Genomic DNA, 45,836 nt, shown 5'->3' on the forward strand with positions numbered 1-45,836 from the left:
GATGCCTATGCCGATCCGCAGGAGTCGGGCAGTTGGGCGTTGCACGCCTATTTTACCGAAGAACCTCAGGGCGCGTGGATCGAGACCCTGCGCGGCCTCGTCCCCAGCGCGACCAGCGCGGTGCTCAGCGCGGAACTTCTTCCCGACGAGGACTGGGTTACGCTGAGCCAGGCCGGGCTCGAACCGATCCGCGCTGGACGCTTCCATGTCCACACGCCCGAAATGCCCGCTTCTGACGAGCCCGGCGTGCGCAGCTTCGAGATTCCGGCGAGCCTGGCCTTTGGCACCGGGCATCACAACACGACGCGTGGCTGCCTGATGATGCTCGATTCGATGCAGGCCGCCGGTACGCATGTGACAAGCCATATCGATATCGGCACCGGCACCGGACTGCTCGCCTTTGCCGCGATGCACCTGTGGCCCGGGGCGAGCGCGATCGCCAGCGATATCGACCCGGTCTGTGGGCCTGCGGTCGAGCATAATGCGGCGGCCAATGCCGTGCCGATGGGCGATGGTCCGGGCGAACTGGCGATGGTGATCGCCGAGGGGCTGGACGACGCGCAGCTTCAGGCGCGTGCGCCTTATGATCTGGTAATCGCCAATATCCTGGCCGGGCCGCTGATCGATCTGGCGGCCGATGTCGCTTCGGTCACCGGCGCGAACGGCTATGCGGTGCTATCCGGCTTGCTCGGCACCCAGTCCGAGGCGGTGGCAGGGGCATATCGTGCGCAAGGCTTCGCGCTGGAAGATCGGCTGGACCTCGGCGACTGGACAGTATTGCGGCTGTGCAAGACCGGCGCAGCCTGACGTCAAGGCCTTTCAGGCATTGCCAGTTCTCCGGCGAAAGCCGGAGCCCAGCGGCGACATTGTGCCACGCCGCTCTGGATTCCGGCTTTCGTAGGAAAGCGGATCAGGAGGAACGTGCCGCTGCCTGCCCCATTTGGTCACCCCCGCGAAGGCGGGGGTCCCGCTTCCTCTGGAACGTCACGCAAAAGCGGGATTCCCGCGTTCGCAGGAATGACGGGTGATGGCGAAAGCCGCCAGAGCCCTGCTCGCCTGGCTGGCGCTGATCGCGGGCTTGGCCTTTGCTGCGGGCGAGATCGGCGGGCTATGGGGCACCAACACCGACTGGCGCGCGCCCGAGGACGGCGTGACCATCTATGTCGAGACCAACGGCTTTCACACCGGCTTCATCCTGCCCGCACGCGCCGAGGGGATCGACTGGCACGTGCTGTTCCCGCCGACCGATCTCAAGGACATACGCTATCATGCCACCGGTGCGACCGATCATGTCGCGATCGGATGGGGCGAGCGCGATTTCTACCTGAACACCCCGGACTGGCGACAGCTCGACCCTGCGACCATGGCCCGCGCCGCCATCGGCAGCGATGCCACGCTGATCCACATCTATCACATGAACCGCCCGCAGGAGGGCCGCTATGCCCGCAAGCTGATGATCAGCCATGCCGCCTATCGCCGGCTGGCCGACCGGCTGATGCAGGACATCGCCTTTCCGAAACGCGGACCGCTGAACCCCATTCCCGGCTATGGCGGCGATGATGTGTTCTACAAAGCCAATGGGCGGTATTCGCTGGTCCGCAGCTGCAATGTCTGGACCGGCGACCATCTGCGCGCCATCGGCGTGCGGGTCGGCGCCTGGACCCCGGCGGAACACCATGTCATGCGCTGGTTTCCTGAAGTTTCATCTCGAGAAACAGTCGCTCTGCCCGAGCCGGATTGAGCGCCAGCGCCGCGCGGTATGCCTCCGCTGCGCCGACCCGGTCACCGGTTTGCGCGAGCAGATGCGCGCGCGCTGCATGCCAGGGGCGGTATCGTTCCAGCTGCATGCTGCCCAGCGCCTCGATCTCGCCCAGCCCAACCTCAGGCCCCTCGACCCGCGACAGCGCGACGGCGCGGTTGATCGCCACGACCGGGCCGGGGCGCAACACCATCAGCATGTCGTACAGTCTGAGGATGGCAAGCCAGTCGGTATGTCCTTCTCCCTTGCGCCGCGAATGGGTGAGATGGATCGCCGCCATCAGCTGATACGGCCCGCTTTGCCCGATCTGTGCCGCGCGGCGCATCAGACTTGCTGCCGATCCGATGAGCCTGTCGTTCCACAAGGCCGGTTCTTGTTCGCTCAACGGGATCATGCGGCCTTGATCATCGACCCGTGCCGCCCGCCGCGCCTCGGCGAGCTGCACCAAAGCGGCCAGGCCCAGCACCTCGGGGTCATCGGGCAGCAGTTCGGCGAGCATGTCGGTCAGCCGCAATACCTCGGGACCCAGATCGGCGGTCGGCTCGCTGCTAGCCGCGTCCTGAAAGGCCAGCGCATAGCCGATCTCGAGCGTCGCCAGCACCGCTTGCAGCCGCTCGGTCCAGAGATGCGGGGGCGGGGTCTCGAACGGCACGCCCGCCTCGCGGATCTTGGTCTTGGCGCGTGTGAGCCGCTGGAACATCGCCGGGACGGCCATCAGAAAGGCCGCCGCGATCCGCTCGGTAGGCACACCACAGACCACACGCAGGGTCAGCGCGGCACGTGCCTCGGGCGCGATCGCCGGATGGCAGCAGATGAAGATCAGCCGCAGCCGATCGTCGGGAATCTGTTCGTCGAACAGCGAGACGGCATCCATGTCCCCGCCCTCCGGTTCGGGCGGCTGTTCGGCGATCAGCTGGGTCAGCCGCGCCTCGCGCCGCAGCCGGTCGATGATCCGCCTCCGTGCCGTCACGTGCAGCCAGCCGCCGATATTGGCAGGCAAAGGTGCATCGGCGAAATGGCGCATCGCCAGCTCTGCTGCATCGGCAAAACCGTCTTCGGCGAGGTCCAGATCGCGGAACCGCGCCGCAAGCACCGCCACGACGGCGGGCCGGGCCGCGATGATCGACGCGCCCAGCCCGGCCGAGTTCATGCCTCGGGTTCGCTCATCGGCCAGACTGGGCGGATTTCGAGCGCGCCCTTGGGGATCGGGATGCGCCTGGCCCAAGCCAGCGCCTCGTCGAGATTGGCGACATCGATGATGTAGAAGCCGCCCAGTTCCTCATGGCTTTCGGAAAAGGCGCCGTCGTGGATCTGATGCTCGCCCATGTTCCAGCGGATCGTCGTGGCGGTCGATGCGGGCTTCAGCCGCTCGCCCGAAAAGCTGACCCCGGCAGCGACCATCGCCTCGCCCAGCGCCATGTGCGCGGCGAGCGTCTCGGCGAGCAGCTTCTCGCCCTCGGGGCCTGCATAGACGCTCTCGTCCTCGTGGATCATCAGCATGTACTGCATCATCATGTCTCCTCGTCCGAACGGCAAAAGGCGCGTTCTGCCCCATGACGAACGGCAATGGGTGAATTCGACAGCGGCTGAACTTTTTCGGCGCCATGACGCCAGAAGGACCGGAAACTTCAAGCCGATGCCATGATCGCCGCCCATTCGGCCTCGTCGACCACGCGCACGCCGAGCTCCGCCGCCTTTTTCAGCTTCGATCCTGCGCCGGGTCCGGCCACGACCAGATCGGTCTTGGCCGAAACGGACCCCGCGGCCTTGGCCCCCAGTCTTTCGGCCTGCGCCTTGGCCTCGTCGCGGCTCATGGTCTCGAGCTTGCCGGTGAACACGATGGTCTTGCCGCTCCATTCGGTCTCGCGCGCGGTGGAGACAAAGGCGACAGGGCGGACCTCGGCGATCAGATCGTCGAAGACCTGGGCGTTATGCGGCTCGTGGAAGAAATCGCCCAGCGCCTCGGCGACGGCGGGGCCGATGCCGTCGATTGCGGTGACTTCGGCGGTGGCCTCAATGCTGCCTTCAGCGAGCCTCCGCCCGATCTCGCCCACCGCCTCGGCGCTGCCGAAGCATTTGACGAGGTCTTTCGCCGTCACCGCGCCGACATGGCGGATGCCGAGCGCGAACAGGAAGCGCCCAGGGTCCGCCCCGCGCCGCGCCTCGATGCTGGCGAGCAGATTGTCGACCGACTTTTCCTGCCAGCCCTCGCGCGCCAGGATCGCGCTGCGGTGCTGCTTCAGGCGGAAGATATCGCCCGGCAGCCTGATGAAGCCGGCGTCGAGAAACTCGGCGATCGTCTTTTCGCCCAGGCCATCGATGTCGAGCGCGGCGCGGCTGACGAAATGCTTCAATCGCTCGCGCTGCTGCGCCGGGCAGATCAGCCCGCCGGTGCAACGGACATCGACCTCGCCGTCTTCGGCCACCGCCTCGCTGCCGCATTCGGGGCAGTGATCGGGGAAGTTGTAGGGCTCACGCAGTTCGTCGCGGGTCAGGTTCTCGACCACCTGCGGGATGACGTCGCCCGCACGCTGCACCTTCACCCGGTCGCCAGGGCGCACGCCCAGCCGCGCGATCTCGTCGCGATTGTGCAGCGTCACGTTCGACACGACGACACCGCCGACGGTCACGGGCACCAGCCTGCCCACCGGGGTCAGCTTGCCGGTGCGCCCGACCTGGATGTCGATCGCCTGCAGCGTCGTCTCGGCGCGCTCGGCGGGAAACTTGTGCGCCAACGCCCAGCGCGGTGCCTTGGCGACAAAGCCCAGCCGCGCCTGCCAGTCGAGCCGGTCGACCTTGTAGACCACGCCGTCGATATCATAGGGCAGGTCGGCGCGCCGCCGTTCGATCTCGCGATAATGCGCGAGCAGGTCTTCCAATGTTTCGACCCGCACCAGCAACGGCGACACCGGCACACCCATCGCGGCAATCGCCTGCATCACCGCATGCTGCGTGGCGCCAGGCACCGCGCTTGCGACGCCCCAGCCATGCGCAAGAAAGCGCAAGGGCCGCGCGGCGGTGACCTTCGCGTCCTTCTGCCTGAGCGAGCCGGCGGCGGCATTGCGCGGATTGGCGAACAGCTTCTCGCCGCGTGCCTCCTGCGCCGCATTGAGCGCGGCAAAGTCCGCCTTGGACATGTACACCTCGCCGCGAACTTCGAGGATGTCGGGGACACCACCGCCAGCGAGGCGTTCGGGAATATCCGCAATCGTCCGGACATTGGCGGTGACATCTTCGCCCACCTCGCCATCGCCGCGCGTCGCGGCGCGCACGAGCTCGCCATTCTCATAACGCAGCGAGAGCGACAGCCCGTCGATCTTGTCCTCGGCGGTAAAGGCCAGCACCTCGCCCTCCGGCAAGGCGAGATAGCGCCGCACCCGGCCCACGAACTCGGCAATGTCCTCGTCCGAAAAGCCGTTGTCGAGGCTCATCATCCGCTGCTCATGCCGCACCTTCGTCAGCGGCGAGGCCTCGACAGCCGCCCCCACCATCCGGCTGGGGCTGTCGGCGCGGATCAGGTGCGGAAAGGCCGCTTCCAGCTCATTGTTCCGCCGAACGAGCGCGTCATAATCCGCATCGGAAATCTCCGGCGAATCCTCGGCATGATAGAGCCGGTTGTGATGCGCGATTTTTTTGGCGAGCCGCTGGAGCTCGATCGCGACTTCGGCTTCGGACATCTGATGTGAATCGATCATCAAAAGCTCACTGTGCCCGTCGGGGTACGCATTTTTCCTCCGGGACCTTTCGCACCGCCTCCGGTCAACGATCCGTCCGCAATCAGTAGAGCGATCTGATACTGAAAAGTCCTAGCTTCTTTTGCTAACCAGAAACAATCATTGGCTGCCCCCACGACGTCATTTTCATCCCCTAACGTCTTCCGTCGATAGCAGTTGGCAACCGGTTTTCCTCTGGTGTCAGTGCCCCATGAAGCATGAATTGAGAAATTCCGCCTTTCCCTCCAGCGCTCATGATTTTCCTTTATACCCTCGAAATAGGGGCGCAATAACGGAAACCTGACCAGCTCTTGGTCGATAGCCTTCACAATGTCTTTAAAGTGCATACGCTCCAAACGCACCCATTGCTCGTGATTCAACCCTTTTAGCGCCTTCAAGCAAAGAGTGAGGGCAGTTTTTGCAAAACCTTCATAAAGAGCTGCCCGGCCAAGGTGAGCAAGAGATTGATCGTTCAATGCAATCTCAGGGGCTCCTTCGGCAAATTCGCTCATCACACCCCCTCCAGCAACCGGTCCGCCTGCGCTCTTGCTTCGGGCGTGATTTCCGCGCCCGACAGCATCCGAGCGATCTCTTCCTTGCGGCCGGCATCGTCCAATGTGCGCACGCCGGTGCGGGCTACCGTGCCGTCCGAGGTCTTGGCGATCAGCAGATGCTGACTGCCGCGCGCGGCGACCTGGGGCGAGTGGGTGACGACCAGCAGCTGCGTACCGCGCGCCAGCCGCGCGAGCCGCTCGCCGATGGCGGAGGCGACCGCGCCGCCGACGCCGCGGTCGATCTCGTCGAAGATCATCGTTGCAGCCCCGCCCTGTTCGGCCAGCGCGACCTTGAGCGCCAGGATGAAGCGCGAGAGCTCGCCTCCGGACGCGATCTTCATCAGCGGCGCGAAATCGCTGCCCGGATTGGTCGAGATGAGAAATTCGACATGATCCTTGCCGCTCGCGCCCCAGCGCGCCTCGTCGAGCGGCTCGACCAGGGTGCGGAAGCGTGCGGCGTCGAGCTTCAGCGGCTTCAATTCGGCCATCACCGCCGCATCGAGCGCCGCGCCCGCCTTGGTCCGCGCTACGCTCAGCGCCTCGGCGGCCGCCACATAGGCCTCGCGCGCCTTGTGCCGCGCCCTGTCGAGTTCGGCGACATTCGCCCCGCCCGATTCCAGCGCGGCCCAGTCCGCCTGCATCTTCTTCAGCAGATCGGGCAGCAGATCGCCTGCGACATTGTGCTTGCGGGCGAGCGCGCGCAGATCGAACAGCCGCCGCTCCAGCTCGTCGAGCCGCACCGCGTCATAGGTCAAAGCCTCGGAGGCGGCGCGCAGCTTGGCCTCTGTATCGTCAGCCTCGATCATCGCGCGGTCGAGCGCCTCCATCGCCTGGTCGAGCAGCGGATGCTCCTCCGCGATCCGCCCCAGCTTGCGCGCCGCCCCGCGCAGCTGCGCCAGCGCGCCCTTCGATCCCTCGAAGGTCTCGAACAGTTCGGCGAGATCGCCCGACAGCCGCTCGCCCTTCTGCATCGCGGCGCGTTCGCCTGCCAGTTCCTCTTCCTCGCCAGGCTGAGGGCCGAACGCGGCAAGTTCCTCCAGATTATGCTCGAGCAGTTCGCGGTCGCGCATCGCGGTCTCGATCGCCTCGCTCGCCGCAACGAACGCGCGCTCAGCCGCCTGCCATTCGCGCCAGGCCGCCGCGACGCCCGCGACATCGCAGCGCCCGAAACTATCGAGCAGGTCGCGATGGCCCTTGGGGTTGATGAGGCCGCGATCGTCGTGCTGGCCATGAATCTCGACCAGCATCGCGCCCAGGTCGCGAAGCAGCGCGGCGGACACCGGCTGGTCGTTGACGAACGCACGACTGCCGCCATCGGCGCGCACCTGCCGCCGGATCAGCAGCGGCTCGCCCGGCTCCTGCGCGATGTCATTGTCCTGGAGCAGTGCAGCAACACCGGCATGGTCCGCCGTATCGAACCCCGCGATCACCAGTGCCCGCTCGGCCCCCTGGCGCACCAGCCCGCTATCGGCGCGCGCGCCCATGGCGAGGCCCAGCGCATCGAGCAGGATCGACTTGCCCGCCCCGGTCTCCCCGGTCAGCACGCCGAGGCCCGCATGGAAGTCCAGATCGAGCGCCTCGATCAGCACCAGGTCACGAATGGCGAGCGACAGCAGCATCCCCGTGCTTTAGAACAGAGCAGGCACATCTGGAAACAGGCTTTTTGGACGATGGTGGCGCAACCGCACGATCATCTGCGGGTAAAAGCGCGTGCATGGCATTGACTTGTTCCGGCGCTCCCCATAGCTCCGGCCAATGGGGCATGGATGCGCAAGGATGACGACGCGAAAATGACCCTTATACCGCAAATCCTCGACTTCGGGACGGCGCGATGAGCCTCGCTGCCCTGCCGCTTGCGCTGGTGCTCTCGACAATGCAGGCCGGGGCCGAGCCGGTTGTTCCGCCATCGGGCAGCCCCATCCGGACCGAGCAGGCCATGCCCGCGCTGCCACCCTGCCCTGCCAATGCGCCGCTGCCGGGTGCACCTGCCGATGCGCCGGCATCGCTCGACCAGGGCGGTGCCATTGTCGTCACGGCGCGGCCCGATTCCGAGCCTGGCGACCCGATGCTGCAGCTCAATGCACAATCGTTCGAGGTCGTGCAGGATGTCGACGAGGCACTCGTCGGCCCGGTGGCGATGGCGTACAAGGACGCGGTGCCCAAGCCGGTGCGCCACGGCATCCGCAACTTCCTGCGCAACCTGACCGAGCCCATTGTCGCGCTCAACTTCCTGCTGCAGCTGAAGCCGGGCAAGGCGGCGGAGACGGTCGGGCGGTTCGCAATCAACAGCACCATCGGCATCGGCGGGCTGTTCGATGTCGCCAAGCGCGATCCGTTCAAACTGCCCTATCGCCGCAACGGCTTTGCCAACACGCTCGGCTATTATGGCGTCGAGCCGGGCGCGTATCTGTTCCTGCCGCTGATCGGGCCGACCACGGTGCGCGATCTGGTCGGCGGAACGATTGACGGACTGCTGCTGCCGACGGTCGCGGGCGCGCCGTTCAACGACCCCTATTTCACCCTTCCCGCCGCGACGCTGAGCGCGCTGCAGGGCCGCATCCAGATCGACGAACAGCTGAACGCGCTGCGCAACCAGAGCGGCGACCCCTATATGGCCGCGCGCGATTTCTACCTGAAGCGCCGCCAGGCCGAGATCGATGCGCTGAAGGGCCGGGTGCAATATCCCGATGCGGACCTGCCGTTCGTCAATCCGGGCACGGGCCGGACGATGGTGGTGCCGGTTGCGCCGGTGACGCCTTCGGTGAACTGTGTGCCGGTAGGCGGGCTTTGAGCGCTTGACCCACTAACCACCTCCGCTCAGCCTGAGCTTGTCGAAGGCCCCGCACAGACCGTCCGAAAAATCAATTCGTCACCCCCGCGCACGCGAGGGTCCCGCTTTCTTCAATGCTCCGCGCAAAGCGGGATTCCCGCGTTCGCGGGAATGACGAGAGTTAAGACGCAGGCATCGGCGCGGGGCCTTCGACAAGCTCAGGCTGAGCGGACGTTGGGCGGTTCAACGCCTGCACATCCGCTTGGCTCACGCCCCCTGCAACAGCCCCTCTTTCGCGATCTTGTCGCGCCACACGAGCGGGGCGAGCTGGTGGACGTTGTTGCCTTGCGCATCGACCGCGACGGTCACCGGGAAGTCGCTGACCTCGAATTCGTATATCGCCTCCATGCCCAGGTCATGGAAGCCGACGACCGTGCTGCCCTTGATCGCACGCGCGACGAGGTACGCCGCGCCGCCGACCGCCATCAGATACGCGCTCTTGTGGTCGCGGATCGCATCGACCGCTGCCGGGCCGCGCTCGGCCTTGCCGACCATCGCGAGCAGGCCCTGCTCGAGCATCATGCGGGTGAACTTGTCCATGCGCGTCGCGGTGGTGGGGCCGGCGGGGCCGACAATCTCCTCGCCCACCGGATCGACCGGGCCGACATAATAGATCACGCGGCCGCGGAACTCGACCGGCAGAGGCTCGCCACGGCTGAGCATGTCCTGGATGCGCTTGTGCGCGGCGTCGCGCCCGGTGAGCATCTTGCCGTTGAGCAGCAACCGGTCGCCCTGCTTCCAGCTCTGCACAACCTCCGGCGTCAGGTTGTCGAGATCGACACGGATCGCCGCCTTGTCGGGCGTCCAGTTGACATCGGGCCACTCGTCGAGCTTCGGCGCCTCCAGATAGGCCGGGCCCGACCCGTCGAGGCTGAAATGCGCGTGGCGCGTCGCGGCGCAATTGGGGATCATCGCGACCGGCTTGCCCGCTGCATGGCAGGGCGCGTCCATGATCTTGACGTCGAGGATGGTCGACAAGCCGCCGAGACCCTGCGCGCCGATGCCGAGCGCGTTGACCTTGTCGAAAATCTCGATCCGCATCGCTTCCAGATCGCTCTGCGGCCCGCGTGCTTTAAGCGGCCCCATGTCGATCGGCTCCATCAGCGCCTTTTTGGCGAGCAGCACCGCATGTTCCGCGGTGCCGCCAATGCCGATGCCCAGCATGCCCGGCGGGCACCAGCCCGCGCCCATCTGCGGAATCATCTCCAGCACCCAGTCGACGATATTGTCGGAGGGGTTCATCATCTTGAACTTGGACTTGTTCTCGCTGCCACCGCCCTTGGCCGCGACATCGACATGCACGTGATGGCCCGGCACCATCTCCACATGCAGCACACAAGGGGTGTTGTCCTTCGTATTCCGGCGGGTGAAGGCCGGGTCGGCGAGCACCGAAGCGCGCAGCTTGTTGTCCGGGTGCAGATAGGCGCGACGCACGCCCTCATCGACAATCTCCTGCAGCGAGCGCGACGTATCGTCGAGGCGGCAGTCCATGCCCCATTTGACGAAGACGTTGACGATTCCGGTATCCTGACAGATCGGACGATGCCCTTCCGCGCACATGCGGCTGTTGGTGAGGATCTGCGCGATCGCATCCTTGGCCGCAGGCGATTGCTCCGCCTCGTATGCCGCACCCAGCGCACGGATATAGTCCATCGGGTGGTAATAGCTGATGAACTGCAGCGCGTCGGCGACGCTCTCGATCAGGTCGGCGGCTTTGATGGTCACGGTCATGGCATTCCCCCGGGCAACTGGACACGCGCTCAAGGGCGCGGGCGGATGAACTGCGACCGTCTCTATTGTGGCCGCACGGCTATCGCAAGCGGAGGCACAAGGGAATGTGTTTCGAGAGGCACCGCCCCACCCGATTACGGTCATCCACAGCCTGAAATTTGACGTGCACAAGCCTGTGGAGAGGAAATTGTGGGCAAGCCGCATTTGCCCTCTTGCGATTTTTCGGACCGGCTTTTTTCCACGCGTCGCACCGCCTAGCGTCCGCTCGGCCAGCGACGAAGCGAATCCCACGCGCGACGAACGGTTGGCCTAATTAACCATTTACCCTCTTGCGCCGGAATCAGGAAACGGCACTATAGGTAGTGGGGCATGCGGACGGGGCATACCAATAACAGTGGGTAACGTCAGGCGAGGGGGCAGACATGGGCCTTCACGTCAAGGGGCTTTCGCCCCTTTCGGGACCTTCTGTTGGGGATAAGTTTTCCCCCGTCGCGGGCCACAAGATGCTATACGGGACGCTTGCGCCCCGAGTCGAACAATTGCGGAACAAAGTTTCCCATCAAATGTCATTACGGGGGCGTCATGGATTTCAGAGATACGGGCAAGGGTAGCGCAGACGATATGGGTGAAGCAGATGTACTGGACGCAGCCGCCAAGGCAGATTCCGCAGCAGGCGCAGGCGCAAAAGTCGCGTCGGGCGAGGCCAATTCTGCGGAAATGGCGCTGATCGCGATGGCCGCCACCCAAGCCGCCGCCGCCAAGCCCGCCGAGGCTCTGGACAGCAAGACCGTTGCCGCACGCCGCTTCAACGTGGTCACGGACAAGAGCCGCGATGCGCTGCTCACCGATTTCGGCAAGGAAACGCTGGAAGACCGCTATCTGCTGCCCGGCGAATCCTATCAGGACCTGTTCGCGCGCGTGGCCGATGCCTATGCCGACGATCAGGAGCATGCCCAGCGGCTCTATGATTACATCTCGAAGCTGTGGTTCATGCCCGCCACCCCGGTGCTGTCGAACGGCGGCACGGGCCGGGGCCTTCCGATCAGCTGCTATCTCAACAGCGTCGACGACAGCCTGGAAGGCATCGTCAACACCTGGAACGAGAATGTCTGGCTCGCGTCGCGCGGCGGCGGCATCGGCACCTATTGGGGCAATGTGCGCGGCATCGGCGAGCCGGTCGGCCTCAACGGCAAGACCAGCGGCATCATTCCGTTCGTGCGCGTGATGGATTCGCTGACCCTCGCGATCTCGCAGGGTTCGCTGCGGCGTGGGTCTGCGGCCTGCTATCTCGACGTGTCGCATCCGGAGATCGAGGAGTTCCTCGAAATCCGCAAGCCGTCGGGCGATTTCAACCGCAAGGCGCTCAACCTGCACCATGGCGTGCTGCTGACCGACGAGTTCATGGAAGCGGTGCGCGATGGCGCGGAGTTCAACTTGCGCAGCCCCAAGGACGGCAGCGTTCGCGGCACGGTGAATGCGCGCGCGCTGTTCCAGAAGCTCGTCGAGACGCGCCTCGCCACCGGCGAGCCCTATATCGTGTTCAACGATACCGTGAACCGCATGATGCCCGCGCATCACCGCGAGCTCGGCCTCAAGGTCTCGACCTCCAACCTGTGCAGCGAGATCACTTTGCCCACGGGCCGCGATCACCTGGGCAATGACCGCACCGCCGTGTGCTGCCTCTCCTCGCTCAACATCGAAACCTGGGACCAGTGGCACGACGACAAGCGCTTCATCGAGGACGTGATGCGTTTCCTCGACAATGTGCTGCAGGACTATATCGACCGCGCTCCGCCCGAAATGGCGCGTGCCCGCTACAGCGCGATGCGCGAACGCTCGGTCGGCATGGGCGTGATGGGCTTCCACTCGTTCCTCCAGGCACGCGGCCTGGGCTTCGAATCGGCGCTCGCCAAGTCGTGGAACATGAAGATCTTCAAGCATATCGCGGCCAAGGCGTCCGAGGCCTCGATGCTGCTGGCCAAGGAACGCGGCCCCTGCCCCGATGCCGCCGATCAGGGCGTGATGGAGCGTTTCAGCTGCAAGATGGCGATCGCACCGACCGCGTCGATTTCGATCATCTGCGGCGGCACCAGCGCGTGTATCGAGCCGATCCCCGCGAACATCTATACCCACAAGACGCTCTCGGGCAGCTTCGTGGTCAAAAACCCGTATCTGGAAAAGCTGCTGCGCGAAAAGTCGAAGGATTCGACCAATGTGTGGAATTCGATCCTCGAACGCGGCGGCTCGGTCCAGCATCTCGACTTCCTGAGCGCGGAAGAAAAGGATGCGTTCAAGACCAGCTTCGAGATCGACCAGCGCTGGCTGCTCGAACTGGCAGCCGACCGCACGCCGTACATTGACCAGGCGCAGTCGCTGAACCTGTTCATCCCGGCGGACGTCGACAAATGGGACCTGCTGATGCTGCACTTCCGCGCCTGGGAGCTGGGCATCAAGTCACTCTATTACCTGCGCTCCAAGTCGGTCCAGCGCGCAGGCTTTGCCGGCGGCGTCGAGGCGGACAACACCATCGACGCGCCCAAGTTCGAGCTCGGCGAAACGACGGATTACGACGAGTGTTTGGCCTGCCAATAAAGGGTTTCGACCAAAGTGGTACTTTGGTCGAGTTGATGCCGCTGCGCGCAAACCTAGTCCGGTCCCCGGAATTGATCCGGGGTCCAGAGCGGTATGGCACCGCATCAGCCTGATTGGATCTGAGTCAGAATTTTATCTAAACACGGGATGCCGCTGCGCATCCCTCCCTCTCCCTCGGGGAGAGGGGAATTTGGAGCAATAGCATGTCCCTTCTCGAAGCCCGCACGCAGTACAAGCCCTTCGAATACCCCTGGGCCTATGATTTCTGGAAGCGCCAGCAGCAGATCCACTGGATGCCCGAGGAAGTGCCGCTGGGCGAGGATTGCCGCGACTGGGCGCAAAAACTCTCCGATCATGAGCGCAACCTGCTGACGCAGATCTTCCGCTTCTTCACCCAGGCCGATGTCGAGGTGCAGAACTGCTATCACGAAAATTACGGCCGCGTGTTCAAGCCGACCGAGGTCAAGATGATGCTGACCGCGTTCAGCAACATGGAAACCGTGCACATCGCAGCCTACAGCCATCTGCTCGACACCATCGGCATGCCCGAAAGCGAATATGGCATGTTCCTCGAATATGAGGAGATGAAGGCCAAGCACGATTATCTCGCGACCTTCGGCGTCGACAACGATCAGGACATCGCGCGCACGCTTGCGATGTTCGGCGGCTTTACCGAGGGGCTGCAGCTGTTCGCCAGCTTCGCGATGCTGATGAACTTCCCGCGCTTCAACAAGATGAAGGGCATGGGCCAGATCGTCAGCTGGTCGGTGCGCGACGAGAGCCTGCATTGCGAAGGCATCATCCGCCTGTTCCACGCCTTCTGCGCCGAGCGCGGCTGCCTGACCAAGGCGGTGAAAGAGGACATTATCGACTGCTGCCAGAAGACCGTGCGGCTGGAAGATGCGTTCATCGACCTGGCGTTCGAACAGGGCCCGGTCAGCGGCATGACCGCCAAGGAGATCAAGCGCTATATCCGCTATATCGCCGACTGGCGCCTGAGCCAGCTGGGTCTGCCTGCGATCTACATGATCGAGGACCACCCCCTCCCCTGGCTCGCCCCGCTGCTCAACGGCGTTGAGCACGCCAACTTCTTCGAAACCCGCGCAACGGAATATTCGAAGGGCGCAACCCGCGGCAACTGGAACGACGTGTGGAGCGCCTTCGACAAGCGCCAGAAGAAGAGCGCCGCCAACGAGGTCGCGGTGGTCGACGACAGCGAGGACATGTTCAAGCAGGCGGGGATCGCGGCGGAGTAAATGCACCGGTGATCGAGTTCGATCCGGTGAAGAACAATATCAATATCCATGAGCGTGGCTTGCCTTTCCAGCTCGCGGCCCTGCTCTTCGATGGCCCTTTCATCGAGGAGCAGGACAGCCGGCAGGATTATGGCGAGCCACGCTTCATTGCGACGGGCCCCATCGCGGCTTTGGACAACCGCATCTTTGTGGTAGTCTATACTTGGCGCGGCACCAACCGCCGCATCGTGAGTTTCCGGAAAGCCAATGACCGCGAAGTCAGAAGATACCGAGCAAGTCTCCCGCGATGAGGCGCTGGCCTTTGCCAGGAAATGGGCGACGCCAGAAAATCTGGCGCGGCTCGACGCGCTGACCGACGACGATATCGCTCAGCAGATTGCTGCAGATGCTGACACGGCTCCCGAGCTCACCGACGAGTGGTTCGACAATGCACGGCTTGTCATACCGCTCAAGAAGCCGCGCGCGGCTTAGCCCCTACCCCCGCTCCCCCATGGTGATCAGCCTGATCCCCGCGCGTTGCGTCGCATAGCTCCACAGCCAGTTGACGATCACGGCGGCGCGGTTGCGGAAGCCTGCCAGAAAGCCGATATGGACCGCGCCCCAGAGCCACCATGCCGGCGCGCCATGCAGGCGGAGCCAGCCGAAATCGGCGATCGCGCTCTTGCGGCCGATGGTGGCGAGGCTCCCCTGGTGGCGATAGACGAAAGGCGCGTCTGCCGGTTTGCCGCGCAACTCCTGCCCGATCAGCCGGGCGACATGCTGGCCCGCCTGTTTGGCGGCGGGCGCGAGACCGGGCACGGGTTTGCCCGCCCAGCCGAGGCTTGCCGCCGCATCGCCGACCACGAACACATGGGGCTGCCCCGCGACGCGCAGGCACGGATCGACCGTCACCCGGCCCGAGGGATCGGTCGCCGCCCCCAGCCAGCGTCCGGCGGGCGAGGCGGCAACGCCAGCGGCCCAGAGCACCGTCTCGCTCTCGATCGCTTCCTCGCCCATCCACACACGCTCGGCCTCGATGCCGGTCACCCGCGCATCGAGCCGGATCTCGACGCCGAGCCGTTCGAGCGAACGCGCGGCCTCAGCGGATAATTCGGGCGGGAAAGCGGGCAGGATGCGGTTCGCCGCCTGCACCAGGATCACCCGGGCATCCGCCGGATCGATGCTGCGATATTCGTTTTCCAGTCCGTGGCGCGCCAGCTCGGCAATCGCACCGGCGAGCTCGACGCCGGTCGGCCCCGCGCCGATGATGACGAAGGTGAGCAGCCGCCGCGCGCGCGCCGGATCGCCGCAGCTTTCCGCTTTTTCGAACGCGCCGAGCAGCGCCGCGCGCACCGCGATGGCGTCTTCCACGCGCTTGAGGCCGGGGGCGAAGGCCGCCCATTCGTCGCGGCCGAAATAGCTGTGCGTCGCGCCGGTCGCGAGCACGAGATATTCGTAATCCAGCGCATTGCCGCCAAAGCCGATGGTGCGCGCGGACGCATCGACCCGGTCGACCTCGCCCAGCAGCACGCGGACATTGCCATCGGCGCGGAACATCTGGCGGATGGGAATGGCGACATCGGCGGGCGACAGCGCGGCGGTGGCGATCTGGTAGAGCAAAGGCTGGAACAGATGGTAATTCTGCCGGTCGATCAGCGTGATCCGCACCGGCAGACGGCGCAGCGCGAGCGCGCAAGCGAGCCCGCCAAAGCCGCCACCGACGATCACCACATGCGGCCAGTCCTGAGGCACCATGCCGGGCCGCGCATCGCGCAGCACGTTCGCCTGCAGCCAGGCCGCGATCGCCGCATCGATCGAGGCACGTCCGCTGCCATGGGCGATGAACAGCGCCAGCGTCGCCATCGCCAGCAGCGGCAGGCCCGCACCATAGCCCATCAGCATCGCCCCCTGCAGCCCCAGGATCGCGAGCAGTGACACGAGCGGCATGGCGAACCCGGCGAGCATCAGCAGCGCATAAAGCCCGGCGCTGGCAGACGGCAGCGCCGCGAAGCTGTCGAGCGGCAGCAGCACCTGCGGCTCGGGCAGCGCCAGCCATCCCGCCTGCACCGCGAGCGTCAGTGCCAGCCAGAGCCGCAAACCCGCGAGATACCAGGGCGCGGCATGCCGGCCCAGCGCGTCGCCCAGGCCGATCAGCGGCGCAGCCAGCGGTACCGCGCTGCCCTTGAGCCCACGCGCCAGCAACCGGTCAAGCGACAGCGCTCCCGCACCGCGCACGGCATACCAGCCCATCAGCGCGATAACGAACAGCTGCGTGTCGGTCGGCAGATAGCCGAGCTGCGCAACCAGCATCAGCGCCCCCACCGCGATCGCCGCGCCGCGCGTCATCAACCCCAAGGCCAGAAGCACTGCGCCGCCCAGCTCGATCGCCAGGCCGAGGGCAGCGGCAAAAGGGGGCGACATGAAGCTGACCGGATATTCCTGGGTCGCGAGCGTCAGCGCGCGCTCCCAATCCATCAGCTTGACCAGGCCCGAGCCAAGCAGCCCCTGCACGATGATCAGCCGCACGGCCAGATCGAACACCGGCCGCGCCGAGGCGATCAGCGCGGCGTAGAGCTTCAACCAGACGCGTAAAGTTATGCGCAGCGCCAGCGGAAGCGGGCGCGGCTGGCCCCCCGTCACCTTGCCCTGTACTGTGGCAGCGTCCATCCCTGCGAACCCCGATAGCGTGCACCCGCTTCCAGGTTCGCTAGGGCGAGAGGATCGTTACACGGGCGCTGTGTCCGGCTCGGGCACGCGCAGCGTCGCGAGCGCGGCGAGTCCCAGCACGGCGGCGGCGAAGGCCATCGTCCAGACCGGCTCGGTCGGGAACAACGCCTTGAGCAGGCTGCCCATCACCGTCGCCACCAGCAGCTGCGGCAGCACGACAAACACGTTGAACAGCCCCATGAAGATGCCGAGCTTGGCCTGGGGCAGGCTGGAGGCGAGGATCGCATAGGGCATGGCGAGGATCGACGCCCAGGCGATGCCGATGCCGATCTCGCTGACGATCAGAAGCTGCGCATCGCGGATGAACAGGAAGCTCGCGAACCCGGCGGCCCCGCAGAGCAGGCAAAGGGCGTGCGTGCGCACCTTGCCGATTCTTGCGGCGAGCCAGGGCAGCAGCGTCAGCGCCGCGACCGCCGCGATGCCGTTATAGATGGCGAACAGCACGCCGACCCAGTTGCCCGCCGCGTTATAGGCCGGGCTCGACGCATCCATTGCGCCGAACACGGTCTGCGCGACCACGGGCGTGGTGTAGATCCACATGATGAACAGCGCCGACCAGCTGAAAAACTGCACCAGCGACAGCCGCTTCATGATCGGCGGCATGCCCGAGAAATCACCGACAATATGCCCCAACAGGCTGTTGTCGCGCCCTGCGCGCGCCATGCGGATCGCGATCAGGCTGGCGAGACCATAGCCGCCAAGCAGCCCGCCGAGCAGATAGACCTCCTTTTCGAGGTCGAAGCTCCAGACCAGAACGATGACGACCGCCCCGGCGGCGATCCAGGCGATGGCGCTGGTGAGCGTGCGCGTCGCGAGCGCCCGGATCGGCTGGGCGTCAGGTGCATCGGGCGCGGCCTCGGCAAAGGCGCGCATCTCCTCGGGGCTGTATTCGCGCGTCGTCAGGATCGTCCAGAGCACCGCAAGGAACAGTGCGACCGCGCCGAACCAGAAGCTGATCCGCACCGTATCGGGCACCTGGCCCGCCGGCGCGGTATTCGCGACGCCTAGATCGGTCAGCAGATAGGGAAAGAGCGAGCCCGCCACCGCGCCAGCGCCGATGAACGCGGTCTGGATGGCATAGCCCATCGTGTGCTGGTCCTTGCGGAGGTTATCGCCAACAAAGGCACGGAACGGCTCCATCGAGATGTTGAGCGACGCATCGAGAATCCACAGCATCATCGCGGCGAGCAGCAGCGATTGCGCCAGCGGCATGATGACGAGCGACAGCGCTGCGAGCACGGCCCCTGCGAGAAAATAGGGGCGGCGTCGGCCGAGCCGCGTCCAGGTGCGGTCCGAATAATGGCCGACGATCGGCTGGACGAGCAGCCCTGTCAGCGGCGCGGCGATCCACAGCGCAGGCAGGTTGTCGAGGCTTTCGCCCAAGGACTGGAAGATGCGGCTCATGTTCGCGTTCTGCAGCGCGAACCCGATCTGGATGCCGAAGAATCCGAAGCTCAGGTTGAACAGCTGCCAAAAGCTCTTGCGCGGCTTTTCCGCGATCATGCGCCTCTCCCTGTATGTCCCTGAGGCCCGCGCCTTATGCTCTTCGCGGGGTCCTTGGCCCGAACCGTGGCAGACCGCCTGCCCCCGCACAACCTGAGCGCATACGTATACGTGCAGGACGTAGGAGCTCAGCTGCTGGAGCCGCGCACGATGAGCTGAGTGGGCAGCATATAGGGCTCGACCGCCTGGCCGCGAATCTTGCGAAGCAGCGTGTCGACCAAGGCCTCGCCCGCCGCCTTCACATCCTGGCTGACGGTGGTGAGCGGCGGGTTGGTGAAGCTCGCCGCCGGAATGTCGTCGAACCCGACCAGAGCTATATCGGCGGGGACCGACAGGCCGGCTTCGCCCAGCGCACGCATTGCACCGATCGCGATCAGATCGGACGCGGCGAAGATCGCATCAAAAGGCGTGCCTCCTGCCAGCAGCGACAGGACGGCTTCATGCCCCGCCTCCTCGGATGTCACCGCATCGTGCTGAAGCGCCGGATCGGCCTCCAGCCCCGCCTCGGCCAGCGCATCGCGATAGCCGCGCCAGCGGTCCTCGAACTCGGGCGCATGGCTCGACGCGATGCCGATGAACGCGATCCGCTTGCGCCCATTCTCGATCAAATGGCGGGTGGCGGCATAGCCTCCGCTGCGGTTTTCCGATCCCAGGGTGATCCCTGGCTCGTTGGCCATGGGGGAGCCCCAGCGCACGAAATGCGTGCCCTGCTCGACCAGATGTGTCAGCCGCGCGCGATAGTCCTCGTAATCGCCATAGCCCAGCAGGATGATGCCATCGGCCTTGTGGCTGTCCTGATAATCGACATGCCAGTCGCTGGAGAGCTGCTGGAACGAGATCAGCAAATCGAACCCGGCGCGCGAGGCGGTGCGCGTGATCGATCCGAGCATCGCCAGGAAGAACGGGTTGATCATCGAATCGTCGGGCGTCGGATCCTCGAAGAACAGCAGCGCCAGCGTGTTCGCCTGCTGACGGCGCAGCGAGGACGCGTTCTTGTCGACCGAATAATTGAGCTGCGCCGCGATCGCCTGGATGCGCCTGCGCGTCTGTTCGCTCACCGCCGGATTGCCGCTCAGTGCGCGCGAAACCGTGGGCTGCGAGACGCCCGCCAGCTGTGCGATATCGAATGAGGTTGGCCTGCGTCCCATCCTGCCCCTTGAGCTTCCAGTCGCTTGCAAAACCGCGCTTTTCTAAGGCTCTTTGCGACCTTTCAGCCTGAATACGTATGCGTATGCCTTTTGCAATCGTGGTGCAAAGGTTATTCAGACAGCCGACCGGTTCACCTGAAAACCGGCGGCCTACGGACTGCTTCCGGACGCCAGAAATCATCCCCGCCACTGTCGTGCGGGGCCCCTGGGGAGAGTGATCATGAAAGCGATTTTTCGCGCCCGTCGACTGCGCCTTGCGTCCGGCCGCACCAGCCTTGCCGCCCTTTCCACCGCACTGATGATCGGCGCCGCCAGCCCCGCGCTCGCGCAGACCGCAGATGCCGAACAGCCACAGGGCAACGCCGAGATCGACGAGGAAGCGGGCGTCATCGTCGTCACCGGTTTCCGCGCCAGTGTCGAAAACTCGATTGCCGCAAAGCGCGAGAGCAATTTCATCGTCGATATCGTCACCGCCGACGATATTGCCGGTCTTCCCGACGTATCGATCGCGGAATCGCTTGCCCGCCTGCCCGGCGTGACCTCGCAGCGCACCGGCGGTCAGGCGAGCGCGATCAACATTCGCGGCCTGTCGCAGGATCTCGTCTCCCCCACGCTCAACGGCCGCGAACAGGTCGCCACCAGCGGCAACCGCGTGATCGAATTCGACCAGTATCCGTCCGAGCTGATCAACCAGGCCGCCGTCTACAAGACCCCGCTCGCCAGCCATATCGAAGGCGGTATCGCGGGCAAGGTCGAATTGAAGACCGTGCGCCCGCTCGACAATGCGGACGCCTTCAAGGCGACCGTCAACCTGCGCGGCCTGTACAATGACCGCGCCAGCGAAAGCCCCGACGTCTCGTCCTATGGCTATCGCGTCTCGGGCTCGGTCCAGGCCAAGTTGCTCGACGACACGCTCGGCATCGCTCTGGGCTATGCTCGGCTTTATCAGCCGAACGTCGCGACCCGCTTCGTGCAGTTCGACTTTCCGATCCCCGGCACCAATGGCTCCCCCACCCGCGATCTCAATGGCGATGGCGTAGCGGACTCGCTGAACTTCGGCTTCGAAGGCATCCAGTTCGGCGGGCGCGAAACGCGTGACGCAGCAATTGGCGTGATCCAGTGGGAACCGACCAGCAATCTGCGGGTCCTGATCGACGGCTATTATTCGCGCTTCAGGTCTGATGTGGCGCGCCGCGGCCTTCGCGTCGTCTCGCCGCAATCGGGCGACAACCAGTTCATCAACCCGGTCATCGCCAACAACGCGCTGATCGGCGGCCGGATCGTCAACCAGGTGGGCAGCAACGGTTTCGGCTTCGGCCTGGGCACCGAGCTGGTCAACCAGGACGAAAGCCGCCGCGACGAGCTGTACACCATCGGCGGTAATATCGCCTATGACATCAACGAGCGCGTCACCCTGGCGGTTGATGTGGGCTATTCCAAGGGCACCAGCTTCTTCAACAATGCCGGCATCAACCTGCGCCCGTATGTCAGCACACCCACAGGACTCGTGCGCGCAGACTCGGTCCCCGGCCTGATCTCGGTCGATTATCAGCTCAACGGCACCAGACTGCCGACCATCCGTTCGATCGGCTCGAACTTCACCGATCTCGATCCGGCGGGCGGCGGCTTCTTCCTCGACGGCCAGTTCCTCGTGCCGCAGGCAGACAGTGACGAGCTGTTCGCGGCAGCGACCGATCTGGTGGTCGGCTTTGACGAGAGCAATTTCCTCGACAAGCTGCGTTTCGGCTTCCGCTATGCCGACCGGCGTGGCGACCGCCGCGTGACCTCGTTCAACACCTTCGGCATTCCCGGCAGTCCGTTGGCGCTGCCCGGCAACCTGGTGCAGCAGGCCGGCTTTTCGGGCGGCTATGCCAATGCGGGCCTTCCGAACTTTGCCGTCGTCGATATCGATGGCGCGTTCAACCTCGCCTTCGGCAACACTCTGGGCGTGCGCCAGCCCACCGACCAGATCGCGTTCGATTTCACCATCGACCAGAGCTTCCGGATCGATGAGGAGACCTGGGCGGGCTATGCCCAGCTCGATTTCGATACCGAATTGGGCGGCTTGCGCTTCCACGGCAATGTCGGCGCGCGCTATGTCCGCACCGACCAGAGCTCGACCGTCAACTTTGCCGACCCGAACCTGACCGACAATCCCGCAACGCCACCACCGGCGCGCGAGAATCGTCGTCCGGTGACGCGCGGACGGACGTTCAACGACTTCCTGCCGGCAGTGAACCTGATCCTCGACTTGTCGGACCGCGACATCCTGCGCATGAGCTATAGCCGCCAGATTTCGCGCCCGCGCTTCTTCGAGCTGCGCGGATCGATCAGCGTCAATACCGGATCGGACGGCAACACCAGCGGCAGCGGCGGCAATCCCGACCTGTCGCCCTACAGAGCCAATCAGTTCGACCTCGCTTACGAGCATTATTTCGGCAATTCGGGCGTGTTCGCGGTCAGCGCCTATTACAAGGACCTCGAATCGTACATCATCAACGGCACGATTCCGCAGTTCAACTATGTCGATAACGGCATCACTCCGCCGCCGATCCCGGGCACCAACATTCCCGGCAACGCGGTCGGCAGCTTCTCTTCGCCGATCAACGGTGATGGCGGCTATGTCTATGGTATCGAATTCCAGTTCTCCAAGACCTTCGTCGAACTGCCCGCTCCGTTCGATGGTCTTGGGGTTCAGCTCAACTATGCGTACAGCAAGAGCGACCTGGAATTCCCCAGCGCGACCAGCGGCGCCTCGATCAACCTGCCGCTGCCGGGCCTGTCCGAGCATGTGTTCAACCCGACCGTGTTCTATGAAAAGGCAGGCTTCGGCGCACGCCTCAGCACCCGCCACCGGTCGAGCTTCGTCAGCCCGCAGATCGGCATCAGCGAGCTCATTCTGACCAGCGCCAAGGAAACGGTGATGGATGCGCAGCTGTCCTATCAGTTCCAGGAAGGCAGCGTGCTGCGCGGGCTCAAGCTGCTTGCGCAGGTCAACAACCTGACCGATGAACCGACCCGGACCTATTGGGGCAATGTCGCCCAGACGGGCACGATCCAGAATTTCGGCCGCACCTTCTTCCTGGGTGCCACGTACGAGTTCTGAATGGGCGAGTTCTGATCCGGTTACCAGTCGGGGGGCGGGTTTCCCCACCCGCTCCCCGTTATTTTACGAGGTTTGCCGCATGATGCGACACTGGATGACGCTGGCCGGACTGGCCGCCCTGGCCGCATCGGCCCCGGCCACAGCGCAGGCCCCCGATTACAGCGCCGCCACCGTGCGCAGCCGTGCCCCGCAGGACGAGATCATCTATTTCGTGCTGCCCGACCGCTTCGCCAATGGCGATCCTTCGAATGATCGCGGCGGGCTGAAGGGTGACCGGCTGCAGACCGGGTTAGACCCCTCGCACAAGGGCTTTTTTCACGGCGGCGACCTCAAGGGGCTCACGGCAAAGCTCGATTACATCCAGCGCCTCGGCGTCACCGCGATCTGGTTCGCGCCGATCTTCCAGAACAAGGCCGTGCAAGGCGAGCCGGGCCAGGAGAGCGCGGGCTATCACGGCTATTGGGTGACCGATTTCACCAGCGTCGACAGCCATTTCGGCACCAATGACGAGTTCAGGGCCTTTGTCGATGCGGCGCACGCGCGCGGCATCAAAGTCTATATGGACATCATCACCAACCACACCGCCGATGTGATTTACTTCAAGGAATGCGCAGGAAAACCGGTCTGCGCCTATCGTTCGAAGGCGGATTACCCCTATTGGACCAAGGGCGGCCTGAAGGGCGCGCAGATCAACGCCGGGTTCGAGGGCGATCAGGTGCGCACGGCCGAGAATTTCGCGCAGCTGACCGACCCGGCTTACGCCTATACCCCGCAGCTTCCCAAGGGTGAGGAGCAGATCAAGGTCCCGGCCTGGCTGAACGATCCGATCCACTATCACAATCGCGGCAATACGAGCTTTTACGGCGAGGATTCGCGCTATGGCGATTTCGTCGGGCTCGACGATCTGATGACCGAGAGCCCGCGCGTGGTAGACGGGTTCATCGAGATTTATTCCAGCTGGATCGACCGGTTCGGCATCGACGGCTTCCGCATCGATACCGCGCGGCATGTGAACCCCGAATTCTGGGCGCGCTTTGCCCCCGCGATGCTCGAACGGGCGCGGGCGAAGGGCATCCCGAACTTCCACATCTTCGGCGAGGTCGCGAACGACCCGATGGACCCCGGCTTTCTCGCGCAGTTCACGCGGCGCGACAAGTTGCCCGCCGTGCTCGATTTCGCCTTCCAGGCCGCGATGCGCGACATGCTCACCGAAAAGGCGGGGACCGATCTGTTCGCTGGGCTGATCGCGGGCGATGTGCTCTATGAAGGCGGCGAGGCGACCGCGCTCACGCTGCCGACGTTCCTCGGCAATCACGACATGGGGCGGCTCGGCCACATGCTCGACAGGGCCTATCCCGAGGCCAGCGAGGCCGAGCGGCTGGCGCGGATGAAGCTCGCGCATGTGCTGCTGATGACGGCGCGCGGCGTGCCGACCGTCTATTATGGCGACGAGCAGGGATTTACCGGCGACGGCAATGATCAGGACGCGCGCGAGGACATGTTCGCGAGCCGCGTTGCCAGCTATAACGACAACCGGCTGGTCGGCTCTGATGCGAGCACGGCGACCGAGAATTTCGATCCCGCGCACCCGCTCTACACGCTGATCGCCGAGCTGTCGGCGATCCGCAAGGCGCACCCCCGGCTGCGCGACGGGCGTACGGTGCTGCGCCATTATGGCCCCAAGCCCGGCCTGCTCGCCTTCACGCGCGGCGAGGACGATGGCGAGGAAATCCTCGTCGCGGTCAACACCTCGGACCAGCCGGTCAGCATGAACGTCGAGGTCGGCTATCGCTCGCGCGCGTTCATCGGCCTCACAGGCATCTGCCCGACCAGCGCGAGCGCGCCAGGATCGGTCGCCATCCGCCTGGCCCCGTTCGGCTATGCCGTCTGCCGCGCCACCCCGATCGACTGAGAGCCTAGAGATGACCAAGCCGATCTGCGACGCCCGGCCCGCCAGGGACAGTGATACCGGTGCCAGCCGTCCCTGGTGGAAGGGCGCGGTCATCTATCAGATTTATCCGCGCAGCTTTGCCGACGCGAACGGCGACGGCATCGGCGATCTGGCGGGCATTACCGCCAAGCTCGACCATATCGCCGAGCTTGGCGTCGACGCGATCTGGCTCTCGCCCTTCTTCCCGTCGCCGATGAAGGATTTCGGCTATGACGTGGCCGATTATTGCGGGGTCGATCCGATCTTCGGCACGCTGAAGGATTTCGACGCCCTGGTCGCGCGCGCGCATGACCTGGGCCTCAAGGTGCTGATCGATCAGGTCTTCTCGCACAGCTCGGACCAGCATCCCTGGTTCGTCGACAGCCGCTCGAGCGCCAGCGCCGACAAGGCCGACTGGTATGTCTGGGCCGATGCCAAAGCGGACGGCAGCCCGCCGAGCAACTGGCAATCGGTGTTCGGCGGCCCGGCCTGGACCTGGGACGCACGGCGCGGCCAGTATTACATGCACAATTTCCTGAAAGAGCAGCCGCAGCTCAATGTGCACAACCCGGCGGTGCAGGCAGCATTGCTCGACGTATTGCGCTTCTGGCTCGATCGCGGCGTCGACGGCTTCCGCATGGACGCGGTCAATTTCGCGATGCACGATCCGCAATTGCGCGACAATCCGCCCGCGCCCGACACCGGCAAGCCGCGCACCCGGCCGTTCGATTTCCAGCTGAAAGTGTTCAACCAGTCGCATGCCGACATTCCCGGCTTTGTCGAGCGAATGCGCGCGCTGATCGACGGCTATGGCGGCAAGTTCACCGTCGCCGAAGTCGGTGGCGACGATGCCGAACGCGAGATGAAGCTGTTCACAGCCGGCGGCACCCGGTTCGACAGCGCCTATGGCTTCGACTTTCTCTATGCCGAAAAGCTGACGCCCCAGATCGTCGCCGGGGCACTGACCGGCTGGCCCGATACGCCCGGCACCGGCTGGCCGAGCTGGGCGTTCGAGAATCACGACGCGCCGCGTGCGCTCTCGCGCTGGGCCGCTCCCGAGCATCGCGCGGCCTTCGCGCGGCTCAAGATCCTGCTGCTCGTCGCGTTGCGCGGCAATATCTTTCTCTACCAGGGCGAGGAGCTCGGCCTGCCGCAGGTCGACATCCCGTTCGAGCGGCTGCAGGACCCCGAGGCGATCGCCAACTGGCCGCTGACGCTGAGCCGCGACGGCGCGCGCACGCCGATGCCGTGGCGCAAAAGCGCCAACGACATGGGCTTTGGCAGCGGCGATCCGTGGTTGCCCTTCGGCGACGAGCACGGTCTGCTCGCGGTCGACGCGCAGAGTGCCGATCCAGCCTCGCTGCTCAACCTCACCCGCGCGGCGCTGGCGCTACGCAAACTGCATCCGGCGCTGGCAGTGGGCAGCATCACCATCCGGCACTGCGACGACCGGATACTCGCCTTTGAGCGTGAGGCCGAGGGCGAGCGCATCATCGCCGCATTCAACCTCAGCGCCGAGCCTGCGCCCTGGCCCGCCGGCGTGCGCGCAAGGGGCAAGGTGCTGATGGCCGTCAACCATGCCGCGCCCGGCAGCCTGCCCGGCCATGGCGCGCTGCTCTTCACCCCCGACTGACTTTCTTCCCCGGAGAATCCCCATGCGATCGCTGCTGCTCGTCCTGCTCACCTGGCTCGCGGCGGTCGCTGCGCCAGCGCTCGCGCAATCCGGCCCCGTCGCGAGCGTCGCCTCGCCCGATGGCCGGGTGCGGATCGACGTGACGATCGATGGCGAGGGCTGGGCGCAATATGCGGTCAGCCGCGACGGCAAGCCGCTGATCGCGCCCTCGCGGCTGGGCTTCCAGTTCACCGATCAGGACGGCTTCGGCCGCAACAGCCGCTTCGTCGCCGCCGAAACAGCCAGCGTGGATACAAGCTGGGACCAACCCTGGGGCGAACGCAAGACGGTGACCGACCGGCATAACGAGCTGCTGGTGCGCCTGATCTCGCCCGGTGCCAGCGATGCGCTCAACGACGCGCCCGCCGACCGCCCGATCGCCATCCGCTTCCGCGCCTTCGACAACGGCATCGGCTTTCGCTACGAATTCGCCGCGCGCGCCGATGGCCAGCCCTGGCGCATCGCCGACGAGCTGACCGAATTCGTCATCGCCGCGCCCGGCCAGGCCTGGTGGATTCCGGCGGGCGACTGGAACCGCTACGAATATCTCTATCACGATGGCCCGATCGATCAGGTCTCCGCCGCGCACACGCCGATGACGGTGAAGCTGGCGGATGGCACGCATCTGGCGTTCCACGAGGCCGCTCTGGTCGATTATGCCGGAATGTGGCTCAAGCGCATGGACGGGCAGCGCTTCCGCGCCACGCTCTCGCCCTCGAGCCGCGGCGCGAAGGTCGAGCGCACCGGCGCCTTCACCACCCCCTGGCGCAGCATCCGCATCGCCGACAGCGCAGCCGGGCTCTACGACAATGATCTCGAGCTCAACCTCAACGAACCCAACCGGCTCGGCGATGTCAGCTGGTTCACCCCGCACAAATATGTCGGCGTGTGGTGGGAAATGCATCTGGAGACCAAGAGCTGGGCGAGCGGCCCGAAGCACGGCGCGACCAACGACAATGTCCGCCGCCATATCGATTTCGCCGCCAACCACGGTTTTCGCGGCGTGCTGGTCGAAGGCTGGAACAAGGGCTGGGACGGCAACTGGTTCGGCAATGGCCGCGACTTCGATTTCGTCCAGAGCACCCCCGATTTCGACCTGCCCGACCTTGCCGCCTATGCGCGCCAGCATGGCGTGCGCCTGATCGGTCATCACGAGACCGGCGGCAATATCGCGAAATACGAAAGCCAGCTCGGCGCGGCGCTCGACCTCTATGCCCGGCACGGCGTCGATGCGGTCAAGACCGGCTATGTCGCCGATGCAGGCGGCATCATCGCGCCGGGCGACGCTCCGGGCGAACAGCGGATGGAATGGCATGACGGCCAGCGCATGGCTCAGCATCATCTGCGCGTGGTGCAGGAGGCCGCCGCGCGCCGCATCGCGGTCAACCCGCACGAGCCGATCAAGGACACAGGCCTCAGGCGCACCTATCCCAACTGGGTGAGCCGCGAAGGAGCGCGCGGGGGCGAATATCAGGCCTGGGGCACGCCCGGCAACGGACCCAGCCACGCGCCGACCCTGGTGTTCACGCGGATGCTCGCCGGGCCGATGGACTATACGCCGGGCATCCTCTCGCTAAAGGGCCGCGGCGGGCGCGATCTTGAATCGACGCTGGCGCGCGAGCTTGCGCTCTATGTCGTGCTTTACTCGCCGATCCAGATGGTCGCCGACCTGATCGAGAATCTGGAAGCGCATCCGCGCGAACTCGCCTTCATCGAGAAGGTGCCGACCGACTGGGAGGAAAGCCGCACATTGCTCGGCGAGGTCGGCCAACTCGCGGTGATCGCGCGCAAGGACCGCAACGGGCCCGACTGGTATATCGGCGGCGTCACCGACGAGACCGCGCACGAGGCGGCGATCGACCTGTCCTTCCTGCCCAGGGGCTCGCGCTGGCGCGCTCATGTCTGGCGCGACGGCGACAGCGCCGATTACCGCACCGAGGCGCGGCATCAGATCGTGATCGAGCAGAAGGCCGTCACCGCCGGAGACACGATGAATATCCGCATGGCACCGGGCGGCGGCTTCGCCATCCGGCTCGAGCGGCTGGACCGGTGAGCCTGATCCGGCTTGCGCTGGCGCTGCTGGCGCTCGCGCTCGCCCCCGCGCTGCGGGCCGAGGATGCGGGGCGGCTGCTACAGTACGAGCGGATCGCCGCCGCCGGCCTGCCCGACCAGCGCCTCACCATCTGGCTGCCGCCGGGCTATGACGCCGGGGCGCGGCGCTACCCGGTGCTGTACATGCACGACGGGCACAATCTGTTCGACCGGCGCTGGTCCAATTTCGACAAGATCTGGGCGGCAGACAAGGCGATGCTGCAGGCAGTGGCCAGCGGCGCGGTCGAGCCGCATATCATCATCGGCATCTGGGCCCCCGGCGCGGACCGTTTCCGCCAGTATCTCCCGCGCGATATTCACGACGCCGCCTCGCCGGGCTTGCGCGCAAAGATGGACGCGGCCGCCGGTGGCCCGATCCTCTCGCATGCCTATCTCACCTGGATCGCAGGGCCGCTCAAGACCTGGGTCGATACGCGCTTCCGCACCCGCCCCGGGCGCGACGATACCGCGATCATGGGATCGAGCATGGGCGGGCTGATGAGCTGCTACGCCTTCCTCCACCGCCCCGACATTTTCGGCCGCGCCGCGTGCATCAGCTCGCACTGGCCCGCGATCGATCCGCGCGCGGTGGAGGGCGGCGACCCCGAGCTGATCCGCCTCTGGGACCGCTGGTTCGCCGAAAAGCTGGGCGCGCCCGACGGCCGCCGCCTCTGGCTCGACCACGGCACCGCCACGCTCGACGCCTTTTACGCGCCCTATCAGCAGGCCGTGGACGCCCGCATCGCCGCCTCGGGCTGGCAGAAGGGCAAGGACTGGGAAAGCCGGGTGTACGAAGGCGCCGAACACGAGGAAAACGCCTGGGCCGCGCGGCTGCCGGAGATCATGGGGTGGGTGTTAAGGCGGGATTGATGCGCTTAGGGTAGCTTAACGTATAGTTGCGGTGCTTCTGCGGTTTGTCGAATGCGTAGATTAACCCTACAGAAAATCAATTGAAAGAAACAAAAACTGAAAATCAGGCTGTTAAGCTCCGCCAATATGCTTGGAATAATTCTGAGCAAGTTCCGTCTTTCATGAATATGCGTGGCTCTGCTTCTCTGTATCCACCTGTATGATTGAGCATCAATGTTATCTGATCACGCGCGAACTGCGCATCACTTTCTGACAATCCATATGTTGTTGCAAAAACTCGATACTGCTTACCGCCTTGTATGCCAAGCCGATTATCTGGGCTCAGCAGTTCCATATTTTGGTTATGAAAGCCAAAACCCAGAAATACGAGTGTGTCCGCCTTTTCAACCAACTGCTTAATCGTTTCCCCCGTTTCAGAATCGACGCTCTCGGAAAACGTCTTGATACGATGCGAAGCGGAAATCAAATCAACGGATTCATCTCCGAATTTAACATATCCTTGCTCACCGGAGAACGGAGAGCCAATAGTTCCATAGGCATGTACTATAGGAACTTTTCTAATTATTGATTGAGCGTCTTGATTTGAAATCCTAAAATAAACCTCCAAAGCTCTGACAAGAAACGTTTGAAGGCATCGATCGTAATTAAAAACAACAAAACTAACTCCGTCAAAGGCATCTTGAGGACGTTCGACAGGAACCGTAGTAAAAAGCTGCTGAACAAGACTCGTATACCATGTCCCCGCCAGGTCCCGAATCCTAAATGGCTGCGCACCCTCTCTCGACTGAGCCATTTTGCTTGCTCGCTCTGCCATTGCGATCGCCCTAACAATGCCGAGCTTTCCTATCAAAACATATTCCGGGTTTGATGCATGAGATTCGAGAAACGTATCGATCGAGACTGCCATATCCATCGCCTCAGCGATTGATCTCCCCGAACCGAGGAACTGATTTTTTTCCCATTGGGGGTCAGATTGAGTCAAAGTACGCATCGCCTCAAAAATATAGGGATCACCTCGACTCAGCCTCCAGTAGTCGGCATGGATGTTCACCAAGTCCGCAATCTTCAGAGTCAGCTCGCTTCCGACTGGAAATCCAGCCTCTTTACTCGCACCAGCACCTACAACAAATACTGTGTTCGAACTGAACATTATCAAATTCCATCAGAATAACAGTGAATGTTAGTGTAACATTTTAGTTTTGACATTTCAATGCAGCTATTCCGATTTTGCAAATCTGACAACGCAACAAGCCCGCCATTCTCATAAGTTAAAGCCCCTCGCCCCATCCCGGCGCATCCTCGCTCGTCCAACGAGGAGCAACGAACCATGCCTGCAAAATCCAAGGCGCAGCAGAAGGCGGCGGGGGCGGCGCTTGCGGCCAAGCGCGGGGATGCGCCCAAGAAGAGCCTCAAGGGCGCGTCGAAGCAGATGACGGAGTCCATGTCCGAAAAGGAGCTGGAGGACTTGGCCTCGACGAAGCGCAAGACACTGCCCGAGCGCAAGGACTGAGCGGCGCGGGGCTAAACTATGTAGTTTCGCGAGGTGCGGCCAACCGCAGAAATGCGCGCACCGCCTCGCCGCCCCCGGCAGAGGCGCATTTCCCCCAATGGAGGCTCATCATGGCCAGCTATGACAATGACATCTCGCTCCTCAACTCGCTGATCGCGACGACGCTCGACAGTGTCGAGGGCTATCGCGAATCGGCCAAGGATGCCGAGGACCCGCAGCTCAAGTCGAATTTCGGCGAACGCGCCACCGAACGCACGCAGGTCGTCGCGATGCTGCGCGACCAGGTGCGCACGCTGGGCGGCACGCCCGAGGATGACGGCACCGTGCTGGGCAGCGCGCACCGCATGTTCGTGAACTTGAAATCGATGATCGTTTCGCGCGACGACAAGGCGGTGCTGGAGGAAGTCCAGCGCGGCGAGACATACCTCAAGGAAAAGTTCGAGACCGCGCTCAACGATCGCAACGCCTCGCCCGAGACGCTCCGCGTGATCGAGCAGGCACATCGCCAGATCGCCTCGGGCAGCAGCGCGATGCAGGGCCTGGGATAGATCACCGGCAGCTACTGACGCTGCCGCGCACCGCGAGAGATGGGAAAGAGGGGCCGCAGCGCCCCTCTTTTCTTGTGCGCGCACACGACCGCGATCAGGCCGAAGCCTGATGCGATGTCGCGACGAAATATCGGAAAACTGGAGCGGGCGAAGGGATTCGAACCCTCGACCCCAACCTTGGCAAGAAGACTGACTGACTTTCCCTAAGAGCGCCTGACTTGGATATTCTACTATAAAGCAACGTTATATGGAACGATAAACTTCCCTCAGTGCGATCAAGATGCCTGAAATAGACTTGCACCTGCTGACAATTTGGTGACAAAAGGTCCGACAGAGAGTTTTGTCACCAAACGAGGAGGGGCGATGACTCCGGTTAAGCTAAACAAGCGCAGCGTGGACGGCCTGCTTCCGCCCTCCAAGGGCCAAGCGGTTCTCTGGGATACGGAGGTGCGCGGCTATGGCGTACGAGTCCTTCCTTCGGGCACGAAGACCTTCATCCTCCAGTATCGCAACCCAGAGGGAATTCAGCGCCGGATCAACATTGGCCGATACGGGATACTTACCGTGGATCAGGCGCGCGATCAGGCCAGGCTGTTCCTGGCCTCGGTGATCAAAGGCGAAGATCCGGCCGATGAAACGCGTCGTGCACGAAAGGGCATGACGGTCGCTGAGATGTGCGAATGGTATCTGGCCGAAGCACGGGCCGGCAACATCTTGGGACGACTGAACCGACCAATAAAGGCGTCTTCCCTCGATATGGACGAGAGCCGTATCAAGACGCACATAATCCCACTCCTCGGAAAGCGCGTGGTGGCCCAGCTGAGCGTGGCCGATGTCGAGCAAATGCAGTCAGATGTGAAGAACGGGAAAACCGCCAAGGCACGCAGCGGCGGGCGAGGCGGAAGGGCTACCGGTGGGGCCGGTGTCGCCTCCAGATGCGTTGGCACGATTCAGGCGATCATAGGTCACGCCAAGCATAAGGGGTTGCTAGCCACTCATCCGACCCAAGGTGCAAAGAAACTTGCCAGCAAAAAACGGACCCGGCGGTTGAGCGTCACCGAGATTGAAATGCTCGGCAAAGCCATTGCCTATGCCGAGCAAAATCGCGAAAATCCTGTCGCGCTAGGGGTATTAAAGACGCTGCTGTTGACGGGTTATCGCCGTGAAGAAGCGCAGGCTATGCAGAGGGCTTGGGTCAACGTTACGGGCGGTTTCGTCAGCTTCCCGGACACCAAGGGCGGTGCACAAGTGCGTGCCATTGGCTCCGCCGCACTAAAGGTGATCCAAGGTCAGTCGGAAATTTTGGGCAGTCCCTATGTTTTCCCATCTGATGTGGGGGCTGGGCCATACACCGCGGTGAGTTCCTGCCTGGACCGCGTATGTAAGCTTGCGGGGATTTCAGGCGTCACGCCCCATACCCTGCGGCATACGTTCGGAAGCATTGCCGGCGAACTTGGTTTTTCGGAACTGACGATCCGCGCCATGCTCGGTCATGCGTCACAGAACGTGACCCAAGACTACATTCACATCGACGAGGCGTTGAAACTTGCGGTAGAGCGCACCTCCGATGAAATTGCTCGATTGCTTGCCAAGGGAGCTGCAGCACTAGTTCGGCTCAGCGAGGCAGCGTAAAATGGTCCAGTTCCTCAATGCGGACTTCAGTGGCTGCGAGCTCGAGCGGTCAATTCCGTTCGACGGCCTTCGCATGATGTCCGGAGAACGAGGAGAACACATCGTTTCGGACATCGGACAACGTCTCCTAGCCCTTGAAGGGAGACGTCGCGACCGCCGGAAAGCAGATCATGAGCGGTGGTTGCATTCGCTCAGCGCTCTTCTAGCAAATGTTGCACTCGGGATCTTTAACAGGGTGGACTCAGGCCGTTTTGTTGCGATCTCACTCAACAGAAATGATTATTCTGGCCACTGGATCAGTGTAACCGCCCTGCGAAGCCAGCTCGAGCAGCTCGTCGAACTGGGCCTCATCGAAGGCCAGCGAGGATATCGCGATATCAAGAATGGCGAGGTTCGCCACTCGAGGCGAACGCGCATTCGGGCGACAAAATTGCTTCGCAGCCTTCTAGTGGAGGCCGGCGTCTCCAGAAAAGAAGTTGGCTGGAGCGAGCGGCGAGACATTATCATTCTGCGTGAGCCAGATGTTGCCGATCTGACTGAACCTGATGATGTCAAAGCGAGCAGGTCTGTCCTCACAAAAGTGAGTTCCGAGCTATCACGTGCGGAAATCCTATTGCCTGACGATGCTTGGGAGCGGGTAAACGAGCGTTACAGGTCGGCAGGTGACCCAGAGGCAGATCGCTTGGTTTCTGGCGAAGAGAGCACGACTTTGTACCGGATATTCAAGGGCGGTTGGGACAGGGGTGGACGGCTATACGGGGGATGGTGGATCAACCTGCCGAAAGCGGAACGGTTGTTGCTCACGCTGCACGGCTCTCCCATTGTTGAGCGAGATTTTGCGCGTTTGCACCCGACGCTACTCTACGCTCGCGTCGGAATTGAGCTGAACTTCGATATCTACTCTGTTCCCGGCATTGAAGGGCCATTCGTCCGAGAACTGGGTAAGCGCACATTCAACAGACTGATAAATAGGTCGAACGCTCGACGACCGAATCTCACCCCCACTCCAACGGACCGCGCACAATTGCCACCAGGAGTGAGCTTCCGGGCTTATGTTTCCGCTCTGGTTGAGCGCCTTGCACCGATCGCGCAGTGGTTTGGAACTGGAGAGGGCCTGCGCTTGCAGCGCGAAGACAGTGATCTTGCTCTGGGGATTGTCGACCGCCTTTTGGCCAAGGGCATCGTCGCTCTACCGATCCATGACAGCTTCATTGTGGCCCAGCAAAATGAAGCGAGCCTCATCGAGGCCATGCAATCCGAATTTCGGGCTAGGTATGGCTTCACTCCGGCCATTCGGTAGCGGCGAAGACGTCCCATAACTAAGAGCCGTAATTTATTCCGGCAATGCGGAGGTCTCAACAAATAGGAAGAGCCGAGGCCTTTCTTCCGTCCCGTTGAGGCGATCAACCACGGCGGAAACGCGCTGCTGTTTTGCCCATGTCCCGTAGGCGGCAGCCTGCAAACGGTTGATATTACCGATTTTTGCTCCCTCAAATTGGCATGCGACGGCATTAGGGTCGAACGCATTGTCGGGTTCGGGGCAGATGTCGATCCTAGCCCCTATCGGCGGGGCAATAAAACCGGGCTTGCGTGCATAGTATCGGTAGCCAGCGACCTCACAGATGAGCTCTCTCGCTTCAATGCCCACTGACAATGGGTCAACCAGCGAGAAGCCATCACTTGGTAACTGCGCTTCAGAAAGCCCGAGCAGTGCAAAATCCGTCACGCTAGCGTCGGGCGCAATTCTGAGGTGTGCGATATAGCTTGCAAAATCAGAGCGAGATCTAGGCGGAAGTCGCCGCATAAACGCTTCGATTACGCCCGCATCATGCTCAGCCTTCTCTGTCGAAAAGCCAGGATAGCCAGCATAACCATAGCTCTTCAACTGATCGTAGGTTTTGCCCGGGTTCAATTCAGCAAACTGTTCGCTATCACCAAAATATCTCAGGCACGCCGTTTGGTCTCCGCGCGGGTTCAACTCGCCCACGGCGAAGCGCGTCCGATCATTGAATTCATCAGGGGCCTGCCACGCAAGGATCAGCCGCGGTGGTTCAACGATGTGACGGATAAGTGCGCGGCTCATTGCTCCAAAACCTCTCGGAGCAAACGTTGGCGCGTCGTGATCTGATCGACAACAAATCGAGCGCGGGCAGCTGAGAATCGCAATGGCGTATCAAAGCCTTGCGCCCACTCCACAATTTCTTCGATTGCAGCTCGTCCAACTCCCAACATGGCCATCCCCATAGGGACGTACTGTGGAAAAGTCGTGAAGAATCGCCGACAGAGCTCAATGTTGAGCATCGGGCCGTCCTCCTTGTGGGACCATCCGCAGTCATGCTTTCCCTTCCGGACAAATTGCTCGATCTGCTCAAGGGTCCATGCAGGGTCGAGCCGTTCCTCCAGAATGTTGTATCCAAGGCTCGTGCCGTTGTCGTAGAGCGGCGCCAACGTCACCGACTGAGCGTCGCCCTTACGTTCAAAGATAAACCCCCAGTTTTCCGAGTGCCGATCGACGTTACCGAGCAAACTGTCGAACAGCACCGCTTTGGCCCACCATTCATAATATTCAGGGGCTTTGAGAGCCCGGCACAACGCGAGATTTTCACGAACGGCGTGAGGCCGTCCCTTTCTGCCTTCGATGAAATGATCTTGCATGTAGTCGGCGGCGTGTACCAACCGGGCGGTGGGCCTTGGATAACGATAAAAAAGTTCGATCAAGACCCCTGCCTCGCCCGTATTTGAGTCGATTGCAGCAAAAGCTGGTGGAACCGGGACCCCAAAGTGGAATGACAACTCGTAGGCCAGGATTTCTGACCACATCTGTTGAGCTTGCCAATCATGCGCGGCCTTAAATAGATATCCCTGCCCAGACCTCAGGAACAGACTGGTTTCATCTGGTTTGCTTATCAGCAGTCGCTTTGGCTTGGAGCCCGTTGGATAGATCGGGAAGTCTTCATCCAACGCCCAGTCGGCAACATCAATAACCATGCTACATGGTTGCCGAGGATAAGGGCGCGGTGTTGTCATGATGGCTGCAATACGGCCTAAAGGTCGCCGATACCAGCGGTGGCGACCGGCATCGACTATCCAAGGCCGGAGTCAAGTTGGTAGCGCCCGTTTCGGCGTGCACCAGTGAAGCGGATCAGGCCCAGCGCGCAAAGCCCTGCGACATCCCTCCGAGCGGTTTTCGGACTTACTTTCCAGTAGGCCGAGATATCCGCTGCACGGCATTGATGACCAGTCCCGACTCGGCTGAGAAACCAGCGCTGCCGCTCGTTCAGCGCATCGGTTATTGGGTCATTTATAGGGTCAGTTTTAGGGTCATTTATACGGTCACTCTGGCGACGATCCTGCCGTGGCGGCTGCGTATCGGACGTTTTTGATGATAGGCGAGCGGCTTGTTGGCCTGCTCCATGTCGATCTTGAACTGCCCCTTGCGAGCTTTCGATGAGCCCGATCACAAATGCCCTGATGACGGGGGAGCTGGTCACAAGGCGTAGAAAGAAGACAGTATCGGGCCCGTGTTGAGCGGCCAGCCAATGCTTAACGGTCCTCTCACTCGCGTCAGTCAGCCTCATCACTTGTTTGACTGCGCGATGCGTTCCGCCGTGTTCACGCTTCAACAGCTCGGCGATGGTTTCGGCATAGGCCTCCCTTCCCGCCATTGCTCCTTTCCACTTCGGCAACTTCCTGCCCTTTTTCGGCAACATCTCCCGCTCCTTTCCCACATATACTGGTGAAAATGCGGGGATGCCGGAGAAGTCCGTGGTTCGCGCTGCAGCGGTTGGTCGCCCTGGCCACGGCAGCATGGTCATCGAAAGGGCGGAAGTTGCAGGACTGGGACTACGAAGACAGCGATGGCAGGGAACAGGCGCCGCGGCTCGTGCGCGCGGCCGAATATGTTCGCATGTCGACTGACCATCAGAAATACTCGACCGAGAACCAGGCCGATGCGATCCGGCACTACGCCGCCGCACGCGGGATCGAGATCGTGCGGACCTATGCCGATGCAGGCAAAAGCGGGCTGAAGATCGAAGGCCGCGACGCTCTCAAGCAGTTGATCGACGACGTCCAAAACGGTGCCGCCGATTACACCACGGTTCTGGTCTATGACATCAGCCGCTGGGGCCGGTTCCAGGACGCCGACGAAAGCGCCTACTACGAGTACATCTGCAAGCGCGCCGGGATCGCGGTTCAGTATTGCGCGGAGCAATTTGAGAATGACGGAAGCCCGGTCTCGACCATTGTGAAGGGCGTCAAGCGTGCGATGGCCGGGGAGTACAGCCGGGAGTTGTCGACCAAAGTCTTCGCTGGCCAAGGGCGCCTGATCGAGAAGGGCTACCGCCAAGGCGGACCTGCCGGGTTCGGGCTTCGCCGGACCCTGATCGACGAAACCGGTACGACCAAGGGTGTGCTGACGCGGGGCGAGCACAAGAGTATCCAAACCGACCGCGTGATTTTGACGCCAGGCCCGGTTGAGGAAATCGCCATCGTCCGTAACGTCTATGCAGCCTTCGTCCACGACGGGCTGAGCGAGCGCGAAATCGCCGATGACCTCAACAGCCGGGGTATTGTCACCGATCTGGGGCGGCCGTGGACGCGCGGCACGGTTCATCAGCTCCTCATCAACGGCAAGTATGTCGGCGACAATGTGTGGAACCGGCAGTCGTTCAAGCTGAAGAAGAAGCGGGTCCGCAACGACCCTGAGATGTGGATCCGCAGCCCCGGTGCGTTCGAAGCCATCGTCGAGCGGGACCTGTTCGATGCGGCGCAGGCGCTCATCGGCGCACGGTCCTTCAGGCTGTCCGATGCCGAAATGATCGACGCACTGCGCACGGTCTACGAAAGCAAGGGCCTGCTCTCGGGGATCATCATCGACGAATGTGAGGGCCTGCCCTCCAGCAGCGCCTATTCGTCGCGGTTTGGCAGTTTGCTGCGGGCCTACAGCCTCGTCGGCTATTCGCCGGATCGCGACTACCGTTACCTCGCGGTCAATCGTGCGCTGCGCCGACTGCACCCAGATATTCTTCGCGAGGTCCTCGAAGGCCTGAAAGCGCAGGGCAGTGAAGCATGGCAGGATCTGGAGACTGACCGGGTCATCGTGAACTATGAGTTCAGCCTGTCCGTCGTCATCGTTCGTTGCACGCCCACGCCGACGGGCCTGCTGCGCTGGAAGATCCGCTTCGACACCTCCAAGATGCCCGACATCACCCTGGTGGTACGCATGGACGCCAGCAACCGGCAGCCCTTCGACTACTATCTCTTCCCGAGGCTCGATGTTGCGGCCGAACGTGTTCGGCTAGCCGAGGACAACGACCTGCTGCTCGATGCATACCGCTTCGACGATCTCAGATTCTTCTATGAAATCGTTGCGCCGATCAAGATTGCGGAGGCCGCCTAATGACTGTCACCCATCCTTCGACAATCGAAATGATCCCGATTTCCCGGATTACAGTTCTCAATCCTCGGACCAGAAACAAGCGTCAGCACCGGGAGATTGTGAACAACATTGAGGCGATTGGGCTCAAGCGGCCCATCACGGTTAGCCGAAGAGAAGGGCCTGGCGGGCCGCGCTATGATCTGGTTTGCGGCGAAGGGCGGCTTGAGGCCTTCCAGATGCTGGGCCAGACCGAGATACCGGCGGTTGTGATCGAAGCCAGCGAGAGCGAATGCCTCGTCATGAGCCTGGTGGAGAACATAGCCCGCCGGGTCCAGCGGCCAATTGACGTCATGAGCGAGATCGGTGCGCTGCGGAAGCGGGGATACAGTGAAGCTGAAATTTCACGCAAAATTGGGGTCGCAAGTTCTTGGGTCAGTATGATTGTCTCCTTGCTGGAGCGCGGCGAAGAAAGGCTGCTTTCGGCGGTCGAGACGGGGCTAATTCCGATCAGCCTTGCGATGGAGATTTCGCGCGCCGAAAGCGAAGAAGCGCAGGACTTGCTGCTCGATGCCTACGAAACTGGCAAGCTGCGAGGGAAGAAGCTGGCCTCCGTTCGCCGACTGCTTGATCTTCGCATGCGCAGCCGCAGCAAATCCATGACATCGGGAAAGCTTGGACGGAAAGGTAGCAACCGCAAACTAACAGCCAGCGACCTGATGCAGGTCTATCAGCGCGAGGCGGAAAAGCAGCGTCTGCTCGTGAAGAAATCTGATTTCACGCAGACTCGTCTGCTCTTCATTGTCGAGGCGATCAAGGATTTGCTCGCCGACGATGGTTTTCTGACCCTGCTCAGGGCGGAGGGGCTCGAAACGATGCCCCGGGCGCTCGCCATGCGGATCGCGGGAGAAGTCGATGACTGATTGGCCACCATCAGACCGGCCGCCGTCGGATCCGGACTCCGACAACCGTGTACGACTGGGCTTCGAGCGGCAGTCTGTGACACTGCGCATCGATCAGATCGTGCCCTTGAAGACATTGCGGGAGGGCGTGCGGGAGAGCCGCAAATACGCCCAGATCGTGAGCTCGGTAAAAGCTATCGGGTTGGTGGAAGCGCCTGCCGTCGCCCCAAACCCAAAGAATGCCGAGCAGTACTTTCTGCTTGATGGTCATCTGCGCATCGAGGTGCTGAAGCAGCTCGGCGTAGATACGGTAGAGTGCCTCGTCGCCAATGATGACGAGACCTACACCTACAACAAGCGCGTCAATCGCCTACCCCCGGTGCAGGAGCACCGCATGATCGTCAGAGCTGTCGAGCGCGGCGTCACTGAGGCTGTGATCGCCGACGCGCTCGGCCTGGAGGTGGGATCGATCCGCGCGCGTTTCCGCCTGCTCGACGGTATCTGCGACGAGACGGCGGATATGCTCAAGGACACCAATTGTTCGATGAGGGTGTTCGACATGCTGCGCCGCATGTCGCCGATGCGCCAGATCGAGGCTGCGGACCTGATGATTGGGCAGAACAATTATTCGCTGATCTTCGCGCGTGCGCTCCTCGCGGCCACGCCTGAGGATCAGCTCGCAGCGCCAGCGAAGAAGGCGAGGAAGAACGATCTCGCAGGTCCGACGAGCCAGCAGATCTCCCGGATGGAACGGGAGCTTGCCACTCTCCAGACGCAGGTGAAGTCGGTAGAAGACAGCTACGGCATCGACAATCTCCACCTCACCTTCGCGCGCGGCTACGTCGCGAAGCTGCTTGGCAACGCGCGGATCGTTCGCTGGCTGTCGAACCATAGGCAGGAATATCTGTCTGAGTTTCAGCGGATCGCGGAGATCGAAACGATAGGAACGGTCGCGGCACCCGCGCCAGAGTAATGATGACGGGGACCCGGACCCATTAAGCGCGGGGACCATGGGAGACGCCGCACGTTGGGGCGGATCGAGCATGGTGGTGGGAATGGCGGCGAACCCGCAAGGAGCCCACCAGGTCGGCCGCCATATGGACCGACCGCATGCGTGCTTTTCGCGCATGGTGGATACGGGCGTGTGCTGAAATGCCGGATTTGGCGCACGCCCGTCACATTATTCGGCCTGGCACTCAATAAATGTCGGCTGCAGAAATGGCCCCGCCCAGAGGCGGGGCCAATACGAGGGCCTTAGCTCGGCGGGTTCCAGATGATGACCTTCTTCGAAGGATCATCGCCTGGCGCGTTGGCGATGTTGCCATAGATCGTGCCGAATTCGGGAGCCGAGAGCGAGACCGAGACATATTCAGCGCCGGTGTTCTGCGAGAAGCGCTTCCAGCCAGCGCCGAGTTCGAAGCCGTTCTTGCGGCTGACGATGCGATAGTCGGGTTCGCTGTCCTTGGCCTTGCGATTGTTGGGAATGATCGCGATCGGCGCGGACACAGTCAGGGTAGCCAAGGTGCCTTCGAAGCTGTCGTCGGACTTCACGGTGAGGTTTGCGATGGTAGCCATGTCGGTTCTCCTTAAAGGTCGGGGACCATCCCCGATGGCGCCAAAAGGAGGGGCCGGGAGCCGCCGTCACCGCAGCGCCAGCGGAGGGCGAACCCCGCACGGGGTTGACGGCAAAAGGCGATCCGAGGCCCGCAAACAGGCGGCAACGAGGGGTGGTTCTCGAGCGGCAGGATGCGACAGAATTCAGATCATCCGCAGGGAATGGACCGTTCTAATCTTCACGGCATCTCTGCCCAGCCAATTCGAGCAACGCGAGATCTGAAATGGCTTGGAAGGACAGTCGCTCCGAACCATTAAAAGCATATTCCGAAAGCTGGCCAGCAGTCAGCTTTATCCCTCACATTGGTCAATGCAGTTGGCCTGCTGTGCTCAGAATGCCAACAAGTTCTCTGATCGGCTTGAAAGAGCCGGTGTGGAACAAAGCTGCTGTGCACCGGCCTGCGGGCAGATTGCAGACTCAGCCGAAAGCGGGCCTCAGTCGATGGAACTTAGTATGTAGAGGATGCTCGAAACCCCCGGGAGCAAGTCCGGTGCGAGAGGTTTCTGGAGCAGCCTTTCGTTCAAGCTGGGTAGCAAAGGCCCGCGTTGAGCCCTCGAAAAGGATTCATTACGAGAAGCAATGTCGGCTCGCCTGCCATGCGCGATCTTCACAGCATGACGCACGATTGATGATAACGGATATTGCATAACGCGAAAATTTGTATATCATTTCCTTCATAACGAAGGATTCACGACAATGACCAATGTCCGCCATACGCTCCTTGATGCTTTGCCGAAGAATCTCCTCCTCGATTTAGAAGATAGATTGCGCGCGGCTGCACTGCGCGCTTTCGATGTCGTTCAAAAGGAATTGCCACTCAATTCAAAGCGCAGTCGTGAAGCCGAAGGGCAAATTCGCTTCCGCCTTCAGGAGCAGGCCTTTGAAGAGGTTGTGCGCGAGCATGGCGGAGATTTGCTTGTCGACGGCGTGATGGTAGGAACCGAGCTGAAGGTGTTCCAGCCTTTCGCGCGTTTTGCGGGTTCGGACGTTGGCGTTGTTCTGGGCTTCGCTGCCATGCCGGAGCCTCGCAAAATCCCTGTGAAGAACCAGTCCCGTGCAGCCGGTGTAACATTGAACGTCAGTCTGCAACCTAGCCTGCTGGACGATGGCAAAAGCCCCCGGCCAACTGACATTTTCGCGCTGTTCCTGACAGCGCGCGATCGTGAGCGCGCTGGAAGGATCGAAGAAATCGCCATTGGTGTGATCGGGTCCGATTATAAAGAATTCATCTTCTATGAATCGCTCGAGGCTTTGCTCGGTGGCTATGCCGAGACGCCTGCCGCGCCGGACGATGGCAGCAAGGGCGGCGCCGCCGTGAAACTGCGTGCGACCCGCAAACCGTTCGTGCCTCCCGAAACGCGTCCCGACACCGAGGTTGGCAACGGCACTGCGGATTAAAACCGCGTAGAAAGTTCATTACACTGTGTGTGCTCCGCGCCTACCTGGCGCGGAGCTGAAGGGACTCGTACATATGCGCATTGGCACTCCAGGATTCGTCCCTGCGCGACTTACCGAAGCGCGTGAGGCGCGGCGGATCGCGACCAAATCGGCGCTGGCTCGGCGGATCGGCGTCAGCCCTACATCTGTGTCGCGATGGGAAGATGAATCGTCGGATCAGACGCCCGACTATCCCACGCTAGTTCGTCTTGCGGGCGAGCTGCAGGTTCGCCCCGAATTCTTCCTCCGCCCAACTTTCCACAGTGATCGCCCGACTTTCTTGCGCTCACTTGCGAGCACGCTGCAGCGTGATCTGAATTTCCAAAAGGCACAGATGCATTGGCTTCAGGAGGCGAGCTATGTGGTGGGCCATTATGTTGATTTGCCTGATGTAGATATTCCCGATGTTCTGGAAGGGGCGAGCTACACTCAACTTCGCGATGACGACATCGAGGCGATCGCTTTGCGCTTACGCAATCATTGGAACATGGGCGAAGGGCCATGTGGCGACGTCGTTTCACTAATGGAGCGTATTGGCATCGTGGTAGCCGCGATCCCCATGAATACAACAAAACTGGACGGTCTTTGCAGCTGGTCGCCGGTTGATGGGCGTCCGCATGTGCTGCTCGCGACAGACAAAATGTCGTTTCCCCGCCGCCAGATGGATGCTGCTCATGAGTTGGCTCATGCAGTTCTGCATCAGGCGGTCCCAGAAGAAGAGTTCCAAGACAATCTTCGCATGATTGAGCAGCAGGCTTTTCGCCTTGCCAGCGCATTTCTCATGCCCTCGTCTACCTACCCCCATGAAGTTCGGCATGCGTCGCTCGCCATGCTGACGAGCCTGAAGGAACGGTGGCGGGTTTCAATCAAGGCGCAGATCAAGCGGCTTGCCGATTTGGATGTGATCCCGGAGGACCATGCACGCCAACTCTATAAGCTGTGCTCGGCGAAAGGTTGGTCGACAGGCGAGCCGCTTGATCAGCATTGGCCGGTACCGGCACCAAAGGCTCTGCACGATAGTCTCAATCTAATCGTCGATAATGCTGTACGTGGTAAGGCGGATCTGATGTCGACCGAGTTCATTATTTCGGAATCTGACGTTGAGCTGCTTTGCGGCTTACCTCGTGGCTGGTTCGAACGCGATGGTGCCGAAGTGGTCTCACTGAAGGTGCGAGAAGACATGATACCATCCAGGATGGACGGGGCGGCTGAGATCATTCCCTTTCCAGATCGACGTCCGCCTCGCTGAGAGGAATAGAGGTGAGCTAGACGAAGTCGGCATTGGGGGTGATCGTGGAAGTCTATTGTTCAGGCGTGGCTCGCATCCGGCACAATGTGACTGGACAGCTTTACGAAATCGAGAGCGACGAACTCGACTGGCATGCCGTTGGTGGCGACGAACGCCAGATGGGGCCGGAAATGCATTATGAAGCCGTACTGGAGCATCCCGAACTCGGGGAACTGACGTGGGGCCTTTGGGAATATCCGATCGGCATCGAAAATTACAGCAGCACCGACGTTGGAGGCCATGAGATCGTCAAGGATCTAGATTACGGCCTCAAGCACGAGCGGCCGGATCCGGAGGAGTGGCTGGACTATGATGTCCCGGCGAACCCGTTCACGATCTTCATGGAATCCTATCATCACACCGGCGACCTACTGGCTGAAATTGGCAAGGACGACGGACGCGATCTAGTCAACCGCCTAATTTTTTCGCATCAGGTGACGGCGCTAGAAGCTTATTTGGGTGACACCCTGCTGAACGTCGTGGCATCAGATGAGAACGCTATGCAGCGCCTTATTGTCGGCGACGATGAACTATCCAAGCAGAAATTCACGCTTGCGGTAATTCGCGAAGAGCCCGAATTGGTCGAGCGCAAGGTCCGCGAGCATCTTCGAACGGTCCTTTATCACAACCTGGCAAAGGTTGACGCCCTTTACAGCATCGCCTTGGGCATTCGAATATTGAGCCTGACTGACAAGAAGGACGAGCTTTTCCGTTCAGTCATGCTGAGACACGACTGCGTCCATCGCAATGGCTTCGGCAAGGACGGGCTTGAGCTTTCGACCTTCACGCGGGAGTTTGTGCGCGAGACTGCCGAGATGATCAAGAGTCTGGTCGAAAACATTGACCGTGCCATCCGCGAGAGGCCGAAAGGGTGATTCACTGTCTAGCTGTGGCCGAGCTGGAAGCCAATCTGGCACCATATCAGCGCAAGATTTTACACCCGGCTAACAATTTGCGGGAGCACAGGTGAACGATACGCCTTCGCCATCAGCGATCGTGAGCCCGTTCGATAACGGGCCGATGGACCCTGATCAATTGGCCAGGATAGAAGGCGTCCATCGTGGCTTTCTGTATCAGCACGTCTACGCGGTTGCGTTGCTTCTTGAGCTCGGACGCGAACCCGGCGCCGTTCTCGCAGTTGAATTGGACGAAGATATCGAGCTCGCCGTTGGTGAAGCGCATTGGTATATCCAAGTGAAAACCCGTATGGCCGCCGTCGTGCCGAGCGACTTGGAAAGCGCGCTGGGTCGCTTCGAGAGAATCCGGGGAGAGCATGCTTCCGGCGCGCGCGCGCGGCAGCCGAAGTTTGCGATCGTTGCCAACAGCGAGCCGGGCCCCAAGCTACAGAAGCAGCTTGAAAGCGTCGACTGGCCAAGCGACGTGCATCTCGTCACGCCGCTGCGTGGCGCCTGCGACGAGCTGCCGGCTGCCGGAACAGATGTCGATGCGATGATGAATATCGCAACGGCCATAGCTGACACCATCCCGTTCGGGGGACTCGCGCCACGCACGCTCGTGTTCAAGCTTGCGACCCTAGTCCAGCAGGCTTCAGCTGGTGGGCGCGATCATCAGTTCGCAGCTGCTGATCTACCGGAATTGCTTGAGCAGCTCGTGATCCAGCTCCAGGATTTCCCCGAACCGCCCGTTCCCTACCGCCCACAACGCGGAGAGCCTGCAATCAGTTCGGATAGGCGCGTTCGTCTGGTCGTGGGTTTTTCCGGCGCGGGCAAGACGGCGTGGGCGGCCGAGGCGGCGCGACATGCTACCGAAGCCCTGATCTATTTCGATGTGAGCGATCTGCCGTCTCGATCTGTACCGACCAACCTCGCGAGGGAGATCGTCGCACGGTTTCTTGGCGGCCGCGAAAAAGGCATTGGCGGTGTGCAATTGCCACCGAGGGGCGGCATCGACGCCTTGCGATATGCTGACAGCCTGTTGGCTGAGCAGGGCATCCGCGCGATCATCGTGCTTTGTCCGCCGTCAGCGCCAATGGCACAGATTTGAGGTTGTGATTTAAGGAGGGTTGGGGCTTCGTCGTAGTGACGAAGGAACGAAGATGAAGCCCC

Annotated in this window: 37 protein-coding genes (1 of these 37 only partly in view); 23 read left to right on the forward strand and 14 right to left on the reverse strand. The window is 62.4% G+C overall.

Features of this window, described 5'->3' with window-relative positions; all coding sequences use genetic code 11:
* Together C7451_RS15945 and C7451_RS15950 are read left to right on the forward strand one after the other, a co-directional pair.
* Nucleotides 1-807: the 3' portion of a 50S ribosomal protein L11 methyltransferase gene (locus tag C7451_RS15945; protein ID WP_110299952.1), read on the forward strand. The gene continues 117 nt to the left of window position 1, outside the view; only the last 807 of its 924 coding nucleotides appear in the window; the start codon falls outside the window, past its left edge; its stop codon occupies nucleotides 805-807.
* A gap of 220 nt (nucleotides 808-1,027) precedes the next feature.
* Nucleotides 1,028-1,741, forward strand: coding sequence for a TIGR02117 family protein (locus C7451_RS15950; RefSeq protein WP_110299953.1), 714 nt, complete (start codon nucleotides 1,028-1,030; stop codon nucleotides 1,739-1,741).
* Here C7451_RS15950 and C7451_RS15955 read toward each other — a convergent pair.
* The 5 genes from C7451_RS15955 to recN form a co-directional block, all read right to left on the reverse strand.
* The gene (locus tag C7451_RS15955) at nucleotides 1,680-2,909 is read right to left on the reverse strand and encodes an RNA polymerase sigma factor (protein WP_110299954.1); all 1,230 of its coding nucleotides are present in this window, start codon (nucleotides 2,907-2,909) and stop codon (nucleotides 1,680-1,682) included. The genes C7451_RS15950 and C7451_RS15955 overlap by 62 nt on opposite strands.
* Nucleotides 2,906-3,274, reverse strand: coding sequence for a YciI family protein (locus tag C7451_RS15960; RefSeq protein ID WP_244181971.1), 369 nt, complete (start codon nucleotides 3,272-3,274; stop codon nucleotides 2,906-2,908). The genes C7451_RS15955 and C7451_RS15960 overlap by 4 nt, the downstream gene beginning before the upstream one ends.
* 113 nt (nucleotides 3,275-3,387) lie before the next feature.
* Nucleotides 3,388-5,454 (reverse strand): NAD-dependent DNA ligase LigA, encoded by a 2,067-nt coding sequence (gene ligA / locus C7451_RS15965; protein ID WP_110299955.1) that lies wholly within the window; start codon nucleotides 5,452-5,454, stop codon nucleotides 3,388-3,390.
* Nucleotides 5,454-5,984 carry a hypothetical protein gene (locus tag C7451_RS15970; protein WP_110299956.1) on the reverse strand — a complete coding sequence of 177 codons (531 nt, stop codon included), beginning with the start codon at nucleotides 5,982-5,984 and terminating at the stop codon, nucleotides 5,454-5,456. The genes ligA and C7451_RS15970 overlap by 1 nt, the downstream gene beginning before the upstream one ends.
* Nucleotides 5,984-7,645, reverse strand: coding sequence for a DNA repair protein RecN (gene recN, locus C7451_RS15975; RefSeq protein WP_110299957.1), 1,662 nt, complete (start codon nucleotides 7,643-7,645; stop codon nucleotides 5,984-5,986). Before recN ends, C7451_RS15970 begins: the two co-directional genes overlap by 1 nt.
* Before the next feature lie 212 nt (nucleotides 7,646-7,857).
* Between recN and C7451_RS15980 the strand changes: the two genes are divergently transcribed.
* A complete protein-coding gene (locus C7451_RS15980) occupies nucleotides 7,858-8,817 on the forward strand; it encodes an MlaA family lipoprotein (protein WP_110299958.1) in 960 nt (319 codons plus the stop codon).
* Nucleotides 8,818-9,063: 246 nt separating this feature from the next.
* On the opposite strand, the gene C7451_RS15985 is transcribed toward C7451_RS15980, so the two are convergent.
* Entirely contained in the window at nucleotides 9,064-10,587 is a 1,524-nt protein-coding gene (locus tag C7451_RS15985) for a fumarate hydratase (protein WP_110299959.1), read from the reverse strand.
* 582 nt (nucleotides 10,588-11,169) lie between these two features.
* On the opposite strand from C7451_RS15985, the gene C7451_RS15990 reads away from it, so the two are divergent.
* The 4 genes from C7451_RS15990 (at nucleotide 11,170) to C7451_RS16005 (ending at nucleotide 14,906) form a co-directional block, all read left to right on the forward strand.
* On the forward strand, nucleotides 11,170-13,179 hold the full coding sequence (locus C7451_RS15990; protein ID WP_110299960.1) for a ribonucleoside-diphosphate reductase subunit alpha: 2,010 nt from the start codon (nucleotides 11,170-11,172) through the stop codon (nucleotides 13,177-13,179).
* Nucleotides 13,180-13,382: 203 nt separating this feature from the next.
* Nucleotides 13,383-14,435: a ribonucleotide-diphosphate reductase subunit beta gene (locus tag C7451_RS15995; protein ID WP_110299961.1), complete on the forward strand. Its 1,053-nt coding sequence runs from the start codon at nucleotides 13,383-13,385 to the stop codon at nucleotides 14,433-14,435.
* A gap of 8 nt (nucleotides 14,436-14,443) precedes the next feature.
* Nucleotides 14,444-14,725, forward strand: coding sequence for a BrnT family toxin (locus C7451_RS16000; protein WP_110299962.1), 282 nt, complete (start codon nucleotides 14,444-14,446; stop codon nucleotides 14,723-14,725).
* On the forward strand, nucleotides 14,682-14,906 hold the full coding sequence (locus C7451_RS16005) for a hypothetical protein (RefSeq protein WP_110299963.1): 225 nt from the start codon (nucleotides 14,682-14,684) through the stop codon (nucleotides 14,904-14,906). Before C7451_RS16000 ends, C7451_RS16005 begins: the two co-directional genes overlap by 44 nt.
* Nucleotides 14,907-14,909: 3 nt before the next feature.
* On the opposite strand, the gene C7451_RS16010 is transcribed toward C7451_RS16005, so the two are convergent.
* The 3 genes from C7451_RS16010 to C7451_RS16020 all read right to left on the reverse strand — a co-directional run bounded on the left by C7451_RS16010 (nucleotide 14,910) and on the right by C7451_RS16020 (nucleotide 19,792).
* Complete coding sequence (locus C7451_RS16010) at nucleotides 14,910-17,081, reverse strand: FAD-dependent oxidoreductase (RefSeq protein ID WP_110299964.1); 2,172 nt, start codon at nucleotides 17,079-17,081, stop codon at nucleotides 14,910-14,912.
* A 57-nt stretch (nucleotides 17,082-17,138) separates the two neighbouring features.
* Nucleotides 17,139-18,644 (reverse strand): MFS transporter, encoded by a 1,506-nt coding sequence (locus C7451_RS16015; protein ID WP_110299965.1) that lies wholly within the window; start codon nucleotides 18,642-18,644, stop codon nucleotides 17,139-17,141.
* A gap of 128 nt (nucleotides 18,645-18,772) precedes the next feature.
* A complete protein-coding gene (locus tag C7451_RS16020) occupies nucleotides 18,773-19,792 on the reverse strand; it encodes a LacI family DNA-binding transcriptional regulator (RefSeq protein ID WP_110299966.1) in 1,020 nt (339 codons plus the stop codon).
* Nucleotides 19,793-20,012: 220 nt separating this feature from the next.
* Between C7451_RS16020 and C7451_RS16025 the strand changes: the two genes are divergently transcribed.
* The 5 genes from C7451_RS16025 to C7451_RS16045 all read left to right on the forward strand — a co-directional run bounded on the left by C7451_RS16025 (nucleotide 20,013) and on the right by C7451_RS16045 (nucleotide 29,461).
* Entirely contained in the window at nucleotides 20,013-22,898 is a 2,886-nt protein-coding gene (locus C7451_RS16025) for a TonB-dependent receptor (RefSeq protein WP_146215390.1), read from the forward strand.
* Between the two features lie 79 nt (nucleotides 22,899-22,977).
* The gene (locus C7451_RS16030) at nucleotides 22,978-24,810 is read left to right on the forward strand and encodes an alpha-amylase family glycosyl hydrolase (RefSeq protein WP_244181973.1); all 1,833 of its coding nucleotides are present in this window, start codon (nucleotides 22,978-22,980) and stop codon (nucleotides 24,808-24,810) included.
* A gap of 10 nt (nucleotides 24,811-24,820) precedes the next feature.
* Nucleotides 24,821-26,461 (forward strand): alpha-glucosidase family protein, encoded by a 1,641-nt coding sequence (locus C7451_RS16035; protein WP_110299969.1) that lies wholly within the window; start codon nucleotides 24,821-24,823, stop codon nucleotides 26,459-26,461.
* A gap of 22 nt (nucleotides 26,462-26,483) precedes the next feature.
* Nucleotides 26,484-28,553 (forward strand): glycoside hydrolase family 97 protein, encoded by a 2,070-nt coding sequence (locus tag C7451_RS16040; protein ID WP_110299970.1) that lies wholly within the window; start codon nucleotides 26,484-26,486, stop codon nucleotides 28,551-28,553.
* Nucleotides 28,550-29,461, forward strand: a complete 912-nt coding sequence (locus C7451_RS16045; protein WP_244181976.1) for an alpha/beta hydrolase — start codon at nucleotides 28,550-28,552, stop codon at nucleotides 29,459-29,461. Before C7451_RS16040 ends, C7451_RS16045 begins: the two co-directional genes overlap by 4 nt.
* Nucleotides 29,462-29,564: 103 nt before the next feature.
* Here the strand turns inward: C7451_RS16045 and C7451_RS19800 are convergent, their stop codons facing one another.
* A complete protein-coding gene (locus C7451_RS19800) occupies nucleotides 29,565-30,611 on the reverse strand; it encodes an SIR2 family protein (RefSeq protein ID WP_146215391.1) in 1,047 nt (348 codons plus the stop codon).
* Between the two features lie 177 nt (nucleotides 30,612-30,788).
* Here C7451_RS19800 and C7451_RS16050 point away from each other — a divergent pair, with 177 nt between their 5' ends.
* The 4 genes from C7451_RS16050 (at nucleotide 30,789) to C7451_RS16065 (ending at nucleotide 34,451) form a co-directional block, all read left to right on the forward strand.
* Nucleotides 30,789-30,971: a DUF3008 family protein gene (locus C7451_RS16050; RefSeq protein ID WP_110299971.1), complete on the forward strand. Its 183-nt coding sequence runs from the start codon at nucleotides 30,789-30,791 to the stop codon at nucleotides 30,969-30,971.
* A 110-nt stretch (nucleotides 30,972-31,081) separates the two neighbouring features.
* Nucleotides 31,082-31,519 carry a ferritin-like domain-containing protein gene (locus tag C7451_RS16055; protein WP_110299972.1) on the forward strand — a complete coding sequence of 146 codons (438 nt, stop codon included), beginning with the start codon at nucleotides 31,082-31,084 and terminating at the stop codon, nucleotides 31,517-31,519.
* 363 nt (nucleotides 31,520-31,882) lie between these two features.
* Complete coding sequence (locus C7451_RS16060) at nucleotides 31,883-33,151, forward strand: tyrosine-type recombinase/integrase (RefSeq protein ID WP_110299973.1); 1,269 nt, start codon at nucleotides 31,883-31,885, stop codon at nucleotides 33,149-33,151.
* Nucleotide 33,152: 1 nt separating this feature from the next.
* Nucleotides 33,153-34,451, forward strand: a complete 1,299-nt coding sequence (locus C7451_RS16065; protein WP_110299974.1) for a hypothetical protein — start codon at nucleotides 33,153-33,155, stop codon at nucleotides 34,449-34,451.
* Nucleotides 34,452-34,484: 33 nt separating this feature from the next.
* Here C7451_RS16065 and C7451_RS16070 read toward each other — a convergent pair whose 3' ends face one another.
* From C7451_RS16070 to C7451_RS16080, 3 genes are all read right to left on the reverse strand, one after another.
* The gene (locus tag C7451_RS16070) at nucleotides 34,485-35,234 is read right to left on the reverse strand and encodes a hypothetical protein (protein WP_110299975.1); all 750 of its coding nucleotides are present in this window, start codon (nucleotides 35,232-35,234) and stop codon (nucleotides 34,485-34,487) included.
* The gene (locus C7451_RS16075; RefSeq protein ID WP_167398578.1) at nucleotides 35,231-36,139 is read right to left on the reverse strand and encodes a HipA domain-containing protein; all 909 of its coding nucleotides are present in this window, start codon (nucleotides 36,137-36,139) and stop codon (nucleotides 35,231-35,233) included. The genes C7451_RS16070 and C7451_RS16075 overlap by 4 nt, the downstream gene beginning before the upstream one ends.
* 95 nt (nucleotides 36,140-36,234) lie before the next feature.
* The gene (locus tag C7451_RS16080) at nucleotides 36,235-36,861 is read right to left on the reverse strand and encodes a Fic family protein (RefSeq protein WP_110299977.1); all 627 of its coding nucleotides are present in this window, start codon (nucleotides 36,859-36,861) and stop codon (nucleotides 36,235-36,237) included.
* A gap of 119 nt (nucleotides 36,862-36,980) precedes the next feature.
* On the opposite strand from C7451_RS16080, the gene C7451_RS16085 reads away from it, so the two are divergent.
* From C7451_RS16085 to C7451_RS16095, 3 genes are read left to right on the forward strand one after another with little or no spacing between them, the layout of a single operon-like run.
* Nucleotides 36,981-38,552, forward strand: a complete 1,572-nt coding sequence (locus tag C7451_RS16085; RefSeq protein ID WP_279629504.1) for a recombinase family protein — start codon at nucleotides 36,981-36,983, stop codon at nucleotides 38,550-38,552.
* Complete coding sequence (locus C7451_RS16090) at nucleotides 38,552-39,451, forward strand: plasmid partitioning protein RepB C-terminal domain-containing protein (RefSeq protein WP_110299979.1); 900 nt, start codon at nucleotides 38,552-38,554, stop codon at nucleotides 39,449-39,451. The genes C7451_RS16085 and C7451_RS16090 overlap by 1 nt, the downstream gene beginning before the upstream one ends.
* Nucleotides 39,444-40,403, forward strand: coding sequence for a plasmid partitioning protein RepB C-terminal domain-containing protein (locus tag C7451_RS16095; protein WP_110299980.1), 960 nt, complete (start codon nucleotides 39,444-39,446; stop codon nucleotides 40,401-40,403). The genes C7451_RS16090 and C7451_RS16095 overlap by 8 nt, the downstream gene beginning before the upstream one ends.
* 281 nt (nucleotides 40,404-40,684) lie before the next feature.
* On the opposite strand, the gene C7451_RS16100 is transcribed toward C7451_RS16095, so the two are convergent.
* The gene (locus C7451_RS16100; protein ID WP_110299981.1) at nucleotides 40,685-41,005 is read right to left on the reverse strand and encodes a DUF736 domain-containing protein; all 321 of its coding nucleotides are present in this window, start codon (nucleotides 41,003-41,005) and stop codon (nucleotides 40,685-40,687) included.
* Between the two features lie 736 nt (nucleotides 41,006-41,741).
* Between C7451_RS16100 and C7451_RS16105 the strand changes: the two genes are divergently transcribed.
* From C7451_RS16105 to C7451_RS20025, 4 genes are all read left to right on the forward strand, one after another.
* Nucleotides 41,742-42,443 carry a hypothetical protein gene (locus C7451_RS16105; RefSeq protein ID WP_110299982.1) on the forward strand — a complete coding sequence of 234 codons (702 nt, stop codon included), beginning with the start codon at nucleotides 41,742-41,744 and terminating at the stop codon, nucleotides 42,441-42,443.
* A gap of 73 nt (nucleotides 42,444-42,516) precedes the next feature.
* Nucleotides 42,517-43,731 carry a helix-turn-helix domain-containing protein gene (locus C7451_RS16110; protein WP_110299983.1) on the forward strand — a complete coding sequence of 405 codons (1,215 nt, stop codon included), beginning with the start codon at nucleotides 42,517-42,519 and terminating at the stop codon, nucleotides 43,729-43,731.
* A 38-nt stretch (nucleotides 43,732-43,769) separates the two neighbouring features.
* Nucleotides 43,770-44,645 carry a hypothetical protein gene (locus C7451_RS16115; RefSeq protein ID WP_208625238.1) on the forward strand — a complete coding sequence of 292 codons (876 nt, stop codon included), beginning with the start codon at nucleotides 43,770-43,772 and terminating at the stop codon, nucleotides 44,643-44,645.
* A gap of 91 nt (nucleotides 44,646-44,736) precedes the next feature.
* Complete coding sequence (locus C7451_RS20025) at nucleotides 44,737-45,774, forward strand: hypothetical protein (RefSeq protein WP_167398579.1); 1,038 nt, start codon at nucleotides 44,737-44,739, stop codon at nucleotides 45,772-45,774.
* Nucleotides 45,775-45,836: the final 62 nt, after the last annotated feature.

It is taken from the genome of Blastomonas natatoria (assembly GCF_003201955.1).
Lineage (GTDB): Bacteria > Pseudomonadota > Alphaproteobacteria > Sphingomonadales > Sphingomonadaceae > Blastomonas > Blastomonas natatoria.

What these genes read in the sequence shown, in the direction of transcription:
- C7451_RS16090 (WP_110299979.1), top strand. Translation starts at nt 38,552, where the DNA reads ATGACTGTCACCCATCCTTCGACAATCGAAATGATCCCGATTTCCCGG.
- C7451_RS15970 (WP_110299956.1), bottom strand. Translation starts at nt 5,984, where the DNA reads ATGAGCGAATTTGCCGAAGGAGCCCCTGAGATTGCATTGAACGATCAA.
- C7451_RS16075 (WP_167398578.1), bottom strand. Translation starts at nt 36,139, where the DNA reads ATGGTTATTGATGTTGCCGACTGGGCGTTGGATGAAGACTTCCCGATC.
- C7451_RS16010 (WP_110299964.1), bottom strand. Translation starts at nt 17,081, where the DNA reads ATGGACGCTGCCACAGTACAGGGCAAGGTGACGGGGGGCCAGCCGCGC.
- C7451_RS16065 (WP_110299974.1), top strand. Translation starts at nt 33,153, where the DNA reads ATGGTCCAGTTCCTCAATGCGGACTTCAGTGGCTGCGAGCTCGAGCGG.
- C7451_RS15960 (WP_244181971.1), bottom strand. Translation starts at nt 3,274, where the DNA reads ATGATGATGCAGTACATGCTGATGATCCACGAGGACGAGAGCGTCTAT.
- C7451_RS16080 (WP_110299977.1), bottom strand. Translation starts at nt 36,861, where the DNA reads ATGTTGCCGAAAAAGGGCAGGAAGTTGCCGAAGTGGAAAGGAGCAATG.
- C7451_RS16095 (WP_110299980.1), top strand. Translation starts at nt 39,444, where the DNA reads ATGACTGATTGGCCACCATCAGACCGGCCGCCGTCGGATCCGGACTCC.
- C7451_RS16020 (WP_110299966.1), bottom strand. Translation starts at nt 19,792, where the DNA reads ATGGGACGCAGGCCAACCTCATTCGATATCGCACAGCTGGCGGGCGTC.
- C7451_RS16050 (WP_110299971.1), top strand. Translation starts at nt 30,789, where the DNA reads ATGCCTGCAAAATCCAAGGCGCAGCAGAAGGCGGCGGGGGCGGCGCTT.
- C7451_RS16005 (WP_110299963.1), top strand. Translation starts at nt 14,682, where the DNA reads ATGACCGCGAAGTCAGAAGATACCGAGCAAGTCTCCCGCGATGAGGCG.
- recN (WP_110299957.1), bottom strand. Translation starts at nt 7,645, where the DNA reads ATGCTGCTGTCGCTCGCCATTCGTGACCTGGTGCTGATCGAGGCGCTC.
- ligA (WP_110299955.1), bottom strand. Translation starts at nt 5,454, where the DNA reads ATGATCGATTCACATCAGATGTCCGAAGCCGAAGTCGCGATCGAGCTC.
- C7451_RS15990 (WP_110299960.1), top strand. Translation starts at nt 11,170, where the DNA reads ATGGATTTCAGAGATACGGGCAAGGGTAGCGCAGACGATATGGGTGAA.
- C7451_RS16100 (WP_110299981.1), bottom strand. Translation starts at nt 41,005, where the DNA reads ATGGCTACCATCGCAAACCTCACCGTGAAGTCCGACGACAGCTTCGAA.
- C7451_RS15950 (WP_110299953.1), top strand. Translation starts at nt 1,028, where the DNA reads ATGGCGAAAGCCGCCAGAGCCCTGCTCGCCTGGCTGGCGCTGATCGCG.
- C7451_RS15955 (WP_110299954.1), bottom strand. Translation starts at nt 2,909, where the DNA reads ATGAACTCGGCCGGGCTGGGCGCGTCGATCATCGCGGCCCGGCCCGCC.
- C7451_RS16025 (WP_146215390.1), top strand. Translation starts at nt 20,013, where the DNA reads ATGAAAGCGATTTTTCGCGCCCGTCGACTGCGCCTTGCGTCCGGCCGC.
- C7451_RS15985 (WP_110299959.1), bottom strand. Translation starts at nt 10,587, where the DNA reads ATGACCGTGACCATCAAAGCCGCCGACCTGATCGAGAGCGTCGCCGAC.
- C7451_RS16110 (WP_110299983.1), top strand. Translation starts at nt 42,517, where the DNA reads ATGCGCATTGGCACTCCAGGATTCGTCCCTGCGCGACTTACCGAAGCG.
- C7451_RS15980 (WP_110299958.1), top strand. Translation starts at nt 7,858, where the DNA reads ATGAGCCTCGCTGCCCTGCCGCTTGCGCTGGTGCTCTCGACAATGCAG.
- C7451_RS19800 (WP_146215391.1), bottom strand. Translation starts at nt 30,611, where the DNA reads ATGTTCAGTTCGAACACAGTATTTGTTGTAGGTGCTGGTGCGAGTAAA.
- C7451_RS15995 (WP_110299961.1), top strand. Translation starts at nt 13,383, where the DNA reads ATGTCCCTTCTCGAAGCCCGCACGCAGTACAAGCCCTTCGAATACCCC.
- C7451_RS16070 (WP_110299975.1), bottom strand. Translation starts at nt 35,234, where the DNA reads ATGAGCCGCGCACTTATCCGTCACATCGTTGAACCACCGCGGCTGATC.
- C7451_RS16040 (WP_110299970.1), top strand. Translation starts at nt 26,484, where the DNA reads ATGCGATCGCTGCTGCTCGTCCTGCTCACCTGGCTCGCGGCGGTCGCT.
- C7451_RS16015 (WP_110299965.1), bottom strand. Translation starts at nt 18,644, where the DNA reads ATGATCGCGGAAAAGCCGCGCAAGAGCTTTTGGCAGCTGTTCAACCTG.
- C7451_RS16105 (WP_110299982.1), top strand. Translation starts at nt 41,742, where the DNA reads ATGACCAATGTCCGCCATACGCTCCTTGATGCTTTGCCGAAGAATCTC.
- C7451_RS16060 (WP_110299973.1), top strand. Translation starts at nt 31,883, where the DNA reads ATGACTCCGGTTAAGCTAAACAAGCGCAGCGTGGACGGCCTGCTTCCG.
- C7451_RS16030 (WP_244181973.1), top strand. Translation starts at nt 22,978, where the DNA reads ATGATGCGACACTGGATGACGCTGGCCGGACTGGCCGCCCTGGCCGCA.
- C7451_RS16035 (WP_110299969.1), top strand. Translation starts at nt 24,821, where the DNA reads ATGACCAAGCCGATCTGCGACGCCCGGCCCGCCAGGGACAGTGATACC.
- C7451_RS16055 (WP_110299972.1), top strand. Translation starts at nt 31,082, where the DNA reads ATGGCCAGCTATGACAATGACATCTCGCTCCTCAACTCGCTGATCGCG.